Genomic DNA, 57,671 nt, shown 5'->3' on the forward strand with positions numbered 1-57,671 from the left:
CGCACATCTGGCGGGCGCGGAACTGGTTCTCGGCGGTCAGCACCTCGGCCGTCGGGCCATGGGCGACAAGTTCGCGGGCCAGCATCAGGGTCCGGGGGAAATGGGCGCGGACGGTGTCGAAATCGTGCAGCACGGCCAGCACCGTGCGGCCTTCGCCATGCCAGCGCCGGATGACCTCCAGCAGGTCGGCCATGGTGCGCGCGTCGATGGCGGTGAAGGGTTCGTCCAGCAAAACCAGCCGGGCGTCCTGGAGCAGCAGCCGTGCAAACAGCGCGCGCTGCATCTGGCCGCCGGACAGCGACCCGATGGGGCGCTGGTCAAAGCCGGTCAACCCCACCGCCGCAATGGCCGCCGCCACGCGGGCCCGGTGGGGCCGGGCCAGGCGGCCGAACGGCCCGATCTCGCGCCAGAGACCCATCGACACCAGGTCCACCACCGACAGCGGGAAGGACCGGTCGATCTCCGATTGCTGTGGCAGGTAGGCGATGTCGTCCCGGCCGAGCGCGCCGAAACCCACGCCGCCCTGCAAGGGGGTGACCGTGCCGGTCACGGCCTTGAGCAGGGTCGACTTGCCCGCGCCGTTCGGGCCGACGATGGCGGTCAGGCTGCCCTGGGCGATCTCGGCCTGCAGGTGATGGACCACCGGGTGGCGGTCATAGCCCAGGGTCAGGTCGTGGAAGGACAGGGCCGGGGTCATGCGCCACCCGGGGTCTGCGTGGCCCAGAGGAACATGGCCCAGAGCAAAAGGGCGATCAGGGCCGCACCGGCCAGACGCGGCCCGGCTCCGATCAGCAGCAGGCGAAATGCCGCGCCACGGGGGATCATGCCGACACCTCGCTGGCTCCGTAGGGCGCGCAGAGGCCATGGAGCTTCACGACACGGCGCGCCGCTGCCACGCCGGATTGCCCGCTGGTGGTGCCACGGGGGATCATGCCGACACCCCACCGTCCCCGCAGGGCGCGCAAAGGTCATGGACCTTCGCGGCATGGCGCGCCGCTGCCACGCCGCCCTGCCCGATAGTGGCGCCACGGGGGATCATGCCGACACCCCACCGGCCCCGCAGGATGCGCAGAGGCCGTGGACTTCCACGACATAACGTGCGGCTGCAAAACCGGATTGCCCGGTGATGGCGCCGATGTCGCGGATCAGCTCGGGGGCGTCATTTTGCTCGACAAGGCCGCAATCGTCGCAGATCGACAGGACCGCCCCGTGCCGGCGCCGTCCGCCCCGGTAGGCGATGAAGGCATTCATCGATTCGACGCGCTGCACGTAGCCGCGCTTTCGCAAGGCGGCCAGGGCCCGGTAGATCGTGGGCGGGGCCATGCCGGGCGAAGATTTGCGCATTTCATCCAGGATGGCATAGGCCGACATCGGGCAGGTTTGCCGGTCCAGCACGGCCAGGACCTCGGCCTGAATGGTCTCTCCCCGGTACGTCATGAGGTGCCTCCTTGGCGCAGCGTTCCTCTCTGTATGATATGTTATAACATTACTCAATCCCCTTGGTGCAGGTGACCTCGGGCCAGTGGTGGAACCGGACAGGCGAAGGGGCTCTCTGCGCCCGGACGCAGGGCGGGGATGTGATTGCGGGTGTTCTGCGCCGGGGAACTCTGCCCACCGGGCGCCCGCAGGCTGGTGCGCGGCGGTCGATGTGGCCGCCGCCCGCCTGCCTGGCCGGCAGAGAGACGGTGTGCCGGTCGTCAGGGAACGCGGGCGCCGGATGACATGATGGTCAGCATGCCCCGGCCCGACCTTCGCGGCCGGCTTCCGCAATCAGTTGTGCAGGGGGCCGGATTTGCGCGTCTCGGTATTGGGGCAGGGCGGGGGTCCCGACTTGCGCGTCCGGGCATCGGGGCAGGGCATCGGGGCGGGCAGGGTGGCCTTGCTCTAGCGATAGTGCCCTGCCCGCCTCTCAGATTCCCGGCCGCGTCCGGCCCCTGCTTCCGGCTGGGGGCAATCATCCCATTGGCCGGCCTGGGCAGGGCAGCCACCGCCCAGGCCGCGATGCGCCGGTTGATTGCCTGCCCGGACGTCCAAACGGCCCTATTCCGCGGGGACGGCCTTTGTGGCGGGGGCGCCGCGCAGCCGGCGGTTGGCGCGTTTCTCGCCCAGCATCAGCATGGCGGGGGTCACGATCAGCGTCAGGATCGTCGCGAACATCAGGCCGCCGGCGATGGTCGAGCTCAGCTCGATCCACATCTGGGTGGATGGCGCGCCATGGACGATCTCGCGCCGGAAGAAATCGACGCTGACCCCGATGACCATGGGCGCGAGCCCAAGCGCCGTGGTGCCCGAGGTCAGCACCACCGGCCGCAGGCGCTGGGCGCCGGTGCGCAGGGCGGCCTCCAAGGGCGACATGCCCGCAGCGCGAAGGTCGTTGTAGGTGTCGATCAGCACGATGTTGTTGTTCACCACGATCCCGGCCAGCGCGATGACCCCGATGCCGCCCATGACCACGCCGAAGGGCCGGCCCGTCAGCGTCAGGCCCAGCAGCACCCCGGCAATCGAAAAGACGATGGCGATCATGATGACGAAGGCCTGGTAGAAGCTGTTGAACTGGATCAGCAGCACCAGCATCATCAGCCCGATCGCCGCGATGAAGGCGCTGACCAGGAAGATCATCGCATCGGCCTGGTCCTCGGCCTCGCCGGCAAAGGACCAGGACACGGTGTCGGGCAGGTCCATCGCCATGATCGCGCCGCGCAGGGTGACGATCTGGTCGTTGACCAGCAGGCCGGGCGAGACATCGGCCGACAGGGTTGTCACCCGCTCCTGGTCGATCCGCTTGATGGTCCCGCTGCGGGGGGCGGGGGTGAAGCTGACGAAATTGGTGATCGGGATCAGCCCGGCATTGGTCGGCACCCGCAGGCTTTCCAGCTCGGCCAGCGAGCGTTCGCCGGCGGGGAACCGGATGCGGATGTCGACCGCGTCCTCGGCCGTGTCGGGGCGGTAATCGGCGATGGTGATGCCCTGGGTCAGCAGCTGGATCGCCTGGCCCAGCAGCGCGACGTCGGCACCGAACCGCGCCGCTTCGGAGCGGTCGAGGTGGATCTCCCATTCGACGCCGGGCAGCGGCGTGGTGTCGGTGATGTCGGTGAAGCCGCCGATCCGCTCCATCGCCGCGCGCACGGCCTGGATCGTCGCCACGCGGGCCTCGCCATCGCGCGAGACGACCTCGAGGTTGACCGGCTTGCCCTGCGACGGCCCGCCTTCCTGCACCTGGACCTGCACGTCGATGCCCGGGATGCGGCGCATCTCGGTGCGGATCTGCTCGATGATCTCGGCGGCCGGGCGGCGGGTGTCCCAGTCGGTCAGCTCCAGCTGCACGGTGCCGATGACCTCTTCGTCGGCCTGCCGGTCCGACCCGGTGCGCGCATAGACGCTGGCCAGCTCGCCGTACTCCAGCAGCCGGGTCTCGACCTGGCGCACCAGGCTGTCCTTCTCGTAGATCGAGAAATTGTCGCGGGCGCGGACCTCGACCTGCACGAAATCGGGCTCGGATTCGGGGAAGAAGGAAATGCCCGTGCCGAACTGGCCGTAGCAGATGAAAGAGGCGACCAGCGCCAGCACGGCGAAGATCACGGTCCGGCCCGGCCGCAGGATCGCCCATTCCAGCGCACGCACGTAGAGCCCGCCGGCGCCGGTCATCTGCCGGGGGTCGCCATGTTCGGCGGCGGCGATCTGCATCTGCTGGGCGGCCGTCTGCGGCTGGCGCTTGCCGATCAGCCCGCCGAGCACGGGGATGAAGATCAGCGCCATGAAGAGCGAGGCGGCCAGCGTGAAGATCACGGTGATCGGCAGGAACTTCATGAACTGGCCCACCGTCGAGGACCAGAAGAGCAGGGGGAAGAACACGCTGAGCGTCGTGGCCGTCGAGGCGATGATCGGCCAGGCCATGCGCTTGGCGGCGGCGGCATAGGCCTCCCTGGGCGCGCGGCCCTCGCTGAGCAGGCGGTCGGCCAGTTCGACGGTCACGATGGCGCCGTCGACCAGCATGCCGACCACGAGGATCAGGCTGAAGAGCACCACCATGTTCATCGTGTAGCCCATGAAGAACAGCACCGTGACACCGGCCAGGAAGGCCCCGGGGATGGCCAGCCCGACCAGGATCGACGAGCGCAGGCCCAGCGACCAGACGATCACGATCATCACCAGCAGCACCGCCGCGATGACGTTGGATTCCAGGTCGGCCAGCATGGTCTGCACCTGCTTGCTCTCGTCCTGCATGTAGTTGATGCGCACGCTGTCGGGCCAGTTGGCCTGTTCGGCCGCAATGGCCTGTTTCACCAGGTCGACGGTCTCGATGATGTTGGCACCGCTGCGTTTCTTCACCTCCAGCGCCAGCGCCGGCTGGCCGTTGATCCGGGCAAAGCTGGTCGGATCCTCGAAGGTGTTGCGCACCGTGGCCACGTCGGCAAAGGTCACGACGGTGTCGCCCGAGACCTTGACCGGCATCTCCATCACGTCGCCGACATCCTCGATCAGCCCGGGCACCTTCAGCACGATCCGCCCGGCGCCGTTCTCGATCGCGCCGGCGGCGATCAGCAGGTTGTTGCGGCTGATCTGGCTGGTCAGTTCGTCGAAGGACAGGTTGTAGGTCTCGAAGACGGTGGGGTCGATCAGCACTTCCAGCATCTCGACCCGCTCGCCGGCGACATCGACCTCGAGCACGCCCGACAGCCCTTCAAGACGGTCCTTCAGGTCATTGGCCAGCGCGTTCAGCGTGCGTTCGGGCACCGGGCCCGACAGGATCGCCGTCAGGATCGGGAAGAGCGCGGTGTTGACCTCGGTCACGGTCGGGTCGGTGGCATCGGTGGGCAGGTCGTTGGCCGCCCGGTCGACGGCCTCGCGCACCTTGTCCAGCGCGGTATCCGGGTCAAAGCCCGGATCGAATTCCAGCTGCACGCTGGCATGGCCCTCGGCCGCCGTGCCGGTCATCGAATTGAGCCCGGTCAGCGCCGCCAGCTCGGTCTCCAGCGGCTTGACCAGCAGCCGTTCGGCATCTTCGGGCGAAATCCCTTCGAGCGAGGTCGAGACATAGACCGTGGGGATCTGGACCTCGGGAAAGCTTTCCTTGGGGATGGTCCGGTAGGCCACGGCCCCGATGGTCAGGATGGCGACAAGCAGCAGCAGGACCACCCGCGTCCGGCTGAAGGCCGCGTCGATCAGCGCGTTCATCACTCGATCTCCGTGCCGGTGCCGCCGGGCAGCGCGACATCGGCGGCGGCCACGGTGTCGGGATCGGCCGTGGGATCGACCGTCTCGCCCTGCGACACGAAGCCCTGGCCGATGGTGATGATCCGGGCCTCTTCGGGCAGGCCGCTGATCCAGACACCATCGCGCTGCGCCCGTTCGACGACCACCTCGTGGAACACCACCTTGTCGGCCGCGTCGACGGTCTTGACGCCCAGCCGCCCGTCCTCGCTGAGCGACAGGATCGCCGGCGAGACGAAATGGGCGGTGACGTCCTCGGTCGGGATGCGCACCTGCACCGACAGGCCCGAGGCGATGGCCCCGTCGGGGTTGGGCACGGTGATCTCGGCGCGGAAGGTGCGGGTCTCGGCCACGGCATCGCGGCTGACATATTCGATGGTGCCGGTGCGTTCCTCGCCGGTGATGAAGGTCACGCCGGCCTCCTGGCCCGCGCGGATCAGGGCCAGGGATTGCTGGGGCACCTGGATGACGATGCGCAGCGGATCGGTGTCGAGCAGGATGCCGACCTCGTTGCCGGCCGTGGCAAATGCGCCGATCTCCAGGTCGAGGCTGTCGAGCCGGCCGTCAAAGGGCGCCCGGATCACCGCGGCATCCAGGCCTTCCTCGGCCTGGGTCAGCTGGGCCTGGGCGGCGGCCAGCGCCGCGCGGGTCTCGCGCAGGCGGGCGGCGGTGGCGATGCCCCGGTCGACCAGGGATTGTGTGCTGGTATTGTCCTCCTCGGCGCGCACCAGTTCCTGCCGGGCCTGCTGCACCCGGGCTTCCAGCTCGCGGGTGCTGAGCCGGGCGATCTCGTCGCCGGCGGCCAGCGTCTGGCCCTTGCGCGCGGGCAGGTCGATGACCTCGCCGGTGGTCTGGGGCCGCAGGATGGCGCGCCGGTCCGGCTGGGCCTGGCCCTGCGCGGAAAAGGTCTTGGTCACGCGTTCGGCCCGGCTGTCGCGAACCGACACGGCCACGGCCGCGGCGGCATCGACCGGCGCCTCGGCGGCATCGTCGGGCGCCGGCAGGATGATCCCGCTGCCCATCCAGCCGACCAGCGCAACCGCCAGCAAACCCGCCACCCACTTCGACCGCGACGACCCAGGCTCGTCACGGAAATCCAGCGGGGCCGGTTTCTGTTCGCCTTCACTCATACCACATCCTCCGGCCGCACCCCGGCGGCGCCATCCTCGTCAATCCCGGTCGGCGGGACGATCACACGGATCGTCGCCCCGACCATTCCATCCTGTCGCAACGGGGCCCGGCCCCGGCGAAATCCGTCTCTTTCCACGCCGACAGGCCCGGTCTCACGGCTCAGTCCCTGCCGAGGCTGCCAAGCAGCAGCGTCACATGCTGGCGCAAAAGCAGGTGGACATCGGGCACGGGAACACCCTGGAACACCGTGCCCCAGAGCGACAGCATCATCGCCGGTGCCATGACCAGCCGCGGATCGACATCGGCCGCCTCGGGGCGCAGGTCGCCCCGGGCGACCCCCCGGCGCAGGATGCCCTGCACGGTGTCGAACCCGCGCCGCAGCACGTTGGCCTCGTAGCGCGCGACGAGATCGGGAAAGCGGTGGCCCTCGGCCAGCAGGACCTTGAGAAAAATGAAGGACCCGCCTTCGACCATCTCGCTGCGGATCCGTTCGAAAAAGGCCAGCAGCACGTCTTCGGTCGGCCCGTCGAGCAGGTCGGCCGCCTGGCGGGCGCGGTCCATGTTGCCGATGACCCGGTCCTCGACGGCCGCTTCGAAAAGCGCCTCCTTGGACGCGAAGTAGAGATAGATCGTGCCCTTGGCCACGCCGGCCCCCCTAGCCACGTCCTCAAGCCGCGTGGCGGCAAAGCCCTTGTCCTTCCACAGCTCCATCGCCGCCGCGATGATCTCGGCCGGCCGCGCGTCCTTGCGCCGCTGGCGGCGCTTGCCGCCGGTTGGGGTCTTGTCCTGCCTGCCGTCCTGCATGGTGCCTCCGCCTGACATGTTTGCTGACCGATCGGTCACTAGGCAAGAGGCGGGGCACGGCCCGGGCCGGGGCGCGCGGCGGAAACGTGCCGATGGGGGGCCTGACACGGCGCCTCACCTGCGGTTGTACCGAGCGCCAATCAGGCGGCGCAGGCCGGCACAGCCACGGAAAAGTTACTGGAACTTGATGAAACCGTTGATTTCGCCGGGCCAGGCAATGTTTAGATAGTCCTGCGCTCGTAAGATATTCTGATGGATTGACAAGTTTGCATTGAAGGAGCCGTTCGCCATGACCGGGTTCAATTTTCTTTTTTCGCGTTTCAACTCTGATCACCCGGATCGGCCCGCCGCGCTGCGGCTTGCAACCGTGTCGGTCCTGGCCCTGGGCGCGGCCCTGTCGGCCGGCCCGGCCCGGGCGGATTGCACCACGTCGACCGACGGGCTGGACATGACATGCAGCGGCGTCGTCGGCGTCCTCGATTTCACGCTGCCGGACACGACGGCCGACCAGACCGCCACGCTGACCATCCACGACGTGACGAACACGCAGGTCTCCAACGGGCAGGACGACAGCGCGCCGGTCTGGAATGTCGAGGTGACCTCGCCGGAATTCAGCCAGACCTCGGCAGGCGTGGTGCTGAATATCGATGCCGGCGGGCTGCAGGTGGATGCCACCGGCGCGCCCGCGATCCGCACCACCACGACGGGCAGCAACGGCCAGTGGCACAGCGAATCCAAGGGGTCGGGCGAACAGGTCGGCCGCGACGGCGGGGTCGGCGGCGGCGGGGGCAGCATCACGGCGACGCTGTCCGGGCTGAACATGACGGCCTCTCAAGAGGCCATTCTCATCGGCTCGCAGGGTGGCGAGGGCGGCACCGGTGCCGAAGGCTATTCGACGGCGGGCAACGACGGCTATGGCGGTGACGGCGGGACCGGCGGCCGGGGCGGCGAGGTGAACGTCACGCTGACCGACAGCACCCTGACCGAGGGCATGGGCCTTGTGGTGGGCAGTTTCGGCGGCGACGGGGGCCTGGGCGGGCATGGCAAGGCCGCCGACTACACCGCTCATGGCGGGGTCGGGGGCACCGGAGGCCAGGGCGGCAATGTCGTCGTGCATGTGGGTGACCTGACGACCGACGGCGAGACCGGGATCGTTGTCGTGTCGCACGGCGGCCAGGGCGGCGATGGCGGCACGGGCGAGAACACGCTGAACGGCAATGGCCGTGGCGGGGCCGGTGGCGTCGGGGGCAACGGCGGCGGCGTGCTGCTGAGCAACACGACGGATGACGGGACCGGCGCGCTTGAGGTCACGGCAAGCTCGGGCCCCGGTATCCTGGCCGAAAGCATCGCGGGCGATGGCGGCCAGGGCGGCGATGGCGAGGTGAATCTTTTCTTCGGCCATGGTCGTGGCGGCAACGGCGGCCAGGGTGGGACCAGCGGTTCGGTGACGGTCGACATCGCGACCGCCGATGACGGCAGCGTGGCCACGATCACCATGTCCGGAGACCTGGCCCCGGGGGTCGTGGCGCGCAGCTATGGCGGCGCGGGCGGTGCGGGCGGCACCGGCGGAGGCTCCACGGCCCACGGCGGGGCCGGGGCAGGGTCCGGCCCGGCCGGGGGCATCTCGGTGACCTACGAGGGCGACATTGCCACCGACGGATCGCTGTCGGACGGCATCCTGGCGCAATCGGTCGGGGGTTTTGCCGGTGATGCGGGCGAGTCCTCGGGCATCGTGGCCTATGGCGCGAGCAGCGAAAGCGCCGGCGGCGGGAGCAGCGTGATCGTCCATTACCAGGGGTCGGACAGCACCGCGATCCGCACCACGGGCGACGATTCCGACGGGATCTTTGCCCAGAGCCAGGGCGGCGGCGGGGGCAAGGCCTCGTCGACCATGGGGCTGGTGTCGCTGTCGGGCGACGAAGACGGGTCCTCGGGCGGCGATGGCGGGCCGGTGGCCGTGACGGCTTCGGGCGAGATCACGACAACCGGCACGCGCAGCCGGGGCGTCGTGGCCCAGTCGATCGGCGGCACCGGCGGCGACGGCGGCAGCGCGCGGGGCCTTGTGGGCATCGGCGGCACCGGTTCGGGCGGCGGCCAGGGCGGGTCGGTCCAGGTCACGTCCACGGCCGACATCACCACCGGCGGCGACGATTCCATCGCCGTGCTGGCGCAATCGGTCGGCGGGGGCGGCGGTTCGGCCGGGTCGACGGCCGGTATCGTGGCCATCGGCGGTGATGGCGGCGACGGTTCGGTCGGCGGCGTGGTCAGCGTCGATGTCGGCGGAGCCATCGTCACGTCGGGCACCGGCGCGGATGGCGTCGTGGCCCAGAGCGTCGGCGGGTCGGGCGGCCACGGATCGAACACGCTGGCCGCATCGGTCGGCTTTTCGCTGGCCATCGCCGGCAACGGCGGCGCGGGCAGCGACGGCGGGCGGGTCGACCTGACAACGGACAGCGGGTCCAGCGTGACGACCGGGGGCGACAATGCCCGCGGCATCTCGGCCTCGTCGGTCGGTGGCGGCGGCGGGTATGGCGGCACGGCGATCTCGGCTTCGGCCGACGATTCCCCCACCGTTGCAATCGCGCTTGGCGGCTCGGGCGCGGCCGGGGGCGCGGGTGGAAACGTGCGGTTGGAGGCACAGGGCGCGGTGTCGACCACGGGGGCCAATGCCACGGCCGTTTCGGCGCAATCTGTCGGCGGGGGCGGTGGCGCGGCGGGCACGACCGTGGCCGCGACGGCGGGGCTGGGCACGGTCAGCCTTGGTGTCGGCGGCAATGGCGCCGGCGGCGGCGATGGCGGCACGGTTGATGTCTGCCGGGGCGTCGAGACCGGCAATGCCACCTGCGCGGCCTCGGCCTCGGCGGCGGGCGCAATCGAGACCACGGGCGATGCGGCCGCGGGGATCTACGCCGCGTCGATCGGCGGCGGCGGCGGCCAGTCCGGCGCGGTGCTGAGCGGCACGGCCGGCCAGGGCGCGGCGATCTCGGTCGGCGGCGACGGCGGGGCCGGGGGCGCGGGCGGTGATGTCACGGTCTATTCCTCGGGCGGCATCAGCACCTCGGGCAAGGCGTCGGGCGCGCTGGTCGCGGCCAGCGTCGGCGGATCGGGCGGCAGCGCCCAGATCGTCGGGGCCATCGGCGCGGTCGGCGAGACGGGTGTGAACATCGGGATCGGCGGCAGCGGCGGCGCGGGCAAGGGCGCAGGCGATGTGACCGTCACGTCGAGCGACACGATCCAGACCGCCGGCGAGATGTCGGCCGGCATCCAGGCGACCAGCCAGGCCGGCGGCGGGGGCAGCGGCTCGGGCGTCCTTGCCGCCGAGGGCGCCGCCGAAGGATCGGCCAATATCAGCGTCGGTGGCGCGGGCGGCGGCGGCGGTGACGCGGGCGACGTGACCGTGACCTGGTCCGGCGACCAGCTGGTGACCGGGGCCGAGCAATCGCCCGGCATCATCGCGCTGAGCGCGGCCGGATCGGGCGGCATCGCCGGCTTTACCTATGGCGGCGAAGGCGCGGGGCTGGCCACCACGGCGGTCGATATCGGCGCGTCGGGCGGCGATGGCGGCACGGCGGGCACGGCTTCGGTCACTGCCGGTGGCCAGATCGCGACGACGGGTTTCATGTCGGACGGCATTGTCGCGATCAGCCATGGCGGCAACGGCGGGCGCGGCGGCCTGTCGATCACCGGCAACGGCGTGTCCCAGGGCGATGCATCTGTCACCCTGGGCGGCGGAGGCGGCACCGGCGGCACGGCTGGCACGGCCCATGTCGAGACCCTGGCCGGGGCCGCGATCACCACCGACGGCCCGTCGGCGGCGGGCATCAACGTGCTCAGCCTGGGCGGCAATGGCGGCCAGGGCGGCATGGCGGTCGAGACCGGCATGAACGTCGATCTGGACGAGGAAATCCCGGCGGGCAGCGCCGTCCTGGACATGGGCGGCGACGGTGGTGCGGGCGGCACGGGCGGCGCGGCCAGCGTGACCAACCGCGCGACGATCTCGACCGGCGATTTCAACAGCGCCGGCATCCTGGCGCAATCCATCGGCGGCAGCGGCGGTTCGGGCGGCATGGCGATCTCGGGCACGCTGACCCTGGGGGTGGTCCAGGAGATCCAGGCCATCGCGACCCTCGGCGGCGATGGCGGTGACGGCGGCACCGCCGGGGCGTCACAGGTGACGAACACGGGCGCGATCCAGACCACGGGCGACAATTCGACGGGCATCCTGGCGCAGTCGATCGGGGGATCGGGCGGCGCGGGCGGCCTGACCTACAACATCCTGACCAACGTCATGTCCGGCGGCGCGCTGCAGCTCTTGACGGGCGCGTCGGTGGGCGGTGACGGCGGCGCCGGTGGCATCGGCGGCACCGCAGGCGTGACCAACAGCGCCACGATCACGACCACGGGCACAAGCGCCAGCGGGATCTATGCGCAATCCATCGGTGGCAACGGCGGCAGCGGCGGGTTCGGTGGCACCGGCATCTACAACCTGGGACAGGCCGCGTCCGGCGGGAGCGACACCAGCATCGGTGTCGGCCTGAACACCACCGTCGGCGGCACCGGCGGCGACGGTGCCCTGGGCGGCGACGTCACGGTGGCCAACGAGACCGACGGCACGATCTCGACGGCCGGCGGCGGGGCCTATGGCATCTTTGCCCAGTCGGTCGGCGGCAATGGCGGCGACGGCGGCCTGGCCTCGAACTTTTCGCAGAGCGCGACCGGCGATTGCGACGAAGGCGGTGACGGGATCGGGATCGGCTGCGAGAACGAGAACGACGCCACGACCAAGATTTCGGTCGACCTGGGCGTGATGATCGGCGGCGATGGCGGCACCGGGGCCGATGCGGGCACCGTGACCGTGACCAATGATGCGGCCATCGCAACGACCGGCGACGTGGCCCATGGCATCGTGGCCCAGTCGGTCGGCGGCGGCGGCGGCACCGGCGGGGCGACGGCTTCGACCGCAAGCAGCTTCGTGACCCGCCAGATCGCAGAGAGCAGCGACAGCGTGACCGAGCGGTTGCGGTCGCTCTACAACATCTCGAACCTGAAAGACGATCTCGGCTCGGCCAGCGTGCGGATCGGCGGCACCGGAGGCGCGGCGGGCGATGGCGACAGCACATCGGTGACCAACAGCGGCGCGATCACGACGACGGGGCTCAATTCCTATGGCATCTTCAGCCAGTCGGTCGGCGGTGGCGGCGGTTCGGGCGGCGAGGCGGCCGACATCACCGCGACCTACACGGCCGAGATCGGCGGCAACGGGGCCGGCGGCGGCGACGGCGGGGCGGTCGGGGTCACCAATACCGGCGCCATATCGACGGCCAGCTACGGCAGCGCTGCGCTGGTGGCCCAGTCGATCGGCGGCGGCGGCGGCAACACCGGCAGCGCCACCGGCCTGTCGGCGCTTTACGACGTGAACGTGGCGATCGGCGGCCGCAACGGTGCGGCGGGCGATGGCGGGGCCGTGACGGTCGCTTCGGACGACGGGGCGATCACCACGGCGGCCGAGCAATCGCCGGGCATCTTTGCCCAATCGGTCGGCGGCGGGGGCGGCACGCTCTTTGGCGGCACCGGCACGCTGACAGATGACGCCACGGCCGAGGTCTCCGTCGGGGGCTCCGGCAAGGCCCAGGGCGACGGCGGGGCGGTGACCGTCACCGCCGGGTCCGACATCACCACCGGCCCGGCCACGCCCGGCGACCTGAACGCCGCTTCGGTCGGCATCTTCGCGCAATCGGTCGGTGGCGGGGGCGGCTATGGCGGCTCGATGATCCTGGGCGATCACGACCGGATCGGCATCCGCGTGCTGGACAGCTCGGCCGATGCCTCGGGCAACGGCGGGGCGGTGACGGTCGATGCCAGCGGGCGCATCACCACGTCGGGCGACAATTCGGTGGGCATCTTTGCCCAGTCGGTCGGCGGCGGCGGCGGCGTGCAGGGCACGGTCGACAAGACCTCGACCGACAGCTCTTATGTCGGCAGCTTCGGGGGCACCGGCACGGCCGGTGTTGTCACCGTGACCTATTCGGGCGCCCAGCTTGCCACGACTGGGGCCGGGGCCCACGGGATCTTTGCCCAATATGCCGGTGGAGAGGGCAATTCCGGCGCGGTGGCCAATACCACCGTCGCCGTCACGGCCACCGGCAGCGTGTCGGCCACCGGGGCCGGGGCCCATGCCATCCATGTCGAGAACATGGGCGATGGCGGGGGCCATTCCACCATCACCATCGGCGAAGATGCCGACATCCGGGGCGGTGGCGGAGCGATCTACGACAATGCCCTGACCGGCGCCGGGGTCTATATCCATTCCGGGTCGAACAGCACGCTGACAAATGCCGGCACGATCAGCGCGGTCAGCGGCGTGGCCATCCATTCCTTCGGGGGCGGCACGCTGACGCTGGACAACACCGGCACGGTCACCGGGGATATCCTGGGCACCTATGTCACGCCGGACGCATCCGCCACGGCCGATGCCTCGGCCGCGGCGGTCGATGCACGGGCGCCGGCAACGATCCGGGTCGACAACCTGGCCGGCGGCGTGGTGAACGCCGGCGAGATCCTCGACGTGGCGCGGCTGCGCAACTGGGGCCAGGTCTATGTCGGCCGGCAAGGGACCCTGTCGGGCACGCGGATCACCGGCAATTTCCTGCATAACGCGGGCACGCTCAGCTTTGACGTGGACATGGCCAGCGTCGACACCGACCTGCTGCGTGTCGATGGTCGGGCCGAGCTGCACGGCGCGCTGGAAATCAACGTGCTGAAGGCCAGCGAGCATCCGAACGGGGTGCAGACGCTGACCATCATCGAGGCTGCCGGCGGGGTGGATGCTTCGGGACTCGAACTCGTTCCCTCGGTCGTTGCGCGCTATCAGCTGGCCGCGGCGTCCGACACCGAGCTGACCCTGAGCTACGAGGTCGACTACGCCAACGACACCCTGCTGGCCGCGCTGAACGGTAACCAGGGCGGGCTGACCAGCTATTTCAACGCGCTCTACCAGCAGGGCGAGCTGGAAGACGGCCTGGCCCAGACCCTGATCGAAGTGGCCAGCCACGAGGATTACGCCGTGGCGATGAACGGGCTCAGCCCGGAGCTGGCCACCAGCAACGGCGTTGCCCGGCTCTACCGCACGCTGCGCTTTGCCGACGGGCTGTTCAGCTGTCCGCACGAGGGCCAGGGCAATGTCTGGGCCGAGGACGGCCAATGCGCCTATGTGACCCTGGGGGTCAACCGGTTCGAACGCGATGCCACCGGCGGCGCCTCGGGCTTTGACCAGGACGGGCTGCGGATCACGGCCGGGGGGCAGATGCTGCTCGACAACGGTCTCGCCCTGGGCGGGGCGCTGGCCTACGATTCCACCAGCCTGACGACCGATACCGGTGCGACCAGCGAGGGTGATACCTTTTCCGGCGGGCTGTCGGTCAAGCGGTTCGTCGACCGCTGGGAATTCGGCGCGGCGATCCATGCGGGCCATGGCCGTTTCGACAACCGGCGGGTGGCCGGGGCCGATGTGGCCAGCGGTGACCAGGACCAATGGGTGTCGGGCGCCCAGCTGCGCGCGGGCTATACGTTCGACCAGGGCGGCTGGTTCCTCAAGCCGCGGATGGACCTGGGGCTCGCCCATTTCGGCGAGAGTTCCTACACCGAGAGCGGGTCGGGCACGGCGCTGGCCATCGATACGGCGGCCGAGACCTTTGCCTACCTGCGCCCGGGGCTGGAGGTCGGGGGCAGCTTTGTGACGGCACGGGGCACCGAGATCCGGCCCAATGCCGTGCTGGCGGTGACCCAATTCCTGGGCAACACGTCCTTTGACGCAAGCGCGCGGCTGGCCGGGGCGTCGAGCGGGGTGGCTCCGTTCGACTGGCGCAGCGAGATCGACAGCACGCAGTTCGACCTGTCGGCCGGGGTGACCATCCTGGCCGCCGGGGGCGGGTCGTTCGACCTGTCGGCCTTTGGGCACCTGACGGGCAATGAACGCGATTACGGCGGCGCGCTGCGCTGGAACATGCCGTTCTGATCCGAATGAAACGGCCAGCGGGCCCCCATGCGGGGTCCGCTGACGCCTTGGCCGGCATGGCGATGGCGAATGGCCGATGGGGCGGGCAGGAGAAGGCGCGGGGGACAGTCAAAGGGGAATTGACCCGGCCATTTCGGCAAGATAAGTGTTACGTTATAACATATCATTTTGAGCCGCGAGATTCCCACCACCATGCCAGCCCGTGCCCTGCCGCCCAGATCGCTTGCACGTCCCCGGCCCCTGGCCGGGCGGTGCGCGCCTGTCGGTGGGCGGGGGCGAGGCGCCACCGCTTGGCGCTTGACCATTCCGCTGCCGCCCGGTCTAGTGCCGGCGATGGTTTCCCGGGGAGTGCTTTTCCGGGATGAAAAGGGAATACGGTGCGGCCCCCGGGCCAAATCCGTGACTGCCCCCGCAACTGTAGGCGGCGAGCGACCCCGAGAGACCCACTGGCCAGCCATGGCCGGGAAGGCTCGGGCAAGCCGTGACCCGCAAGTCAGGAGACCTGCCATCGTGACATCAACTTTGACCGGGCGGGGTGCCCCGGCAGGAGGTCCGACATGGCAAGACGGCGACAGCCGACAGGTGTGATGGATATCCGGCTCTCCCCGCGGTCGCGCGGAGGGCGCAACGATCATGACCCAAACAATCCCCCGACCACCCGGCCCGGGCCCCGTGTCGCCCGGCGCCCCGCCCGGCTCCTCACCCCGCCCCGCCCCTGAGGCCGCCGCCCTGCGGGCCGAGGGCCTGACCTGGGGGCCGAAACGCGGGCTGACCCTGTTGCAGCCGACCAGCTTCGAGATCGGGGCCGGGCGCATCCTGGCCGTCATCGGGCCCAACGGCGCGGGCAAGTCGACGCTTCTGCGCCTGCTCTATCGTTACCTGCGCCCCCGGGCGGGCCGGGTGCTTCTGGACGGGGGTGACATCTGGGCGCAATCGGCGCGCCAGGTCGCCCGGTCGGTGGCCGTCGTGCTGCAGGAACAGCCGACCGATTTCGCCCTGACCGTGGGGGAGATCGTGGCCCTGGGCCGCACGCCGCACCTGTCGGCCAGCGCCAGCGGCGGCGAGAGGGATGCGGCCATCGTCCGCGACGTGCTGGCCCGGCTGGGCCTGGCGGCCTTTACCCACCGCCTGTTCGGATCGCTCTCGGGTGGCGAACGGCAGCGGGTCATGGTCGCCCGGGCCCTGGCCCAGGAACCGCGCCTGCTGATCCTGGACGAGCCGACCAACCATCTCGACATCCGCCACCAGCTGGAACTGCTGGCGCTGCTGCGCGGCCTGGGCCCGACCATCGTGACCAGCCTGCATGACATCAACCTGGCGGCCGACCTGGCCGACGAGGTGCTGCTGCTGGCCGGCGGCCGGATGCTGGCCTGTGGCCGGCCCGACACCGTGCTGACCGAAGACCTGATCGCCCGGGCCTTCGGCGTGCGCGTGCAGCGCCGGTCGCTCGACCCGGGTGGCAAAGCCCACCTGACCTTCCATCTCTGATTGCGAAAGACCCGATCCATGAAACACCTGATCACCACGCTGGCGCTCTGTGCCGCCGCGCCGGCCCTGGCCGACCCCGTCACCGTCCAGAGCTGCGACCGCCAGGTCACCTTTGACGCGCCGCCCGCCGCCGCCGTGTCGAACGACGTCAACCTGACCGAGATGATGCTGGCCCTGGATCTGACCGACCGCATGGTCGGCTTTACCGGCATCAACGGCTGGAACAAGATCGACGAGGACATGCGCGCGGGCATCGGCGCGCTGCCCGAACTGGCCGAGAAATACCCGTCCAAGGAGGTGCTGGTCGGCGCCGGGGCCGATTTCTACTTTGCCGGCTGGAACTACGGCATGCGTGTCGGCGGCGAGGTCACGCCCGAGACGCTGGCCCCCTTCGGCATCCAGGTCTACGAGCTGACCGAAAGTTGCACCCATATCATGGACAAGCCCGCGGCCAGCATGGACGACATGTACAACGACCTGCTGAACCTCGGCGCGATTTTCGGCGTGCCGGACCGGGCGCAGGCGCTGGTCGATGGCTACAGGGCAGAGCTGGCGGCCTACCTGGCCGAGCTGCCGGCGCTGGACCACGCGCCGCGTGTTTTCGTCTATGACAGCGGCGAGGAAACGCCTTTCACCGCCGGGCGCTATGCCATGCCCAACGCGCTGATCGAAGCGGCGGGAGGCACCAACATCATGAATGATTTCGAGAAAAGCTGGGCGACCATCGGCTGGGAAGAGGTGGTCGCGCGCAATCCCGAGGTCATCGTGATCGTCAATTACGGCGAGGTCACGGCCGAACAGAAACGCGCCTTCATGATGGAAACGCCGGCCTTTGCCGACCTGGACGCGGTCAAGAATGACCGGTTTGTCGTGCTGGAATATGTCGAGGCCACCCCTGGCCCGCGCAACATCCGGGCCGTGCGCAAGCTGGCCGAAGGCTTTCGGGCCGAATGAGCGATCACGCCGTCCCGATCCCCGCGCGCCGGGCCATTGTCCTGCCGTCGCTGACGTTCCTGGGGCTGGCCGCGCTGGCCCTGTCGATCTCGGTGGCGGTCAGCGTGGGGGCCGTGGCGGTGCCGCTGGGCACGGTCTGGGGCGTGGTGGCCGACCGGCTGCTGCCCGGGCTGGTCGAGGCCGGCTGGACCACCGGCCAGGCGGCCATCGTCTGGGACATCCGCCTGCCGCGCGCCCTGCTGGCGGCGATGGTGGGCGCGGGGCTGTCGCTGGTGGGCGCCAGCCTGCAATCGGTCACGCGCAATCCGCTGGCCGATCCGCACCTGCTGGGCATCTCGGCCGGCGGGGCCTTTGGTGCGATCCTGGCGCTGTTGCACACCGGGCTGTTCATCGGCCTGCTGACCGTGCCCCTTCTGGCCTTTGGCGGGGCGATGACCACCGCGCTGCTGGTGCTGGGCATTTCCAGCGTCACCCGCTCGACCTCGGCCGACCGGCTGGTGTTGGCCGGGGTGGCCGTGTCCTTCATCGTGATGTCCTGCGCCAACCTGCTGATCTTTCTCGGAGATCCCCGGGCTACCCATACGGTGGTCTTCTGGATGCTTGGCGGGCTGGGGCTGGCCCAGTGGGATCAGCTGGCCTATCCCGCTTTGGTGCTGGCCGGGTGCGGGGCCTGGCTGATGTCCCATGTGCGGCGGCTGAACGCCATGACGATGGGCGACGAGACGGCTGCGACCCTGGGCATTCCCGTGGCGCGGTTCCGCCTGACGGTGTTTTTCGTGGGTGCGCTGCTGACCGGGTGCATGGTGGCCTTTTCGGGCATCATCGGGTTTGTCGGCCTGATGATCCCGCATATCGTGCGCATCCTGGTGGGCGGCGATCACGCCCGGGTGCTGCCGTTCTCGGCCCTGATCGGAGCGATCTTCCTGGTCTGGGCCGATATCGCCGCGCGGACGGTCATGGCCCCCGATGACCTGCCCATCGGCATTGTCACCGGGCTGGTCGGCGGGGCGTTCTTCGTCTGGCTGCTGCGCCGCCGGGGTTGAGCGGCGCCGGTCCGCTCGCGGCGCCCGTCGGATCGGGGCCGGGAGCGGGCCGTGGCCGAGAGCGGGCCGGGTCGGCAAAAAGCTATCGGAACGGGGCGGCATCCTGTATCCTTGGGGCCGTGGCCTTCCTGCGACACGGATGCCGCGGCGCGGCGGTCCGTCGCCGCACAAATGGCCCGACGACTGGCCTGACGACTGGCCGACCGCTCCGTGCCTGACACATGCCGGGCCACGGCACCCCCGGCGACATACGCCGTGGGGCCAACCCGGGATTTATGCCGATCCCGCATGACCGTTATATTCCTGGCGGCCATAATACCCGCCGCCGGAATGCCTTAGCCTTGACCGGGCAAGATACATGATCGCCGGGCGCCCGCCCGGCCCCGGGGCCATCGCCCCGCATCCAGCTTCCGGAGGTCTCCATGAAACTGAATATCAACGGCGAAACCCGTGACATCGAGGTGGAACCGGACACGCCGCTCCTGTGGGTCCTGCGCGACAACCTGGGCATGACCGGCACCAAGTACGGCTGTGGCGTGGCCCAGTGCGGTGGCTGTTCTGTGCTGGTCGACGGCTATGTCACCCGGTCCTGCGTCACGCCCGTCGAGGTCGTCGAAGGCTCGGAGATCACCACGATCGAAGCCATCGAGGCCGACCCGGTCGGCCAGCGCGTGGTCGAGAAATGGGTCGAACACCAGGTGCCCCAATGCGGCTATTGCCAGTCGGGCCAGGTCATGGCCGCGACCTCGCTGCTGAAGGACACGCCCCAGCCCACGGACGAGGACATCCGCTATGCGATGGTCAACCTCTGCCGCTGCGGGACCTACAACGCCATCAAGGCCGCCGTGCGCGACCTGGCCGGCATCGACGAGGAAGGAACCACGCTGTGACCGGACAGAGACCCTTCATCGACGGCGCCGGGGATCTGCCGCGCGGCAACCCGGTCAACATCTCGCGCCGGGGCTTCCTGCGCGGGGCCATCGGCGCGACATCGGGCGCGCTGGTCCTGGGCTTCGGCCTGCCCGTCGGCCGGGCCCGGGCCCAGGCGGCCATGGCCCCGGGCACCCGGGTGCCGGCCTTCCTGGAAATCCGGCCCGACAACAGCGTGCGCCTGCTCAGCCCCTTCGTCGAAGGCGGCCAGGGCATCTTTACCGCCATGGCCCAGATCGTGGGCGAAGAGCTGGACGCCGATCCGGCCAGCTTTGTCGTCGACAACGCCCCGGCGGGCGGCGATTACCTGGTGGTCAACGGGGCCATGCGGATCACCGGCGGGTCGATGTCCGTGCGCACCAGCTATGACACGATGCGCCGGCTGGGCGCCCTGGCCCGGGCCATGCTGATCGAGGCGGCGGCCACCGATTTCGGCGTGCCGGCGGCCGAGCTGACGACCGAGCCGGGCCATGTCGTGCATGCATCCAGCGGCCGGCGCACGGCCTATGGCGCGCTGGCCGAGGCGGCCTTTGATCTGCCCGTGCCCGATCCCGAAACGGTGGCCCTGCGCGATCCGGCCGATTTCCGCTGGATCCGCCAGCCGGTGGCCCGGCTGGATGTCTACGAGAAATCGACCGGCAAGGCCGAATATGCCATGGACGTGCAGGTCGAGGGCATGCTGCATGCCGCGGTCCAGCACGCGCCGCGCCTGGGCCTGGTGGCCGACGAGGTCCGCAACCTCGACGAGATCAGCGCCCGGCCCGGGGTGGCGTCGGTGCATGTCCTGCCCGGCGCCGTGGCCGTGGTGGCCGAACGCTGGTGGACCGCGCGCATGGCCGTCGAGGCGGCCGACGTGGCCTGGCGCCCGGCCGGCGAGGGCGAGCTGCCCGAAACCTGGCGCGCCGTGCCCGCGGATTTCTCGACCGAGGCCTTTGCCGAACGGCTGGCCGCCGAGCCCGGCGCCGGCAAGGAGGCCGAGGTCGAAGGCGATGCGCCGGCCGTGCTGGACGCGGCCGACACGGTGATCGAGGCGACCTATCACAGCCAGTACCTCAACCATGCCCAGCTTGAGCCGACCTCGACCCTGGCGCGGTTCAACGAGGATGGCACGCTGGACCTGTGGATGCCCAACCAGGCGCCCGAGCAATTCCAGGCGGCGATTGCCGGGATGGAAGGCCTGGAGCCGGGGCAGGTGCGGATCAACTCGCCGATGCTGGGCGGGTTCTTTGGCCGGCATTTCTTCTATCCATCGGCCAATCCCTATCCCCAGGCCATCCAGCTGGCGCGCGAGACCGGCCGGCCGGTCAAGGTGATCTGGAGCCGCGAAGAGGAATTCCTGCGCGACCCGATGCGCCCGATGGCCGCGGTGCGGTTCCGTGGGGCGCTGGACGACCGGGGCATGCCCGCGGCGATCGAGGCGATCAGCATCTGCGAAGGTCCGACCGAGGCGATCTGGGGCCACAACCCCGACAAGATCGACGAGACGGCGATGGAAGGCATCACCGGCAAGGCCTATGCCGTGCCCAACCTGCGACTGGCCCAGCTTTACGTGCAGAACCCTGTGATGCTGGCCTATTGGCGGTCGGTCGGCAATTCGATGAACGATTTCTTCTACGAGACCTTCCTCGACGAGATGGCCGTTGCCGGTGGCCAGGATCCCCTTGCCATGCGCCAGGCGCTGCTGGCCGGCAATGACCGGCTGTCGACCCTGCTGCAATCGGTGGTCGACCTGTCGGGAGGCTGGAAACGCGGGCCGTTCACGGCCGAAGACGGCAGCCGGCGGGCCCGGGGCCTGGCCATGGCCTCGCCCTTCGGGTCGCAGACGGCGGCGATTGCCGAAGTGTCGATCGCCGATGGCGAAGTGGTCGTGCATGATGTCTGGCAGGTCATCGACCCGGGGTCGATCGTGAACCCGGCGATCATCGAGGCGCAGGTCAATTCGGCCACTGCGCTCGGCCTGTCGCAGGTCCTGCTGGAGGAAAGCGCCTGGGAAGACGGCGCTCCGGTGGCGCGCAATTTCGACGGCTACGCGATCCTGCCGCCCGAGCGGATGCCCCGGGTGCACGTGGGCATCATCGAAAGCGGCGCGCCGATGGGCGGCATCGGAGAACCGGGCCTGCCGGCCATTCCGCCGGCCGTGGCCAACGCCGTGTCGGCCCTGACCGGCCAGCGGGTGCGCAGCATGCCCCTGTCCAAGCTCGATTTCGACGCCTGACGCCCCGGCGGAGCAACCTTGCCAGACCCTACGGGCGGGCGCCGGCCAGGCATGGCCGGCGCCCGTCGCGCATCCGGGGCGCTGTGTCGTGGGGCAAGCCGGGCGGCGGGCAGATCGGGGAGCGGAGCGGTCGGGCGATGCCGAGGGGCCGTGCGGCTGGGGATATGGGTATGGGAGCGGTGTGGCCGTCCTATGCGGCCAGCGGGCGATGTAGACCGGCGACGCGGGCCAAGGGGGCGGTGTGCCCGGGCTATACGGAGCAGGGAGCGGTGCGTCCGGTCGATGTGGGCAAGGGGGCGAAACGGGCGGGACTTGCGGGCCATGCGGTCGGACCGGGGGCGGTGCGGGCGGACATGACAATGGTTTGACTGGCGGCCGTCCTGGGATAAGACCCGGCCCGGGGGACGGGTGCCGGTGCGGTGCGAGGCGACGGGCACGGGGCGACAAGGACGAGGTCGGGCCTTTGGGCAACAGGACACTTTACCTGCACGTGGGGCAGGGCAAGACGGGCACCAGTTTCATCCAGGCGACGCTGGCCCATGCGGCCCAGGCGCTGGACGAGGCCGGGATACATTACCCCGACCTGCGCCCGGCGCACCGGCGCGCCCGGCAGGACCGGAGGCACTGGGGCACGAACGGAGGCAACGGCGTGGAATTTGCCCGTGCCGATGTCGATGACGTGGTGCCCGAGGGTACCGGCCGCATCCTGGTCAGCTGGGAAGGGTTCTATCGGGCGCTGGCCGTCGACGCCGGGGTAGAGATGAGACCGGACGTGCGGCTGGGCGCGGCCCGGTTCCAAGCGATCACGGACCGGCTGCGGCGCTTTTGCGCGCGCAACGATGTCGGCCGGGTCGAGATCATCCTGTTCCTGCGCAATCCGGTGGGCCAGCGGGTGGCGCGCTACCTGCAATCGGTCAAGGGCCAGGGCGCGACGCGGGATATCGAGGCGGCCTTTGCCGAGGCGCCCGACCTGTCCGAAGAGCTGGCCCTGCTGACCCGGCCGATCGATCTGCCCGATCCGCATCTGCACGTGTTCAACTATGATGTGCACAAGGCGGACCTGATGGCTCCGATCGCCGGCGTGCTGGGAGTCGGGCGCGAGATCTTTGCAGGCGATGCCGGGCGGCAGGTGAACCGGTCGCTCAGCAGCGCCGAGGTCGAGATGGCCCTGGCCTGGAACGAGAGCCTGGGCCAGACGGCCGCGCCGCTGACGGTGGCCCTGTGCGACGAGGTGCCGGCCACGGGCCAGGCCCGGCTGGCGCCGTCGCGGGCGGCGCAGGAAGGGCTGATGGCCCGGCTGGCCGGCCAGGTGGAGCAGGTCAACGCCTGCCTGCCCGAGGGCGAGCGGCTATGGGCCGATTACGTCGAGCCGCCGGGCGATGGCGAAGAGGTCACGGTGACCCGGGCCTACCTGCGCGGGCTGGGCCGGGTGGTGGGACAGTTCAATGCCCGGCAGGGGGTGGAACTGCAGGCCTTCCGCACGCAGAACGCCCTGTTGCAGCTGCGCTGTGCGCTGCTGGAGAAACAGGCCGGGCAGGCGGGCCCGTTGCTGGAGGCGGCGCGCAGCGAGATGCGCGCGCTGGCCGCCATGCCCGGGGGCGAGGACAAGGCCGCCGATCTGGCCCCGCACCTGGAGCGGCTGGCCGGGGCGATGGGGCGCTAGCGGCGACAGGCGCGCAGCCTGCTCACCGGCCCCGGGGGCGGGTCCGCTCGCCATGTCCCGGAGGGCGCGGGTCGGGCGGTGACTCAGGCGGCAGCCTGCAGGTGCCGGCAGAGTTCCAGCCAGAACCCGGCGTTGATATCCTCGCGGTGGACACGGTCGGACCAGTCGGGGAAATCCAGCGTGATGTCCTGGCCGACCTGTTGCAGCCGGGCGCGCAGGCGGTTGTTGTGCGGGGTGAAATGGTCCCGGGTCGGGGCGATCTCGGCCCGCGAGAAGAGCGTCGTGCGCAGGTCGCGGCCGAAATGCGTCCGCAGCGCCGCTTCGGCCCGGGCGACCAGAGCGGGCGACAGGGCATGATCGGGCTGGACCAGCCGCGCGGCCAGCACGGCCAGGGGCTCGGCCGAGCGGTTCGACCACGACCCGGGCTGCAGCCCCAGCGTGTCGATCGACGCCCCGGGCCGGGCCTGGGCCAGCAGGGCATCGACAACGCCATTGGGCCGGCCGGCCAGCTCATCGTAGTTCAGCACGGTGACGGCCTCGGTACCGAACGCCCCGGCCAGGACATCGAAATACTGGGTGAAATCGGTCAGGGTGCCCAGGGAGCCGCCCTTTTCGCAGGCATCGGCCAGGCTCTGCGAGAACGGTGGCACCGCCCGTTTCTTCGCAATTTCGAGGTAGATCGATTGTATCAGGGCAACCTGGTTGCGCAGCATGCAGACCACCACGCGTTCGTCGAAGGGCGCGGTCAGCCGGGCGAGCCAGGCCATGCGGTCGGCCACGTCGCCGCCATGCTTGGACAAGACCTCGCTGCTGATGATCACCGTCCGGTCCGAGCAGGCGTGGTCGCGCAGGATCTTCTGCCACAGGGCGTCGGCCCCGCCGTCAGGGCTGTAGGCCAGCGGCAGGAGGCCCGACATCTCGGCCCGGCCGCTGAGCAATTCGTGGTGGCCGGTGCCGTATTGCGGGCGGGGATAGACCAGACCGGTCTCGGCCAGGCGGTCGATATTGGCGCAGAGCGTGTCCTGGATGGAAGTGGTGCCGGTCTTGTGAATGCCGACATGAAGAACAATGCGGGACATGACGCGTCTTTCCGGGTTCCGGCCGTTCGGCCGCTTGCTTTCCTGTACGGGTTTGGCGAAAGCGGTGCAGTGACCGCGTTCCGGGGCTGACCCTTGCGCGGGTAAAGATCAGAAATGGGTGGAGCAGACAATGAGCCACGATCAGCAAGTGCGGGAAACGGTCGAAACGGCCTTTGATGCCGCCTATTACCTGGACCGCTACCCGGATGTGCGTGGCGCCGGCATGGATCCCGTCGCCCATTACCTCACCCATGGCTGGCAGGAAGGCCGCGACCCGTCGGCCGAATTCTCGACATCGGCCTACCTGGCAAGCTATCCCGACGTGGCGGCCAGTGGCATGAACCCCCTGTTCCACTATGTCCGGCATGGCCGCAAGGAAGGGCGCAAGCCCAACCCGGCCACGGCCCGCGGGGGCATCGACCCGGCGCGGCTGGAACAGGTCATGGCCCTTGTCGCCCACGAGGTCGATCCCGATTTCTACCGGACCCAGAACCCCGACGTGGCGGCCGCCGGCATCGACCCGGTGCATCATTTCTGTGCCCATGGCTGGCGCGAGGGCCGGGATCCGGGGCCGCGGTTCTCGCTGGCAGGTTACCTGGCCCTGCATCCCGACCTGGCCATGCGCCCGCGCAACCCGCTGGAACATTTCGTGCTGGCCGGCGGCTCGACAGAGCGGACCCCGGTGTTGCGGGGATGGCGGGGCGCGAACGACGTGCCGAACCTGCGCGAGGCCTCGGTCGAGCGGATCAAGCTGGCCCGGCCCTATTTCGACGTGGCGTTCTATGCCGCGCAGATGCCGGCCGATGCCCCGGTCGCGGACGGCCCGATCCATTACATCGCCGAAGGCGCCGACCAGGGCCTGGACCCGCATCCGGCCTTTTCGACGCGCTACTACCAGGATGCCCACCCGGATGCCTGCCAGGAAGGCGTGAACCCCTTTGTCCATTTCATCGAGAGCGGGCAATACGAAGGCCGCCTGCCCAATGCCGGTCTTTGCGGGCCGGACCCGGAGACCGGGCTGATGGATACCGACAAGAGCCGCCTTGCCCGGGACATGCGCCTTGTCGCCCCGCATTTCGACGCGGATTTCTATTGCCGGACCTACGGGCAGATGGCCGATCCGCTGCACGATTATTGCACGACCGGCTGGGCCGCCGGGCGCGATCCGTCGCCCGGTTTCTCGACCCGGGCCTATCTCGATGCCCGGCCCAGGGTGGCCGAGGCGGGGCTCAACCCGCTGGTCCACCACGTGATCTTTGCACCCTTCGTCGCGCGGGACGCGGCCGAGGTCGACCACGAGCATTGGCACGGCAGCTGGCTGCACATGCTGAACGGCTTCGGCATCGACAGCCCGCTTTATGCCCGGCTGAGCGCTTTGCCCTTCGACGACATGATGCAGGCGATTGCCACGCCCGGGCCGGACGACCTGCTGAGCGGCCAGCGGCCCGACATGGACAAGGTCGCAGAGCTGAACAGGCAGCTGCATGCCGACCGGCCGGATCTGTGGGACGCCCCGCAGGACGAGATCGGGCGCAGGACATTTGCCCTGTCCGGGATCCAGCACCTGGTGGCACGGCACCTGGGCGCGCTGCCGGACGATGCCTTTGACCGCTGGTACCGGGTGCGGGGCGGCGACGCGCTGCTGGCCTCGGTGGCGGCCGGGCGCAAGGTGCTGGTGGTGGGTGGCCACGTGGGCAACGGATGGAACGTCATCCAGTGGCTGACCCGGCAGGACGTGCCGGTGCTGAACGTCCAGGCCGGCTGGCAATTCCGGCCATCGGCCGGCGGGCGCCCGCACAAGGCCCAGACCTTGTCGGTCGGGTCGATGTTCTATGCCGCCGTGCTGGCCGGGGTCTGCAAGGCACTGCGCGCGGGCAGCCTGGTCCACATGCTGCCGGACGGCGGGCTCGGCAGCGGCGGCACGGCGCGGCGGTTCCTGGGGCGCGAGATGGTCTTTCACGAAGGTTTCGCCTATGCGGCCCATGCCGAGGCCGACGAGCTCTGGACGGTGACGTCGGTCCACCTGCCCGACGGCGTGACAGAACTGACCTTCGGGCGCGAGCTGGGCGAGATACCCAAGGCGCTGCCGAGGGCCGAGGCGATCGAGGTGCTGATGCTGCGCTATGTCGCCTTTCTCGAAGATCTGTGGCGCAGCGAGCCCGGCAATGTCGAGTTCCCGGCGCTGGTGGCCAGGGCGGGCCTGCCCGCCTGGTCCGGTGAAGAGGCCGCCGCCGACGGATCGGCGGGCCAGTCGCGTTGAACAGCGGTGGGGGCGTTGTAGGGGCCGCCTCCCCGGCCGGGCGTTGCGCCCGTGGCAATTTTGAATTGGACGACAAAATGAACAGATACTTTTTGATTTCGACGCCGTTTTCATTCCACCCCGGCATGGGGCGCGGGGCATGAGCGCCGCAGTGACGGACCGGGCCGCCCGGCGCATCGCGGTTGTCGGGGCCGGTCCGGCCGGTTCGACCACGGCCATCCGCCTGGCCGGGCTGGGCTATCGCCCGGTGATCATCGAAAAGGCCGAATTCCCGCGCGAACATATCGGCGAATCCCTGACCGGCGAGGCCGGCGTCCTGCTGCGCGAGCTGGGGCTGGGCGATTTCATGGCCGAACGGGGCTTTCCGGTCAAACGCGGGGTCCGGGTCTTTGGCAAAACCGGGCAGGCCGAATTCTGGGTGCCGGTCCAGGCCGTGGATGACACCGGCCAGATCATCGAGGGCGAGACCTGGCAGGTGCGGCGGCCCGAGCTGGACGCAAGGTTGCTGCAGGCCGCCTGCGACGCCGGGGCCGGGCGCATCCTGGCCGAAGCCCGCGAGGTGCTGCGCGAGGGCGACCGGGTGACGGGCCTGCGCCTGCGCCACGCGGACGGCCGGGTCGAGGACATGGCTACCGACATGGTCGTCGATGCCTCGGGCATGTCGACCTTCCTCAGCCGGATGGGCGTCTGCGGCCGGCGCCAACGCGGCGGCTATGACAAGCAAGCGGCGTTCTACGCCCAGTTCACGGGCATGCGCCGCGATCCGGGGGCGCTGGGCGACAACACCATGATCTTCTATTCCGGGCGCAACCGCTGGGCCTGGTGCATCCCGATCAGCGAAACGGTCACCAGCATCGGCGTTGTCGTTCCGGGCGGCGAATACAAGGCCGCCGGCCTGACACCGGCTGAATTCATGAAGGCCCGGCTGGCCGACCTGCACCCGCTGGTGGCCGAACGCACCACCGCGGTCGAACAGGTCTCGCCGGCCTGGACCGCGTCGAATTTTTCCTACGAGATCGAAGGCTTTGCCGGGCCGGGCTATATCTGCGTGGGCGATGCCCACCAGTTCACCGACCCGATCTTTTCCTTCGGCGTGTCGAATGCCATGCAGGAGGCCTTTCGCGCCGCCCCGGTGATCGATGCCTGCCTGCAGAGCGATGCAGGCCATTGCGCCGAGCTGATGGGCGCCTACATGCGCGAGCTGTCCGAGGGACAGTCGCGGATCAGGGACATGATCGACACGTTCTGGTCCCATCCGCTGGCGTTCCTCAAGATCGCCCATGCCGATTACCGGCACGAGCTGGCCGAGCTGTTTTCCGGCCGGATCTACGGCGACCGGCCGGGGCGCCTGCACGCCCTGCAGCAGATGCAGCGCATGGCCCGGATCGGCCGCGGGGACCCGGACGACCTGGCCGCCAGCGCCTAGGGCGGGGGTGGCCGGGGCCTTGGCCCGGGGGGCGGCCGGCGCCTAGGCGGGTGCGGGGGCAAAGGCCCGGGCAAGGGCGCGGGTGATCGTCTCGCCCGTGGCGCCGAACCGGTTGTCCCAGTAACGCGGGGTGGATTTGTACGGCAGCTTGATATGCGGATAGACCGCCCGGCGCATCTCGATCTCGGGCCGGATCAGCAGGTCGGCGGCGATCTCGGCATCATCGGCCCGGGTCAAGTAGATGGCCACCGCCCGGGTCATCAGCCCCGGCCCGGTCTTGGACCACGGCCCGTCGTTCTCGCGCCCGAGCAGCGAGGCCAGGGCCAGCTCGCGGGCGATGTTCAGAACCGGGTGGCCGGCGCGGGCGCAGATCAGGTTGTTGGCCAGGGCGCCATAGCTTTCGCGGAACAGCAGCAGGCCCCGGCCATGATCGAGCAGCACGTCGGGCCGGCCGGTCAGGCGGTCATCGGCATCGGCATAGATGCCGCCTTCGGCCAGCAGCAGGCACAGGCGGAGAAAATCGGCGCCTTCGGCGGCATGATTGGCCAGCCGGAAGGCCCGGGCATGATCGCGGTCGAACCGGTCGGTCAGAAAGGCCGTGGCCCTGGCCTTGTCGAACCGCTGATAGGCCAGCCCGGGGCGGTTCTGCCAGCTGTCCATGATCCGGGCCAGGGCCGGGGGGATCTCGGGGCTGTCCCAGTATTGGAAGACCTGGCGCGGGATGACCGGCGGGCGGGTGGCAACGCCGCCGCAAAGGCGGGCCAGCCGGGGCTGCTGGTCGTCGAGGATCTCGCGGGCGGCAAAGTAGAACGCCCGGGCGCCTTCGGCCGGTTCGGTGCCGAATTGTCGCCAGAGCCGCAGCTCGTTGAGCACCGAACCGACATGGGTGACGCCGAAATGGGCCAGCACCTGCCGCCCCCGGCCCATCGCGGCACCCACCGCCGGCACAAGGGCCTCGGCCCCGGCCAGGTCGCCCCGGGCAAAGCAGATCTGCAATTCCATCTGGGGGATGCTGCGCCGGCCGGCCAGGCTGGCCAGCTGGGTTTCCAGCGCGTCCAGGTCGCCAAGCGCCGAGGCCAGTTCGAGCCGGGCGTCGGCGGCCTCGTGATCGGCCATTCCGGCGGTCCAGGCCGCGACCTCGGCCCGGGCGTCCTCGGCCCGGCCGCTGGCGATGCAGCTGCGGATCAGCAGGCGGCCCAGGGCCTGGCCATCCTCGCCTTCGGGCCAGCGCCGCCGGCACAGACGCAGGTAACGCCGGGCGAGATGCGGCTCGGCGGCGTCCAGCAGGGCCTGGGCCAGCAACCGCGCCTCGGCGGCATCCCGGCGCGGGCCGGTTTCGCGCCGCGCGGCGGCCAGGGCGGCCAGCGGGCCGTTGGCCTGGTGTTCAAAGGCCACGACAAGCGCGGCGTGGTCTTCGGGGCGCACGCGGGTCAGCAGGGCAGAGCGCACCTGCTCGGCAATCTCGGGCTGGCCGGTGGCTGTGGCCATCTGCATCAGCCGCAGGGCCGAAGCGGATGACAGGCTGTCCATCCGGCCGATCCGGTCGATCACGGCGATGATGATGTCCGACAGGCCCAGCTTGTCGGCGGCCGCCGAGAGGCGCAGCAACTCGCGGTCGTTCAGGCCGCAATCGGCCAGGTCGGGCGGGCCGGCGAGATGGGCAACCTCGCCTTCGGTCCGTCCGCAGGCCACGCAGAGTTCGAGATAGTTCATCACGATGCGTGCCGGCGGCGGGCCATCGGTCGTGCGACCGGCCAGCCAGGCATCCATCAGGGCCAGCGCCCCATCATGATCCTGGCGCACCCGGGCGGCATTGACCCGACCCATGAAGGCGCCCTGGTGGGCGGGCTGTTCGTCGAGGATGCGGCGAAAGATCCTGTCGGCGGCGGCCGGATTGCCCTTGGCCATCTGGGCCCAGGCCCGTTTCATGCGCGTGGGAATGGGCGGCCGGGCGGGCGCGCCTGGGCCCTGTGTCTTTCCGTCTGCCTGCATCGCCGGCGGTCCTCGTCCTTCACACATGGCCGGGCGGTCGGGCAGGGCGGAGCTGCGCGGACGGCCGGTCACCTGGCACCAACTATGGGACAAGCCGGACGGAGGTGCCATCAAAACCCGCAGCCCGTCGATGCGCGGCGTGATCGGGCTGTCGTGCCGGGCGCCGGGGCAGGGTGATGTCATGTCTGCCGGGGGGCGACCCTGGTCTGACGCGGCGCGCAAGAACGGCCCTGGCGCGGACACAGGTAACGGGCCGTGACCCTACGTGGACCCTACGTGGACTCCGGGCATCGGCATTGGGCCGGCGTGGGTATGGGGAGAGGGCGGTTGCCTGACGTGGGCACGAGGTGTGGCCCAGGCAGGACCTGGCCTCGGGACATTGGCCCTGCGCCTGCCCCGCCCAGGTCAGGCTGCGACGGGCGTGCGGCCGGCGGGGGTGTCCAGGGTTTCCAGCTGGCCTTCGAGCAGGCTCAGCCCCCGGGGCTTGCGCTCGCGGTAGCGCAGGATGCGCTTGAGTTCGGGGTAATGGGACCAGTCCCAGGACGAATAGGCTCCGCCATCCACGCAGGAGACATGGCGCATGGTGTAGCCGAACCGGTCTTCGCAGACGACCTCGACAATCGTGCCGCGCCGCACCGGGCAGCCCTTGCCGTCATGCATGACCCAGGGGCCCCATTCCTGATCACCTTCACGCTGCCATGATGCGGACATCCTGCTGCCTCCCGGTTGCCGCGGTCCCATCCCGTGAACCGCCTGCCTCGAAAGGATAGGCGGACCGGGGGGCATGGCAACAATCGTTCCGGCGACAATGTGGTCGGAAAAGGGAAACGATGCGGCAGGATCGTGTGGGCGGCCTGTCGGCCGCCGGCGGTGAGGCGTCAGCCGGCCTCGCCCAGGCGGGCGAGACGGGACAGGGCGGATTGGGCGATGCCGTGGTTGGTGACGGCGGCATCGACCATCAGGAAGATCAGGCCGAGGCCGGGCAGGTCCTGGAACAGCACGCGGTTGCTGTGGGTCGACAGCACCAGCGAGGACATCGGCCCGCCGGGCCCGTCGGGCGGGAAGGACCGGGCCAGGTCGGCGGCCGTGCGCTGGCAGAAGGCGGCGATGCCCCGGCAGATCTCGGGATCGCCCGACAGCACCTGGCAATTGCCGTCGCCATGCGGGCAGAAGCCCATGACCGGCGTGCCGGGCAGGCTGTCGGCCACCTGGCGCAGGGCATCGGCCTGGATCTTGGCGATGACCGGGTCGGCGGGGGCGGGCTGCGGGGTGGCGGTGGGCTCTGCGGGGGCCTTGTCCTGCCGCGGTGTGGCGGAGGGCGTGTCGGAGGTTCGGACCTTGGCCGCGTCACCTGCGGGTTGCGCCTTGGCCGGGGCCTTGGAGCCGGTCTGTGCAGCCGGGCTGGCCTTTGCCGGTGTGGCGGATTTGGTCTGGGCCGATGTGCCGGGCTTGGCCTGCGACGCGGCGGGCTGTGCGGGATTTGCCTGGGATGCGGCGGGTTTCGCAGCGGCTGGCGCGGCGGGTTTGGCATCCGACACGGTGGGTTTGGCAGCGGCCGGAGTGGCTGGTTTGGCGTCCGATGCGGCGGGTCTGGCGGCGGCCGGTGTGACGTCTGACACAACGGGTTTGGCGGCTGTCGACGTCGTGGGTTTGGGCTCAGACGCGACGGGCTTGGCCGTGGCGGGATTGGCGGCGGCCGCGACGGTGCGGGCGGCCTGTTGCTCCTGCCGGGCGGCCCGGGCGGCCTTGCCCCGCCGGCCGCCACGGGCGGCTGGGGCGGGCGGGGTGTCCGGCACGGGGTGCGCTGCCGGGATGGCCTGCGCGGGGCGGGCCGGCTGTGCGGCTGCGCGCGGCGTGGCCCGGAAGACGGCCAGCTTCTTGGCGTCGTCGGGGTCCAGCTCGCCCAGCGACACCTCGATCTCGGGTTTCCAGGCCAGCGGCGGCATGCCGGCGGCCAGGTCGTTCAGCGCGGCCACGATCCCGGCCCCGCCGGTGCGTGCCCAGGCCTCGTCCGACGCCGCCGACTGGCCCAGGGCCGCGCGCCCGCCATGGACAAAGATGCAGCGCCCGAAATAGGCCGCCGTCTCGCGGTCGAGCCGGTCCTTCATCCGCGCCCGGTCATCGTCGCAGCGCAGCTTGTCGGCCCGCGACACCGCCAGGATGCAGCTTTCCGGGCGCAGGCCCAGGGCCTCGACGATGGTCTTTTCGGTCAGCCGCCAGGCCTGCGAGGCGATGGTCACCCAGATCATCACGTCGGCCGACCGGATCAGCTCGACCTGGGCATCGCTCAGCTCTTCGGCCTTGGTCAGCGGCACCTCGACCAGTTCCAGCCCCTTCATGTGGGCGTGATCGGACCACAGCCGCAACCGGGCGGCATTGCGGAACAGGTCGGGATCGCCGTCCAGCCCGGTGGTCGCGCGCGTGCCGTTGGCCTGCAGGATCTCGGCCCCCGGCCGGGCGCCGTAGCCGGCCACGACCAGCGGCCGGCTCTGCAGCCCGATGTTGTCGGGCAGGAAGCGCCCGCGCAGCAGCATGTTCAGAACCGTGGATTTGCCCGAACTGACCTCGCCGCAGATCGCGACACGAAGGGGCGGCGTGGCATCGTCTTCGGCGGGGATCCCGACGTCGGGCTTTTCCATCAGCATGTGCGGTTCCTCAGGCGGCTTCGGAGAGGTCGGACCGGGACAGGGCGCTGTCCAGGGCCGACAGGTTCAGCAGGCGGCGTTCCAGCACTTCCATCTTGCTCTGGATGCGGTGGACCATGGTGGCCTGCACTTGCGGATTGGTCGCGATCTTTTCCATCTCGGCCTTGTCCTTCTTGAGCCGGTGCAGGCGTTCGGCCAGCGAGCTGTCCATCATCCGCATCAGCACGTCGATGCGCGACATGCCGGCCGAGGCCCGGTCGGCCTGGGCCTCGTTGAAGGCGCCCAGGATCTTTTCGACGGACGGGCGCAGCTCTTCGGCGGCGATCACCCGCAGGGCGTCGAGCGATTTCTCGACATTGACCGACGGCTTGCGCCAGAACGCCCAGCCCCGGTCGGCGATCAGGCCCACGCGCAGGGTGCGCCTGGCCAGGGTCAGGGTCGAGGTGAATTCCTGGTAGGGCAGCCCGTCGAGCGAGATATTGGCCGTCGGGTCCTCGAACGTGTCGCGGATGGCCTGGCGGCAGGCATGCATGCAATTGCTCAGGGCCACGTCGGTGCCAGCGCGCGATTTCTCGTAGCTCTGCATGACCTCGCGTTCCAGCGCGGCCTGCAGGGCCGTCGTGTCGATCTCGACCGACTTGGCCGTCGCGCCGCTGACATTGGTGCGGAAGAGCGTGTCCTGAAAGGTTTCCTTCTGCGCCTCGACAAAGGTTTCGATGCAGCGGTTCAGGCTGGTTTCCAGCCCGGTCCAGACCTTGGACACGATCTTTTCGATCTGGGTGTCGGCGTCTTCGACATGGGATTCCATGCGCTGCTGGATCGTCCGAAGCCCGTCGATCTCGGCTTCCAGCTCGCCGACGGCCGCCTCGGCCACGTCGGTGCGGATGCTTTCGACCTGCATCTGCAGCGAGTCGCGTTCGCGCCGGGTGACAAATTGCATGCCGTTCAGCTCGGCCCGGATGTCGCCCAGCAGCTGGCCCAGCTGGCGGCTGCCGACGCCGTTGTCGATGACCGACGACAGGGTGGCCTTGACCTCGGACAGGCCCGAGGCCAGCAGCAGCCGGTCCATCCGGTCCGCGGGCACCGTGCCGTGTTTCGACCGGATGTAATCGGCCAGTTCCTGGGTATCGACCCGCTCGCGGGCGGCCTCGGCATCGGCGTCGCCGCGCAGCACGAGATCGGCCAGGTAGGCGCTGCCCGCGACCATGCGGAACTCGATCTCGGGGATGGCCGCGCGCAGCCGGCGCGAGACGTCGTCCATCACGCGGGGCACTTCGACGCTGTAATCGTCCAGCTCGTCGATGCGGTTGACGAAGATCAGCACATCCTTGGATTCCTGCTTGGCCAGGATGCGGATCAGGGCGATGTCGACATCGGTCAGCGGCTGGTGAGCTGACAGGACGACGACGAAGACATCCGAATTGTCGAGGCTCCGGCAGGTGAATTCGTCGCGCACCAGGAAGGGGTCGTTGACGCCCGGCGTGTCGGTGATGATCGTCGGCACCTGGAATTCGGGCAGGCGCATGTAGACATTGGCCACCTTGGTCAGCGCGGCATAACGGCCGAGGGCCTCGCGTTCCAGCCCGGCATCCGAGCCCGGCCCGGCACAGACATAGCGTTTCAGCAGGTCCGGCGAGAGGAATTCGTACTCGTGGTAATTGCCGAGCAGCGTGTGGTAATGCCGGCCCAGCCGGCGGTGGGCCCGCTCGCGCATTTCCTCGCTCTGCTTGCGCAGAAGCTCGGTGTCGAAGCCGGGCAGCAGCTGTTCGGTCAGCTCGCGGATCTTCGATCCGCCGTTGATGATTTCCTCCCAGTCGTCTTCGGCAAAGAATTCGAACCGGGCGCCCGAGGGCGGATCCTGGGGCAGGTTGACCCGGATGTTGGTGACCACCGAGGTCCAGGGATTGACATCCGAGGGCAGGAAATCGTGCTGGTGGATGAAGGCGTTGAGGAAGGTCGACTTGCCGGCCTTGACCTGGCCGATGACGGCGACCCGGGCGGCCCAGTCATCCAGCCGCTGGCGCAGGCCGTCGACGTTCTGGCGCATCTTGCGGTCGACCACCCCGTCGAGGGTGTTCAGCGTGTCGCGCAGGAAATCCAGTTCCTGCCGTTGGTTGGGAGCGATTTTCACGGTTGTCTCCTGCCGATCAGTCGAGCCAGGAGCGACGGGTTCGCATCGGCCGGCGTGTCGTGGTTGTCCGGGGTCGGGGTGGCGCCGGGCCCGTCGAGGGCCATCAGCAGCTGTTCGACCCGGTGGAGGATCGCCGGCGCGTCGGTCCGGTCGAGGTCCCGGGACAGGTTGGCCCAGATGGCCCGGGCCCGGCCGGTGGGCGCGGCGCCGCGGACCGGCGCGGGGCCGGTGGGCACCGGCAGCTGCACCAGCTGGCCGGCTGGCCGGGCGCGACGCGCGGTGGCGGGCGCTGGAGGCTGGGCGGTGTCCGCTGCCGTGCCGGCCGGGGCGGGCCGGGTGCGGTCGGCGGGGGCGGGCCGGGTGCGGTCGGTGTCCGGAGCGGCGGGGCGCGGGGTGCTGCGCGCGGCGGCGGGTTCCAGCGGCGCGGGGCGCCGGGTGGCCGGGGCGTCGCCCGGGCGGGCCGTGGCGGCGATGCGCCGGGGCTGGGCCGGCTCGGCCCCTTCGGGGCGCTCGGCGCGGGACGGTGCCGCGGCCCGGGCGCCGGTGGGCGCTGCCATGGCCGGCCGGGCATTGGCGAAATCCGACGGGATGCGGCATTCGGCGCCCTGCAACGGGTCCAGCGACCGGGTCAGCCCGTCGAGATGCGCGCGGATGCGCTCGATATCCGCCGCGTCTTCCAGCGAGGCCATCAGGATCGTCGGAAAGATCTCGCCGGCCTCGCGGTTCAGCCGGCGCAGCACGCGGTTGGTGGCCGTCTCGTCGGGCAGCCGGTCGGCATGGGTGGCGATCAGCGTGGCCTTGTCGCGCAGCCGGTCGGGCATGTCGCGCCAGACCGATTTCTCGCTCTGCCGCCAGGCCTGGGTGGCATTGGTGCACCAGACCAGCGCATCGGCATAATCCAGCATCCGTTCCCAGCTTTCCGAGGGAATGTTGGGATCGGAATTGCCCGGCGTGTCGATCAGCTCGAACCGGTCGAGCAGGGGCGCGGGATGGCAGAGCACGCAGTAATGGGTGTCGTCGACACCGGCCTCGGCCAGGGTGTCGATCCGCCGGCTGGCCCCGTCGAGCCCGACGGCCAGCCCGGCCGGCGCGCCACGCACCATCCAGACCGGGGGCAGGGCCGTCGAGGTCACGTTGGACGGCAGCACGCGTTCGCCCAGCAGCCCGTTCAGCAGCCGGGTCTTGCCGGCGCTGAACTCGCCGGCGATCATCAGCCGGGGCTTGCGCGACCGCTCGGCGGCGGGCGGTTGGGCATCGGCCGGGGGTCTTTGTCTCAGGCGTCTCATGCGGTCAGTTTCCCCAGTTCGAGATCCGGGCCATCCTGCCCGCCATCGGCCAGCCGCTGGCGGATCGCCTCGCAGAAGCTGGCCTGGTTCATGGCAAAGCTGTCGATGATGTCGCGGGTGCGGGCCGCGGCGGGATCGAAGAAATCACCGATCAGCTCGTCGATCAGCGGCGAGGTCTCGGCCATGATCAGCGCGTGATAGCGTTTCTGGGCGGCATTGGCCTTGCCCACCCGCCAGTAGCGCCGCCACCAGCTGCCCTGAAGATCCAGCGACAGGATGCGGGCCAGGACGGTCGGGGCCTTGTGCTGGGGCTGTTCGGGGAAATCCACCGATCCGCCGTCACGATACACGCCCAGCTCGTCTTCCAGCACGATCTGCACGCCGTCGAGCACCCGGTCGAAGCCGCTTTCGCCTTCGCGGCGCAGCTTGGAACAGAACAGGGTGAAGGCCGTCTTCATCATCATGCGCAGGCCGGCCGGATCGTGGTTCCAGGTGCCGATCTCGCCGAAGGTGTCGATATGCGATTGCAGCGCGGTCAGGGCCGAGGCGACGAAGGTATCGCGCGCCCGGTCCAACCGGTCGCGCAGCTGGTCGCGCAGGGCGTCGACATTGGCATCGAACTCGGCCAGCACGTCCTCGCGCATCACGTCCAGCCGCACGGCCAGCGCCGGTGCGGTCAGCTCGGTCGAGGCCAGGCCCTCGCTGCGGTGGCGGGCGGCGGATTCCACCGTCTCGCTCATCTCGATGATCGTCTTGATCTGGCTGCGCACGTCGTTCAGCACGGCCTTGCCCGGCCCGTCGACAACCCGCTGGGCAATGGCCCGGTGCAGGTCGAAGATGCCCGAGGCTTCGAGCGCGCGGCGGCGCAGCTCGTCGAGATCGTCGGTGTCGCCGTCATGCAGGCTGGCCAGGGCGGCCCGGCTGGCCGGGGCCATGGCCGCGATGTCGGTCTGGGCGGTCTGCGCCCAGTAGCCGCTGCCGAACATGATCTCGACGGCATCGGGAATGCCCAGCCGGCCCAGCGTCGCCCGGATCGAGGCTTCGATCCGGGGCCGTTCGGCGCCGGGGTCGGCCAGCTCGTCGATGCGGTTGACGAAGATCAGGACCTCGCGGGCCTCGACGCTGCAGATGATGCGCAGCAGGGCCAGGTCCATCGTCGACAGGGCCTGGTGGGCCGACAGCACGACAACGCAGACCCGGCTGTCGCTGATCGCGTTCAGCGTGATCTGCTCGCGCATCATGAAGGTGTCGTTGACGCCCGGCGTGTCGCGCAGGCACAGCCCGCGGGGCATCTCGGGCAGGTCGACATAAAGATCGGCCGACTTGGTGATGTCGGCATAGACCCCTTCGGTCGCACCGTCCGCCAGGTCGTCGGGATCGCCGTAGCAGATATAGCGGTCGATGGTCGATTTATCGAGCGAGGGGAAGGCATGGCTGCTGCCGAGCAGCCGGTCGAATTCGTCGCCCAGGCGCTCTTCGGTCGTGCGGCGCATGTCGGTGACCTGGGCGCGGACCTCGTCGGCCTCGCCTTCGAACCCGGCCCGGTCGGCCATTTCGCCCAGCCGGCCGCCGGTGGCCACCAGCCGGTCCCATTCCTCCTGGTCAAAGAACCGGAACAGCGCGCGCATGTTGGCCGGCCGGTGCCGGCTGTTGAGGTGCAGCCCGGTGATGACCGAGGTCCAGGGATTGACATCCGATGGCAGCAGGTCGGGTTGGCCGATCAGGGCGTTCAGCAGCGTGCTCTTGCCGGCCTTGACCTGGCCGATGACGCTGACCGACGGTTCAAAGGACCGGATCTGGCCCAGGACATCTTCAACGGGGTCTTCGACAAAGCTCGGGGCCCTGTCGGAAAATCGCACGACCGCGTCTTCAAGGGCATCGAGCTTGGACCACAGCTCGTTGAGCTTCTTGAAACTCTCGCGATGCCGTTCGCGAAGGAATTCGGCGTCGGACATGGTAACCTTTCTGCCAGAACGGGCAGCATCGCGTGAGTGTGCGAGCGTTACATGCCGATCCGTGACAGTTGATACGTGGAGACTTGTAGGGCTGGGGGGAGGCCCGCCGGGAAATACGGGCGGGCCACACCTTTCGCTCTGCGCGAGGTGTCAGACCCGCAGGGTGCCTTCGGCGTTCTTGAGCGCCAGGCGGGCCATGCCCAGGTTGGCCGTCTTGCGGTCCACGGCAAGATAGACAAACACGGCCGGGTTGGCGGTCAGCGGGCGGATCAGGTGGTACTGGGTGCCCAGGGTGATCAGGATGTCCTCGATCTTGTCTTCGAGGCCGAGGGCGCGCATGGCGGCATTCTTGGCACGCACGACTTCGGTGTTGGCGGCGCCGGCGGCTTCCAGGTCGAAGGGCACGCCGCTGGTTTCGCTGGCCAGCATCAGGCCGGTTTCACTGTCGACGAGGCATGCGCCGATGAAGCCTGCGAGGGTCTTGAGGTCGGAAATGTCGGTGGACATGTGAGTGATCCTTGAAAGAGTTAATGACCTTTCTCTGATCAAGGCTGTTGGTCAAAATGTGGCTCAATGTGGCCATTTGATGGAAAATTGTTCCGAAAAGCGCAGTGAAGACAGGGGCTTGCCGGCGCGATTCCGGATGGCCCGCAGGTGCCCGCCCAGCCCGGTGCGGGTGGGCCCGCGGCGCGATCGGGGCGCCGTGACATCCCGTTTTAGGTGATAGTTCACGTAGATTCAGCGCCCTAGGTCGCCATGATGACTGTGGCAATTCGGTGGCGAAAGCAGCGGCAAAAGACCGGCCGTCGGACAATCGCAAGGGTTGTGCGCCCTTCCGCTTGCGGCGGGATCGGGGCGGGGAAATCCGCGCAAGGGCGCTGCCAGGACGCGGGAATCGGCCCATCGCGGGGCGCAAAACGGTGTGATTCCGGTATTGCGCGGGGGGATTCGGCGGGATCGTGCCGGGCCGCTGGCCGGGATTTCCCGCCTGTCCCGGCGGTTCCCGCATCCGGGAATTGTATGCCGGGTGCGAACGCGGGGCGATTGCCTGCCAAACCGTTGATCCCGGGCGGATAATCGGGGCCGCAGATGGTACGCAGGACGCAGTAAGTGGTTGACATGACGATGACATGCCCAGAGGGTTGCGCCCGCGGACCCGGATGTTTTCACCCCCAATCGGGCCGGAGTAACAATTAGAACGGGGCAAGTATCTTGCAAGATAATGATTTCGCCGGTTTCTGCTCGATCTGCGGAAACAGCGGCGTGTTCACCCGTGGCGACGAACGGTCGCTTCGTGAATCCTATCCCTGTCCAAGCTGCCGGTTCACGGTGCGCTGGCGCGATCAGGCTGGCGTGATCGTCGACGAATTCGGGCGCGGCCAGGCCATGTCGATCGACCAGCTGGTCTCGCGCGGGCTGCTGCAGGACGTGTCGATCTTTGAACCGGCCCTGCGCGGGCCCTTTGTCCGGCGCATGTCGGGCCTGCCGAAATACGTGCAGTCCTACTTTCGGCCCGACCTGCCCCTGGGCGAGGTGGCCGATGACGGGGTCCGCAACGAGGACCTGACCAATCTCAGCTTTGACGAGAACACCTTCGACCTGATCATCACCAGCGACGTGATGGAGCATCTGCCCAATATCGAGGATGCCTTTGCCGAGACGCTGCGGGTGCTGCGGCCCGGCGGCATCCACGTCTTTACCATTCCCAACGATTACCCCTTCCCCGACCGGATGGAACCGCGGGTCGAGATCCGCAACGGCCAGGAGATCAACCTGCGTCCGCCGCGTTACCACAATTCGGGGGACGGGTCGAAATGCCTTGTCTACACCGATTACGGGGCGGATGTGTCGGACATGATCCGGGCGCTCGGCGGCCGGCTGGCCGTGGTTCGGCGCAGCGGGTTCGTCGATCCCTGTTACACCAACGCCACCTTTGTCATGCGCAAGATCGCGTCGTCGGGCGCCCGCCGTCCCGGTTCGGCCGAAGCCGCCGCCGCGGCGGCCACCCCGCCGCCCAGCGTCAGCGACACGCCGATGATCGGCGGCCAGCCGGCGCTGAAATGCCCGATCTGCGACGGCACGGCTTTCGAGGATTTCAACGGCCGCGAGAACGCCCGCTGTTCGACCTGCCGGGGCGTCGAGCGCAACCGGCTGATGTGGATGGTGCTCGACAAGCTGGGCGGGCTGGTCGAGGGCAAGCGCGTGCTGCACGTAGCGCCCGAGCTGGGCCTGGCGCGCAAGTTCGTCGACCTGTCGGGCGACAAGTATCATGGCACCGACCTGGACCCGGAACGGTACAAGAGCAAGTTCACCACGATCCGCAAGCTGGACCTGTGCACCGACCTGGCCGACATCGCCGACGACAGCTATGACCTGATCCTGCACAGCCACGTGCTGGAACACGTGCCCTGCGACATCGGCGGCGTGTTGCGCGAGATGGATCGCATCCTGGCACCGGGCGGGCTGCATTTCTTCTCGGTGCCGATCCGGGGCGACAAGACCATCGAAGACCTGTCGCCCGACCTGACCGACAAGGAACGCCTGACCCGGTTCGGCCAGGAAGACCACGTGCGGCTGTTCGGCGGGCGCGACCTGCAGGACCTGCTGGCCGAGGTCTGGGGCGAGGGCAAGCACCTGATCGAGCCGGTCGAGCTGTTTGCGAAGGACGACCTGCGCCGGGCGGTGATCCCGACCGAGGCCTGGCAGGGCCTGACCGGGCACAGCATCTTTCATTATTGCAAGGGCGCCCGCCCGCCGGCCGAAGCCGCGGCCGAGGCGTTCCGGGCCAGCCGCCGCCCGGCGGTGCCCGCCTCGGTCGCCGAGCGCACGCCGACGACCGATGGCACCGAGGGCGGCTCGCCGGTGTCCAAGATCATCCTCGGGGTGCCCTTCCTCAAGCGCGACAATGCCTGGCCCGAATTCCCCTGGGGCGAACATGAGCCGTTCCACCTGGCGCTGGATGCCAACGGCCGGGGCGGGCGCGAGATCATCCTGCGCGAGATCGCCGACAAGGACGTCAAGCTGATGGCCGAGGTGGGCTGTTTCCTCGGCGGGTCGTCGTTGCACTGGCTGCGGTCCAAGCCCGACCTGACGGTGATCGGCGTCGATCCCTGGGACGGCAACTGGGCGGCCTATATCGAACAGATGGCCCAGGATCCGGTGATGTCGCGCCATGTCTGGCACATGTCCGACGAAGAGATCACGCGCATCGTCGCCCTGCTGCGCCGCCATGGCAATTTCGGCGTCGCCCTGAACAACCTGCGGCTCTACAAGGAACGGTTCGTGCCGGTTCGCCGGCCGTCTCCCGAGGCGCTCTATTACCTGGCCCAGCGTGAGATCCCGCTGGACATGATCTATATCGACGCCTTCAAGCATCGCGACGACCTCGACGCGGCCCATGCGCTGTTCCCCGATGCGCTCCTGTGTGGCGACGACTGGCTCTGGCCGGACGAGACCGGCGCCTTTGTCATGCAGCGGCACATCAAGGAATTCGCCCATGAGCACGGGTTCGAGGTCGAAGCCAGCCGGCAGTCCTGGGTCCTGCACCGCTGATGCGGGCGGTGGGGGCGGGGCGGCCTGATCCGGCGGCGCGGCTGCGGCCGGCCGGCCGGGGCGCGCGCCGCGTGGTGTCAGAGCGGTTCGAGCGTCAGGATCGGGCCGATGTAGCTGCGCAGCGGGGCGTCGCGTTCGCCCTTGATCAGGGTGATGTCGTCGGCCGGGGCGGTCGGGCCGATGGTCAGCCGGTCCACCGGCAGGCCCCGGTAGAAATCAAAGGCCAGCACGCCGATCCGGGGCACGTAGCTGTGCGGGTCGATGGTGGCCAGGGTCAGCGGGGCCTCGGGCTGGCCAGGGGCCGACAGGGTGACCGGCGCGCGGCCGCCGGCGGGATGGAACAGGTGCACCAGCCCCTGGGCAAAGAGCGGTTCGTCCAGCGCGATGACCTCGGTCTCGCCGCTGTCCAGCCGGGTGAAATCCAGCGCCATGTCCGAGATGTCGAAACTGTCCCGAGGCCGGCCCGGAAGGAACGGATCGAGGCTGGCCCGCCGGAACTCCGGCCGGGGCAGGCTGCGGGGCGCGGGCCGGGGGCGGTCCATCTGCTCCAGCAGGAAAGGCGCCAGCGCCTCGGCCATCACCGCGCCGCCTTCGGCCGTGGTATGCACGTCGTCGCGCAGCCAGCCCTCGACCGTGGCCTGCCCGTGACGGGCGACGAAACCGGCGGCCAGGTCGATCAGCGGCAGGTCCAGCTCGGCGCAGAAACGCCGCACAAGGTCGTCGAAATCCAGCACGACCGGCCGGTTCCAGCGCCGGTAATGCAGCATGAAGATCGGCATGGCGCCCATCTCGCGCACGGCCATGACCATGTCGGCCAGGTATTCCCGCCCGCGCGCCTCGGTCGACAGCGGGTGCATGGCAAAGGCCGAGGCATTGATTTCCAGCAGCACGTGGCTGAACGGGCCCATCCGCTCGCCGGCGATGCGCAGGTAGGGCGGCACGACCTGCGGTTGCAACGCGCCCAGGCCCAGCCGGCGCACGTCGATCTCGGGCGCGGCCTCGGCCAGCCGGTCGATCGTCGGCTGGGTAAAACCCGACTTGGTGGCGACGTTGGAAAACCCGAAAATCAGCAATCTCTGCGGTGCCATGGCGGCCTGCTCCCTACCTTTACCTGTACTGGGATGCCCGGGCCGGTGCCCGGCAATCGGGCCGGGCGGGCGGGCATGGCGGATGCAGACCATCCGCCGGGCGGAATGACAAGGCCGGGCGCGCGGTTGCAAGGCGTTGCCCGGTTGCAAGACTTCGAAGGACAGATGTGATGACCATGCTGCATGCCACGGCCCCGGCGGGGGCAGGCGACGGCCCTGCAGGCGGCGAGGCCCTGCTGCCCGCGACGCTGTTGCATCACGCGGCCACCCGGCCCGAGGCCCCGGCCTATATCTTTGCCGATGCCCGGATCGCGCGCACCGCGCCGCTGCGCGACGATCCCACCGGCCAGGTCCTGACCTATGGCGCGCTGGCCGCCCAGGCCGGGGCGGTTGCCCGGATGCTGCGCGACCGGGGGCTTGTGCCCGCCGTGACCGAAAGCGTGACCGAAGGCGCGGCTGACGGGCAGGGCGATGGGCCGGACGATGGGCGCGACGGGCCGCGGTATGCCCTGATGGTCCAGCCCGGGCCGTCCTTTGTTGTCGCCCTGCTGGCCGCCTTCCTGCTGCGTGGCGCGGCCGTGCCGCTGGCCCCGCCGGCCAGTCCGGCGGCGCGCGGGCGGGCCGGCGCGATCCTGGCCCGGGCCGATTGCACCGCCGTGCTGACCGACCGGGCCACCGTCACGGCCATGGGCGCCGACTGGGTCACGATCCTGGGTGACCTGCCGCCCGTCCTGCTGGACGATGCCCCCGCGGCCGACGGCCTGCCCCCGCTGCCGGACACCCGGGCCGATGACATGGCCGTCCTGCAATTCACCTCCGGGTCGACGGGCGACCCCAAGGGCGTGATCATTCCCCATGGCGCGCTGGCTGCCCAGCACCGCGTGATCTGCGCCGGCGTGCGGCCCGAGGGCGAAGAGCGGCTGGTGACCTGGCTGCCGCCCGAACATGACATGGGCCTGGTCGGCGGGCTGTTGTTCAACGCCTGGCGGGGCGGGCCGGCCTGGGTGCTGTCGCCGGCCAGTTTCATGCGCCGCCCGCAGGTCTGGCTGGACCTGATCGGCCGGGTCGGGGCGACGATCACCGTGGCGCCCAACTCGGCCTATGATCTCTGTGTCCGGGCGATCCCGCCGACCCGGCGGGCTGCGCTCGACCTGTCCAGCCTGCGCATCGCGCTGAACGGGGCCGAGCCGATACGGGCCGAGACGATGGAAGCCTTCACCGAGGCCTTTGCGCCCCGGGGCTTTGACCCGGCCTGTTTCATGCCCTGTTACGGCATGGCCGAGGCGACCCTGCTGGTCACCGGGGTCGGGCGCGGCGAAGGGGCCGAAGAGGGCTGGTTCGATGGCGAGGCGCTGGACCGGGGCATTGCCCGGCCGGTCGCACCGGGGGCGGGGCGGCGGCTGGTGTCATCGGGCCCGGCCCGCACCAGCGCGCCGCTGTGCATCGTCGATCCCGACAGCCACGCGGCCCTTCCCGAAGGCCGGGCCGGCGAGATCTGGATCGCCGGCGACAGCCTGGGCCGGGGCTATTTCCGCCAGCCCGAGCAGAGCGCGGCGACCTTTGCCGCCCGGCTGGACGACGGATCGGGGCGCTACCTGCGCAGCGGTGACATCGGCTTCCTGCATGGCGGGTCGCTCTATGTCACCGGGCGGATCAAGGACGTGGTCATGTGGCTGGGCCGCACCCTGCATGCGGCCGACCTGGAACAGATGCTGGCCGCCGCCGACGTGGGCATCCGCCCCGGGCGGGTGGCCGTGCACCAGGATGCGGACGGGCAGGTCAACGTTGTGGCCGAAATCGCCCCGGCCCGGATCGACCAGGACGATGGCAGCGCGCTGGCCCGGGGGCTGTGGCACGCGCTGGTGTCCGGCGCCGGGGTCGAGCCGGGCCGGGTGCTGCTGGTGCGGCCGGGGTCCTTGCTCTGGACGACCAGCGGCAAGATCCGGCGGTCGGCCTCGCTGGAACGCGCGGCGGCCGATGCGCCCGAGGGCGGTTGCCTGCTGCTCGACTGGCTGCCCTATGGCGATGACGACCGGGCCGGGCCGCGGGCGGCGGCCGTGCGCCGGCTGCGCGCCGCCGCGGCCGATGGCCCGCCGGCCGAAGCCGCGCTGGCCGATTTCTTTGTCGAATGGATTGCCGGGTCGGTCGGGGTGGAACCGGCCGAGATCGACCCCGAGATGCCCTGGGCCGACCTGGGCCTGTCGTCGCTGATGACCAGCGAGATGATCGCCGACCTGGAACTGGCCATCGACCGGGCGGTCGAGATCGAGCTGCTGTTCGAATTGCACAGCCCCGCCGAGCTGGCCGCCGAGCTGGCCGCCCCGGGCGCATGAGCGTGCCGCCCCGCCCCGAGCCGATTGCCGTGGTCGGCATGGCCTGCCGCTTTCCCGGGGCTGACAGCCCCGATGCCCTGGCCCGCCTGCTGCGCGCCGGGGCGACCAGCGTCGCGCCGGTGCCCGACGCCCGGCGTGCGCTCTGGGCCACGGGCCAGGCCGACACCGAAACGCTCTGGTCGGGCATCCACGCCCGCCACGCCGGGCTGATCGACGGGATCGAGACCTTCGACCGCCTGCCGTTCCGCATCTCGGCCACCGAGGTGCCGCTGGTCGACCCGATGCAGCGGCTGGCCCTGGAAACCGGCTGGCATGCGCTGGAAGATGCCGGGCTGGCACCGGCAGAGCTGGAAGACAGGCCCGTCGGGGTGTTCATGGGCGCGGCGGCCTCTGATTACACCCTGCTGCTGACCGGCGCGGGCCTGCCGGGGCAGGGCCATCCGCATCTGCCCAATGCCGGGCAGAACGGCGCGATTTCCGGGCGGCTGAGCTATTGCCTGGGGCTGGTCGGGCCGTCCTACACGGTGGACACGGCCTGTTCGGCAGCGCTGTCGGCCGTGGCCCTGGCCGGCGAGGCGTTGCAGGCCGGGCGCTGCGACATCGTGCTGGCGGGCGGGGTGAATGCGCTGCTGGCCGGGTCGACCACGGCCATTCTCTGCGCCGGCCCGGTGCTGAGCCCGACGGGCGAGACGCGCAGTTTCGATGCCGGGGCGGCGGGGTTCGTGCGGGGCGAGGGCTGTGGCATGCTGGTGCTCAAGCGGCTGGGCGATGCCCGGGCCGATGGCGACCGCATCCATGCCGTGCTGCCGGGCTGGGCCACCGGCCAGGACGGCCGGTCGAACGGGCTGAGCGCTCCGTCGCGGGCCGGCCAGGCCCGGGTGATCACCGAGGCCCTGCGCCGGTCCGGGCTGGCGCCCGACGCGGTGGGATATATCGAGGCGCACGGGTCGGCCACGGCCCTGGGCGACGTGATCGAGACCCAGGCCCTGGGCGATGCCCATGCCGGCCGGACCGGGGCGCCCGGCGGGCTGGGCTCGATCAAGGCGGTGATGGGCCACCTGGAGGCGGCGGCGGGCATTGCCGGGCTGATCAAGGCGATTGTCATGGTGCGCGACGGTTTCGTGCCGTCCCAGCCGTTGTTCGACAGGCCCAACCCGCGGATCGACTGGGCGGCCTTGCCCTTCCGCGTGCCGCAGGCCACGGCCGATTGGCCTGGGGCCCGGCGGGTCGCCGGGGTCAGTGCCTTCGGCATGAGCGGGATGAATGCGCATGTGCTGGTGGCCTCGGTGGAGGCTGCTGATGCGGGGGATGCGGCGGCTGCGGGCGGTGCGTCCGGTGCGGGTGCAGCGGCCGGTGCGTTTGGTACGGCGCCTGTGGGTGATGAGGGCGCTACGCCCGGTGAGCCCGGTGTGGCGCCTGTTGTGGCTGCGTCTGGCGCGGTGCCCGTGGCCGATGCGCGAGGTGGCGGGTTTGTGGCCCGTGCGGGTGATGGCTCTGGTACAGCGTCTTTGGGTGATGCCGAGGATGCGGCGCCTGTCACGGCAGCACCGGGGCAGGGGGGCGGCGGACCGCAGCTGTTCCTGCTGTCGGCCGCCAATGGCCCGGCGATACAGGCCCGGGCCGCGCAACTGGCCGAGACATTGCGCGCCGCCCCGCCGGAGCAGTTTGCCGCGCTGGCCGCCGCGACCTGCCGGCGCTGGACCGGCCTGTCGCATCGCGCCGGGTTCCTGGCCGCCGACCCGGCCGAGGCCCTTGCCCGGCTGGCCGTGCTGACCGATGCCCCGCCGGCCCGGGCGCCGCGTGCGCCGCGCCGCCTGGCGCTGGCCCTGCCGCCCGATCTGCCGGCCGACCTGGCCGCCGGCCTTGCCCCCCGGCTGGCCGCGCTCTGTCCGGGACTGGCCCTCGACGCCGGGGCCGAGCTGCGGATCGCGGATGTGCCCGAGGCCCCCGACCGGCCCCGCGCCCTGTTGCTGAATGCCGCGCTGGCCCTGTCCCTGGCCGGGGCGTCGGTTGCCACCGACGCGCTCTATCCGCCGGCGTTGGCCAAGGCCGTCGCTCTGCCTCCCTATCCGTTCCAGCGCCAGCGGGCCTGGTTCGACGACCTGCCCGGCACCGGAGCCGTTCCGGGCACAAGGACATCCAGCCCATGACCAATGCCAATATCTATACCCTGCTGCACCGTGCCTGGACCGATCCCGCGGCCGTTGCGCTGTACGATTGCCCCGACGTGGCCGGCGCCGAGGTCACCTATGGCGCGCTGGACGCGGCGGTTGCCCGGGCCGCCGCCGCGCTGGCCGAACGGGGGCTGGTCCCGGGCGACCGGCTGGCCATGGCCCTGCCGAAATCCACCGCCACCTTCGTGCTGTTCCTCGCCGCGTTGCGGTCGGGCCTGACGCTGGTGCCCTGCAACCCGGCCAGCCCGGCCCAGGGCGTGGCGGCCATGCTGGAGCGTACCGATCCGGCGCTGGTGCTGGTCGATGCCGAGGCTCCCGCCGGGCCGATCGCGCTTGCCGCGCGCACCGCCGGCGCCCGGGTCGATACCGTTGCGGCCGGGGCGGGGCTTGATCCGCTTTCCTCGGGCAGTGCGTCCGATGCCGCGCCTGATCCAATGTCCTTGGATGGTGGGGCCGGGGTTGACCCGCTGCCCTCGGAGAATGCAGCCGATGCCGGACGTGACGCGCTGTCCTCGCACAACGGAGCCGACGTTACCCCCGCCGTGCTGACCGGCGATCACCCGGCGATCATCCTCTTTACCTCGGGCAGCACCGGCGCGCCCAAGGGCGTGCCGATCACCCATGGCGCCCTGGCCGGTCAGGCCCGGGCCCTGTGCGACGCCTGGCAGATCACCGCGGCCGACCGGCTGCTGCACGTGCTGCCGATGACCCATGCCCACGGGCTGATCATCTCGCTGTTGCCCCTGCTGCTGGCCGGCGGGGCGATCTGCCTGCGCGGACGGTTCGAACCGGGCGACGTGGTTGCCCGCCTGCCTCGGGCCAGCTGCTTCATGGGCGTGCCCTTCACCTATGCCCAGCTGATGGACCATCCCGGTTTCGATGCCCCGGCCTGTGCCACGATCCGCCTGTTCGTCAGCGGCTCGGCCCCCCTGCCGGACGACCTGCGCCAGGGGTTCGAAGCCCGCACCGGCCATCCGCTGCTGGAACGGTATGGCATGACGGAAACCCTGATCTCGACGGCCAACGGCCCGGCCAGCCATCGCGGGGGCAGCGTCGGCCGGCCGCTGCCCGGGGTCGACCTGCGCATCCGCCCGCTCGGCGCGCCCGATGGCCCCGATGCCGCGCCGGGCGAGGAAGGCGAGGTCGAGCTGCGCGGGCCGTCGGTGCTGTCGGGCTATCTCGCCGCGCCCGACCAGACGGCCGGGGCCTTTGCCCCGGATGGCTTTTTCCGCACCGGGGACCTGGGCCGACTGGATGCCGACGGGTTCCTGTCGATCACCGGCCGGGCCAAGGACCTGATCGTCTATGCCGGGCTCAAGGTGCATCCGGCCGAGGTCGAAGCCGCGCTGCGGGAGCTGGACGAGATCGGCGATGCCTGCGTGTTCGGCGTGCCCCATCCCAGCGCGGGCGAGGCCGTCATGGCCGCCGTGGTGCTGCGGCCCGGGGCCGGGGCGACCAGCCCGGCGGCCCTGCGCGGGCAGTTGATCGGCAGCCTGCCGCCCAGCCACGTGCCCCGGCGCATCCATGTGCTGGCCGACCTGCCGCGCAACGCCATGGGCAAGCTGCAGCGCAACGTGCTGCGCGACTGGCATGCCGACGGCCGGCTGGCCGCCGGTGGTGATGGCGGAGCGGGAGCGGAAACCGGCGCTCAGCCCGGCTTGTGCGCGGACACCAAGAGGTAATCCTTGAACGTGGCCTCGATCGACCGGGCCGAGGCCTGCATCGCATTGGCCGCAAGGACCCGGGCAAAGGGCGTGACGGTCTGGTCGCGGATGCTGGTCAGTTCGATCCGCGTGAACCCGGTCTCGGCCAGCAGCTCTGTATAGGCCGCGATCGTCGGCAGCACGTTGTCGGCGGGCATGATGGTCATCGGCGCATCGGCCAGGATGTCGGTCAGCACCATCTGGCCGCCGGGAGCCAGCACGCGCAGGGCCTCGCGCAGGAAGGTCCGTCGAGGGCGGAAATGCATCGCCGCCTCGATGCTGTGGACCCGGTCGAAATGGTCATCGGGGAAATCCAGCGCACAGGCATCGCCCTGCACGAAATCGACCCGCCCGCCGCCATGGGCCTCGCGCGCGAATGCGACCTGGCGGGCCGAATAGTTCAGCCCGGTCACCCGTGCGGCGGGATAGAACTCGGCAAAGGCCCGGCTGCAGGCGCCCAGCCCGCAGCCGACGTCAAGCACGCGGGCCACGCCGTCGGGGTGGGAATCGGCTTCGACATGGCGTTCGACCATCCGCGCGGCGGCCTCGCGCAGGGTTGCAACGGGGCGACCTGCGGCATCGGTCCAAAACCCGAAGTTGTAGAAATCGCAGCCGTCGAAGAGCCGGCGCATCGCAGGGTGGAAAATGCCGAAGTCATACTCGTTTTCCGAGAGTTTCAGCTGCGCCGTATCGTCCATAAACCCTTCTCCGCATTGCATGATCTTGTCCGGTGATGAATACTTACGTTTACCAGAATTAACGATAACCGGCATTACCGAAAGTACGCGCATGACGACGAAGACCGCAGCAGAGAAACCCGCAACGGCCGAAGATATCCAAGCCTGGCTGGTCACTTACATTTCTTCGGTCATCGACGTGCCGCAGGATCCGTTTCCGGTCGAGGAACGCTTTGACCGGTACGGGCTGGATTCGGTCGAGATGACGATCATGTGCGGCATGCTCGAAGAAGCCTATGGCGTCGAAGTGAATCCGACCGAGGTCATCGACAACCCCAACGTCAAGGCGCTGTCGGCGCATCTGTTCGACCGGCTGTCCAGCGACGCGGCGTGACCATGCCGGGTCCTGACGACCCGCGCCGGATCCTGATCTGCGGCATGTACGACATGCGCAATTTCGGCGACCTGATGTTCCCGCTGATTGCCGGGCACGAGCTGGGCGCGCGGGGGCTGGAGGTCGCCGCGCTGTCGCCCACCGGGGCCGGGACCGGGCTGGCCGAGGCGATGCCCACCCGGCCGATTGCGGCGCTCTTCGATCCCGACACGCCGGTTGACGGCGTGGTGATCGGCGGGGGCTACATCGTGCATACCCATCGCATGGACATGCTGCGCGAATATCGCGGCGGCGAGGTCGGCGCGGCCGCCGCCCCGTCGGTCTGGCTGGGGGCGACGCTGGGCGCGGCGCTGCGTGATGTGCCGGTGGCCTGGAATGCTCCGGGCGCGCCGCATCCGATCCGGCCGGGCGCACGGGCGCTGGCGGCCCGGGCCTTTGCCGCGGCCGATTACATGTCGCTGCGCGATACGGGTTCGGCCCGGATGGTCGGGCTGTCTCCTGACGGAGGCGAAGGGGCGGTGGACCTGCATGTCGTGCCCGACCCGGTGCTGGGCATCGACCGCCTCTGGCCGGGCGCGACGCTGCGGCCCGATTACGAACGGCTCTGTGCCCGGCTGGGCGTGCCGGCGGACAGGGTGCTGGCCATCCACGTGCGCGGCCGGTCGCTGGCCGGCCAGCCGATCCCCGAGTTTGCCGGTGAGCTGGCCGAGACCTGCCGGGCCCTCGACCTGGTGCCGGTGATGATCGGCCTGGGCTCGGCCCATAGCGACGATCGCATCGCCCGCGAACTGGCCGCCGCGCTCGATGCCCGGGGATGCCCCGGCGCGGCGCTGGACCGGCCCGAGGGCCTGCGCGACATTGCCGCCCTGCTGGCCCATGCCCGGGCCTATGCCGGCTCGTCGCTGCACGGCTACATCACCGCCGCGGCCTATGGCGTGCCCGGCCGGCTGGTCGCCCGGCCGGCCTATCGCAAGTTCGACGGGCTGGTCGGCCACCTGGACCGGCCCGGCGACAAGGTGGCCGACTGGGCCGGCGCGTTGGCCGGGCTGCCCGCGGCCCTGGCCGACGGCCGGACGGCCCTGCCGGTGGGCATCGGCGCGGCGCTGGATCGCCATTGGGACCAAATGGCCGACAGCCTGTCGGCCGGCCCCGCTCCCGGCCGGGCACGGCGGCTGGATTTCGCAACGCGGGCCATGGCCGAGGGCCTGGCCCAGGCCGGCCCCGACTGGGCCATGACCCCCTTCACCACAGCGCAGGACCGGGCAGCCGCCGCGACCGGAGACGATGTCCGCGAGAAAGAGCCCTTTTGATCCCATGACACAGACCCCTTCCACCCCCGACACCGCGACCGCCCCGCCGCATGCGCTGGGCCAGGCCGACCGGGACCGTTTCCTGGCCGATGGCGTTGTCGCGCCGATCGACGTCATGTCCGAGGCCGAGGCCGGGGCGATCCTGGCCGAGGTCGAGCGTATCGAGAGCCGGTCGGGCGGGCGCCTGTCGGGCCTCGTGCGGGCCAAGCCCCACCTGCTGCTGCCCTTCCTGTGGGACGTGCTGCACGATCCGCGGATCGTCGACCGGGTGGAAAGCCTGCTGGGCCCGGACATCCTGTGCATCGGCGCGTCGATGATCGACAAGCCGGCCGGGTCCGATGCCTATGTGGCCTGGCACCAGGACGCGACCTTCTGGGGGCTCAGCTCGACCGAGGGCGCGACGGCCTGGCTGGCGCTGACCCCGGCGACGCCGGAATCGGGCTGCATGGACGTGGTGCCCGGCACCCAGGGCCAGCAGCTGGAACATTTCGACACCCGTGATGAGCTGAACATGCTGGGCGCGCGGGAAAGCGTGCGGGCCGAGGTCGACCTTTCCCGGGCCCTGCCGCTGGCCTTGCGGCCCGGGCAGATGTCGCTGCATCATCCGCTGGTGCTGCACGGGTCGGGCCCGAACCGGGCCGATCACCGCCGGCTGGGCTTTGTCATCCGCTATGTCGCGGCCAGCGTCCGCCAGGACGGCGGATCGGCCACGCTGGTGCGCGGGCGCAACCTGTCGGGCATGGCGCTGGAACAGGCGCCGGAGGGCGAGATGCAGCCCGACGCGCTGCGTCGCCACGGCGAGATCATCCGCCAGGGGGCGGGGGTGATCCGGCGGCAGAAGGCGGCCCACCTGGAGGCAACCGGGCAGGATACGGGTGAACACGGTGCCCCCGACGGGGACCAGGACAAGGCGGAGGGGATGTGATGCCGGTGACCGACAGCTATGAAAATGACGGATACGTGTCGCCCATCGCGGTGATGACGCCCGACGAGGCCGCGGGCCATGTCGAGGCCCTGCGCGTGCAGGAAGCGAAGTTCGGCGGCCAGCTGTCGACGGCGACCAATGCCAAGGCGCATCTGCTGTTCCCCTTTCTGTGGGACATCGTGCAGGACCCGCGCATCGTCGATCATGTCGAACGTATCCTCGGCCCCGACATCCTGTGCTGGGGCTCCAGCTTCTTTGCCAAGGAACCGGGGTCTGCTTCGGTCGTGCCCTGGCACCAGGATGGCACCTGCTGGGGCCTGGACGCGCCCCGGGCGCTGACGGCCTGGGTGGCGCTGACGCCCAGCACGCCGGAGAACGGCTGTTTGCGGGTGGTGCCGGGCAGCCACCGCGAATGGGTGCGCCACGCGGTGCGCAACGCGTCGTCGTCGATGCTGCCGCTGGGCGAGGAAGTGGCCGCCGAGGTCGACGAGGACGAGGCGCTGCTGTGCCCGTTGCAGGCCGGCGAGATGTCGATGCACCATGTCATGCTGGTGCATGGTTCGGCCCCGAATCGGGCGACCGAAGGCCGGCGGATCGGCTTTGCCATCCGCTACATCGCTGGCGACGTGGGCCAGCGCAACGGCCACCGGGGCTTTGCCACCATGGTGCGCGGGCGCGATCACGGGACCTACGAGCTGGAACAGAAGCCGGAAAAGGTGCTGGCCCCCGAGGCCCTGCGCCGCCATCGCGAGATCCTGCGCCGGTCGGCCGAGATCGTGACCGAAGAGGCCGGCATCCTCAACCCCGCCGGGCGGTAGGCCCCAAGCGGGGCCGGCCGGTCAGCCTGTCGTGGGGGCGTCCGGCGCCTCGCCGCGATCCATCCGGCCGGTCGCGGCGTCAAAGACCCATCCCCGCCGGCGCAGCTTGCGCGGGGGGTGGCCGCGCAGGGCCGTATAGACCCGGGTCGCGGTCTTGACCGTGGCCACGCTGCGGGCGGTATTGGTCGTCGTGCTGCCGTCGTGGATCTGGTGAAAGGTGGCCACCCCGTCCATGCGGATCAGCTGGCCGTCGGGCCAGGCCGCGGCGCGGGCCAGCATGTCTGGATTGCACATGCCGCCGCCGGGCTCGTCAAAGGCCGGATCGAACCCGCCAAGCGCATCCCAGGCCGCCCGGGGCAGGAACAGCGCGTTGGATTCCAGCATCGGCCCGGTGACGGATTGTTCCTCGGGCCAGGACGCGGCCATCAGGTCGGCCGCCGGATCGGGCCAGCCGGCCCGGGCCAGCAGCCTGTCTTCGGTCGCGCGGTCATAGCCCTGTGCGGCCGTGACGCTCTGGCGGCCGGGGCCGAACTGGCGGTTGGGCACGGCGATGACCGGGGCGGGATGGTGGCGCGCGGCGGCATGGACGGCGGCCAGCAGGTTGGCCGAGGCCAGGCGCGCGCCGTCGATCCAGGCCCCGATCAGCCGGCCCCGCGCCAGCGACAGGGCTTCGTTCATGGCTCCGACCGGCGAGGGCGACGCCACGCTGGCCCGCTGAAAGCGCACGGCCGGGTCGATGGCGGGCAGGTCGGGCAGGGGCTGCGAGCCGTTGTCGACCAGGACGATCTCGTAATCCAGGTCTTCCACCCCGCGCTGAAAGGCCCGCGACAGCGACAGCAGCGTGCGCGGCACCTCGCGCTGCATCTGCCAGCAGACCAGGGCAATCGAGATATCGGGCCGCCGGCTGGCGGCCGTTGTCGGGTGTCCGGGCATGGGCGGGCCTATTCCTTGCCGAAATCCAGACCGAAGTCCGCGCCGATATCGCCGAGAGCCTTGTCGGACCCGGGGTGGGTATCCTTGCCGGTGAACCGATCGCGCAATCCCTGGTCGATGGCCGGCCAGATCCGGTCCATCCGCGCCGTCCAGGACAGCGAGCGGCTGAGCGCCTCGGGCAGGGGCCGGGGGCCCCGGGCCATCCGATCCTGCATCGCCGCATCCACGGCCCAGATGAAATTGTCGGTCGTCGAGGCCACGGCCACCTCGTCGCGCAGATCGTCGAGATTGGCGATGTCGGTGGTCACGACGCGCACGCCGAGCGAGCGGAAGACATACATCTTGAGCGGGTTCATCCGGTCGGACAGGTCCGAGCGTTCATGGGGCACGATGGCCACGTCGAAGGCCGCGATGCAGGCCCGGGCCATTTCGTAGCGCCGCACGCCCAGCACGTGGACATTGGGCAGGGCCTGCATGCGGGCCAGCTGCTTGGTATGGGACAGCTTGCCGATCAGCACGATCTGGTAATCCGGCCGGGACCGCGACAGGGATTCGACCAGGTCGAAATCGAACCGGTCGTTCATGTTGCCGACATAGCCCACGATCTTGTCGCCCAGCCGGGCGATCTCGGCCGCGGGGATCGGCGGGGTGTCGCGGATGTCGATGCCGTTGGGCACCAGCAGCGGGGTCTGGCCGCTCTCGGCCAGCCGGTCGGCGACGGGCTGGCAATTGGCGATGGACAGGTCGGTGCAGTCTTCCATGAACTTGTAGTTGCGGTCGAGCGCCCGCCGGCGCGCGGCATCGTTGTCCCAGAACCGCTGGTCGTCGATGTAATCGCTGACCACGAAGGGGAAATTGATGCGCCGCTGGACATCGGGAAAGGCATCGACGACCGGGCAGACCCAGGCCATGCAATTGTCGCGCATGTCCAGCTCGTCGAGCCAGGTGTCGACGGCATTGGGAAAGCTTTCCGGCCCCGGGACCTTGCGGCCGAGCAGGGTGTGGTGTTCCTGGCCCATGACAAAGCTGCGCCGGTAGACGTTGGGCTCGTCGGCAAAGCCGGTCAGGCGCATCAGCGTGTTCGACGAGATCAGCTTGCGCTCGGCCTCGGCGATCTCGCGCATCGGGTTGGGCTGGAACCGCAGCTGGGTGACTTCGATCGGCGCATCGACATGCAGCACGCGTCCGACCTCGGGGCGCAGGAGCAGCTGGTTCAGCAGCATGTCCTGGCGCCGGCCGTAGATCCCGGAGTCGTTCTGTTTCCAGAAGAACACGATGTTGACCGGCCGGTCCGGGTCGATGGCCCGGGCCACGCGGGGGCCGGTGGTGAGGTAGGGCGCACAGAGCCCTGCCAGGTCGTCGGGCAGGGTGCCGGGCATCTCGCGGTCGATGAAGCGCAGCAGGCGCGGGGTGTCGAAGGTGGCCGGAGCCGCCTGCGGGTGGTGGTTGCGGGCGTCGCGGTTCGCGCGGGCGGCATCGATGGCCTGCAACGCCCGGCGGCAATTGGGCGCATAGGCCATTTCCGCCTCGAAGAAGGGATGGGCGGCGGGGGTCTCACCCTCGGCCCGCCCGTCCAGCGCCTCGGCCAGGCGGTCGGCCAGGGTGTCGTCCCGGCGGATGGGCAGGGCGGCGCCGGCGGTGATGACATCGGCCACGGGCGGCACGTCGGTGATCAGCACCGTCGATCCCACGGCCACGGCATCGGTCAGCTTGGCCGGGGTCTGGCTTTGGGAAATCGCGCTGTCGGGGTCCTGCAACAGCACGACGACATCGGCCATGGCATTCAGGTCGAGCACCCGGGCGAAGGGCTGGGCCGGCAGTCGTTTCAGGCGCAGGCCGGGCATCTCGGCCAGTTCCTTTTCCATCGCCGGATCGACGACCGAGCCGGCGATGCAGAGGACAACCTCGGGCCGGTCCAGGGCAATGACCGCCCGGGCCAGGTCCAGAAGGCCCTTGTGCCGCCGGGGCGTGCCCAGAAACAGCACCACGCGGTCATCGTCGGCAAAGCCGAATTCGGCCCGCGTGTCGGGCCGGGCGGCGATGGCCGTCCGGGCGTCGGTGCCATTGCGCCCGTGGCGCACCAGGGTGGCATCGAACGTCTCGCACAGCGCCGGGTTGCAGGCCGTCAGACCGTCGACCGACGACAGGATGTCCATGCCCAGTTCGGTCCAGTCATGGCCCTGCGAGCGGGTCCATTCCTGCGGGGCCAGCGCCTTGACGAAGGCTTCGAGCGAGCGCGGGGCCTTGCCCTTGACGAAGGCCAGCTCGTCGTCGTCGATGTCGCACAGCAGGGTCGCGCCGTGGATCTCGCGGTAGAGCAGGCCGATCAGCAGGCCGGGGAAACGGGGCTTGGACACCCAGACCGTGCCCACCGGCCAGTCCCGCACCATGCGCAGGGCGCCTTCGAGCAGCTGGCGGAAATAGGGCGCATGCCAGCCGAAGATCGGCACCTGGCGCAGGGAGTCGGCCAGCGGCGGCCATAGCCCGTCGCCGTACATCGGGAAATAGGGCCCGGCCAGGGCGGTGGGCCGGGCGTCGCAGATCGTCTCGGCCATGGTGATGCCCCGCCCGACCACGTTGTGGCCGATGTCCCAGGACACCACCAGAACGCGATCCTCGGGCGCGGCGCTGCGGAAATCAGGCCGCCCGTCGCGCGGCTGGGCCTGCCATTCCTGCATGTCGACCGGAGCGTGCCATTCCCGTTCCATCGCCAGCTGGCTGACCAGCCGTTCCAGCCGGTTCTTGACCGGGCCGAAATTGGGCATCCGTTCGAGCGCCTCGCGGTAGAGTTCGACCGCGCGGTCGAAATCCAGCTGGGCCGTGGCCAGTTCGGCCTCGACCATCGGGGTCCATTCGAAATCGGGGAAATGTGTCCGCAGCCCCCGGACATGGGTTTGGGCCTGGTCGAGGCGGCCAGCCTGGACGGCAATGTCGGCCAGCCGGATCAGCGTGGTCGGGTTCGGCCCGAAGGCCTCAAGGGCGTTCTGGTAGGTCCGCTCGGCGCTGGCCTTGTCGCCGGCAAGGAACTGGTCGTCGGCTTGGCGCAGGATGCTATCCAGGGCATCTGCACTGTTGTTGCTTGCATTCACTACTATAGTACCTTTTCCCTTCCGAGACCTGACGCCCGGATGCCCGATCCCTTCGCCCGAAGGCGAAGATCGCGGGGTCCGTTCGCTCCGCTGCAGCCCAGCCGGTTTCCCGGTTCCCTGCCTGAACAACTGGAAGTTGACTTTCGCAAAGCGGAATAAAATTCCGTGGATGGAAAGCCATCAAGCCTCAGGAACACGTTGTACAAACTCGTAACTCGATGGCAAGATACATGAATCTTGAAATTGTCGCGAGCCGTGGCGCGGGACGCCGAGAAGTGAAAAAATGATCCCTACTATTTCAGTAATTTCCGAAGCATGACGCAGGTTAGCGTCATGTCCCGCCGCCTTGCCGTCTTTGGCACCTTTGATGTCGAGAATTACGGCGACCTGCTGTTCCCTCTGGTTGCCCAGGCCTGCCTCGCGGATGCGGGGGTCGAGGTCGTGCCCG

36 protein-coding genes and 1 riboswitch (2 of these 37 running past the window's edge) are annotated in these 57,671 nt (G+C 69.9%); of the genes, 18 read left to right on the forward strand and 18 right to left on the reverse strand.

The features are described 5' to 3' along the window. The 6 genes from aztA to ACK3BB_RS05455 form a co-directional block, all read right to left on the reverse strand. A protein-coding gene (gene aztA, locus ACK3BB_RS05430) for a zinc ABC transporter ATP-binding protein AztA (protein ID WP_428927707.1) crosses the window boundary here: on the reverse strand, positions 1 to 697 show its 5' portion. The gene continues 47 nt to the left of window position 1, outside the view; the window shows 697 of its 744 coding nt (coding positions 1-697); its start codon is at positions 695 to 697; the stop codon falls past the left edge of the window. Further along, positions 694 to 825 carry a hypothetical protein gene (locus ACK3BB_RS05435; RefSeq protein WP_428927708.1) on the reverse strand — a complete coding sequence of 44 codons (132 nt, stop codon included), beginning with the start codon at positions 823 to 825 and terminating at the stop codon, positions 694 to 696. Before ACK3BB_RS05435 ends, aztA begins: the two co-directional genes overlap by 4 nt. A 210-nt stretch (positions 826 to 1,035) precedes the next feature. After that, the gene (locus tag ACK3BB_RS05440) at positions 1,036 to 1,437 is read right to left on the reverse strand and encodes a transcriptional repressor (RefSeq protein WP_428927709.1); all 402 of its coding nucleotides are present in this window, start codon (positions 1,435 to 1,437) and stop codon (positions 1,036 to 1,038) included. A 603-nt stretch (positions 1,438 to 2,040) separates the two neighbouring features. Then, complete coding sequence (locus ACK3BB_RS05445; protein WP_428925906.1) at positions 2,041 to 5,175, reverse strand: efflux RND transporter permease subunit; 3,135 nt, start codon at positions 5,173 to 5,175, stop codon at positions 2,041 to 2,043. Then, positions 5,175 to 6,341 (reverse strand): efflux RND transporter periplasmic adaptor subunit, encoded by a 1,167-nt coding sequence (locus tag ACK3BB_RS05450; protein WP_428927710.1) that lies wholly within the window; start codon positions 6,339 to 6,341, stop codon positions 5,175 to 5,177. The genes ACK3BB_RS05445 and ACK3BB_RS05450 overlap by 1 nt, the downstream gene beginning before the upstream one ends. A 160-nt stretch (positions 6,342 to 6,501) precedes the next feature. Further along, complete coding sequence (locus ACK3BB_RS05455; RefSeq protein WP_428927711.1) at positions 6,502 to 7,146, reverse strand: TetR/AcrR family transcriptional regulator; 645 nt, start codon at positions 7,144 to 7,146, stop codon at positions 6,502 to 6,504. A 289-nt stretch (positions 7,147 to 7,435) separates the two neighbouring features. Here ACK3BB_RS05455 and ACK3BB_RS05460 point away from each other — a divergent pair, with 289 nt between their 5' ends. The 7 genes from ACK3BB_RS05460 to ACK3BB_RS05490 all read left to right on the forward strand — a co-directional run bounded on the left by ACK3BB_RS05460 (position 7,436) and on the right by ACK3BB_RS05490 (position 23,453). Further along, complete coding sequence (locus ACK3BB_RS05460; protein ID WP_428927712.1) at positions 7,436 to 15,160, forward strand: hypothetical protein; 7,725 nt, start codon at positions 7,436 to 7,438, stop codon at positions 15,158 to 15,160. Between the two features lie 317 nt (positions 15,161 to 15,477). After that, a riboswitch (cobalamin riboswitch) is annotated at positions 15,478 to 15,684 on the forward strand. Between the two features lie 109 nt (positions 15,685 to 15,793). After that, complete coding sequence (locus ACK3BB_RS05465; protein ID WP_428927713.1) at positions 15,794 to 16,648, forward strand: ABC transporter ATP-binding protein; 855 nt, start codon at positions 15,794 to 15,796, stop codon at positions 16,646 to 16,648. Between the two features lie 18 nt (positions 16,649 to 16,666). Continuing rightward, positions 16,667 to 17,602 carry an ABC transporter substrate-binding protein gene (locus ACK3BB_RS05470; RefSeq protein ID WP_428927714.1) on the forward strand — a complete coding sequence of 312 codons (936 nt, stop codon included), beginning with the start codon at positions 16,667 to 16,669 and terminating at the stop codon, positions 17,600 to 17,602. Then, a complete protein-coding gene (locus ACK3BB_RS05475; RefSeq protein ID WP_428927715.1) occupies positions 17,599 to 18,645 on the forward strand; it encodes a FecCD family ABC transporter permease in 1,047 nt (348 codons plus the stop codon). The genes ACK3BB_RS05470 and ACK3BB_RS05475 overlap by 4 nt, the downstream gene beginning before the upstream one ends. A 422-nt stretch (positions 18,646 to 19,067) precedes the next feature. Further along, a complete protein-coding gene (locus ACK3BB_RS05480) occupies positions 19,068 to 19,535 on the forward strand; it encodes a (2Fe-2S)-binding protein (RefSeq protein ID WP_428927716.1) in 468 nt (155 codons plus the stop codon). After that, positions 19,532 to 21,790, forward strand: coding sequence for a molybdopterin cofactor-binding domain-containing protein (locus ACK3BB_RS05485; protein ID WP_428927717.1), 2,259 nt, complete (start codon positions 19,532 to 19,534; stop codon positions 21,788 to 21,790). Before ACK3BB_RS05480 ends, ACK3BB_RS05485 begins: the two co-directional genes overlap by 4 nt. Before the next feature lie 463 nt (positions 21,791 to 22,253). Next, positions 22,254 to 23,453 (forward strand): hypothetical protein, encoded by a 1,200-nt coding sequence (locus tag ACK3BB_RS05490; RefSeq protein WP_428927718.1) that lies wholly within the window; start codon positions 22,254 to 22,256, stop codon positions 23,451 to 23,453. An 83-nt stretch (positions 23,454 to 23,536) separates the two neighbouring features. Here the strand turns inward: ACK3BB_RS05490 and ACK3BB_RS05495 are convergent, their stop codons facing one another. Then, positions 23,537 to 24,532 carry a hypothetical protein gene (locus ACK3BB_RS05495; protein WP_428927719.1) on the reverse strand — a complete coding sequence of 332 codons (996 nt, stop codon included), beginning with the start codon at positions 24,530 to 24,532 and terminating at the stop codon, positions 23,537 to 23,539. 130 nt (positions 24,533 to 24,662) lie between these two features. On the opposite strand from ACK3BB_RS05495, the gene ACK3BB_RS05500 reads away from it, so the two are divergent. Together ACK3BB_RS05500 and ACK3BB_RS05505 are read left to right on the forward strand one after the other, a co-directional pair. Then, complete coding sequence (locus tag ACK3BB_RS05500) at positions 24,663 to 26,792, forward strand: hypothetical protein (protein ID WP_428927720.1); 2,130 nt, start codon at positions 24,663 to 24,665, stop codon at positions 26,790 to 26,792. A 139-nt stretch (positions 26,793 to 26,931) separates the two neighbouring features. Further along, positions 26,932 to 28,218 carry an NAD(P)/FAD-dependent oxidoreductase gene (locus ACK3BB_RS05505; protein WP_428927721.1) on the forward strand — a complete coding sequence of 429 codons (1,287 nt, stop codon included), beginning with the start codon at positions 26,932 to 26,934 and terminating at the stop codon, positions 28,216 to 28,218. Between the two features lie 42 nt (positions 28,219 to 28,260). Here the strand turns inward: ACK3BB_RS05505 and ACK3BB_RS05510 are convergent, their stop codons facing one another. From ACK3BB_RS05510 to ACK3BB_RS05540, 7 genes are all read right to left on the reverse strand, one after another. Then, positions 28,261 to 30,210 carry a glycosyltransferase family 32 protein gene (locus ACK3BB_RS05510; RefSeq protein WP_428927722.1) on the reverse strand — a complete coding sequence of 650 codons (1,950 nt, stop codon included), beginning with the start codon at positions 30,208 to 30,210 and terminating at the stop codon, positions 28,261 to 28,263. Between the two features lie 405 nt (positions 30,211 to 30,615). Then, positions 30,616 to 30,921: a hypothetical protein gene (locus tag ACK3BB_RS05515; RefSeq protein WP_428927723.1), complete on the reverse strand. Its 306-nt coding sequence runs from the start codon at positions 30,919 to 30,921 to the stop codon at positions 30,616 to 30,618. A 167-nt stretch (positions 30,922 to 31,088) separates the two neighbouring features. Then, entirely contained in the window at positions 31,089 to 32,855 is a 1,767-nt protein-coding gene (locus ACK3BB_RS05520) for a dynamin family protein (RefSeq protein WP_428927724.1), read from the reverse strand. Positions 32,856 to 32,865: 10 nt separating this feature from the next. Then, positions 32,866 to 34,986, reverse strand: a complete 2,121-nt coding sequence (locus ACK3BB_RS05525; protein ID WP_428927725.1) for a dynamin family protein — start codon at positions 34,984 to 34,986, stop codon at positions 32,866 to 32,868. Further along, positions 34,983 to 36,272: a hypothetical protein gene (locus ACK3BB_RS05530; protein ID WP_428927726.1), complete on the reverse strand. Its 1,290-nt coding sequence runs from the start codon at positions 36,270 to 36,272 to the stop codon at positions 34,983 to 34,985. Before ACK3BB_RS05530 ends, ACK3BB_RS05525 begins: the two co-directional genes overlap by 4 nt. Continuing rightward, positions 36,269 to 38,227 carry a dynamin family protein gene (locus tag ACK3BB_RS05535; protein WP_428927727.1) on the reverse strand — a complete coding sequence of 653 codons (1,959 nt, stop codon included), beginning with the start codon at positions 38,225 to 38,227 and terminating at the stop codon, positions 36,269 to 36,271. The genes ACK3BB_RS05530 and ACK3BB_RS05535 overlap by 4 nt, the downstream gene beginning before the upstream one ends. A 150-nt stretch (positions 38,228 to 38,377) precedes the next feature. Beyond that, positions 38,378 to 38,734: a roadblock/LC7 domain-containing protein gene (locus ACK3BB_RS05540; RefSeq protein ID WP_428927728.1), complete on the reverse strand. Its 357-nt coding sequence runs from the start codon at positions 38,732 to 38,734 to the stop codon at positions 38,378 to 38,380. A 756-nt stretch (positions 38,735 to 39,490) separates the two neighbouring features. On the opposite strand from ACK3BB_RS05540, the gene ACK3BB_RS05545 reads away from it, so the two are divergent. Continuing rightward, positions 39,491 to 41,779 carry a class I SAM-dependent methyltransferase gene (locus tag ACK3BB_RS05545; RefSeq protein WP_428927729.1) on the forward strand — a complete coding sequence of 763 codons (2,289 nt, stop codon included), beginning with the start codon at positions 39,491 to 39,493 and terminating at the stop codon, positions 41,777 to 41,779. A gap of 77 nt (positions 41,780 to 41,856) precedes the next feature. On the opposite strand, the gene ACK3BB_RS05550 is transcribed toward ACK3BB_RS05545, so the two are convergent. Further along, complete coding sequence (locus ACK3BB_RS05550; RefSeq protein WP_428927730.1) at positions 41,857 to 42,867, reverse strand: hypothetical protein; 1,011 nt, start codon at positions 42,865 to 42,867, stop codon at positions 41,857 to 41,859. 170 nt (positions 42,868 to 43,037) lie between these two features. Between ACK3BB_RS05550 and ACK3BB_RS05555 the strand changes: the two genes are divergently transcribed. Genes ACK3BB_RS05555 through ACK3BB_RS05565 form a run of 3 tightly spaced genes read left to right on the forward strand, consistent with a single transcriptional unit; the run spans position 43,038 to position 49,056 of the window. Then, the gene (locus ACK3BB_RS05555) at positions 43,038 to 45,200 is read left to right on the forward strand and encodes a non-ribosomal peptide synthetase (RefSeq protein WP_428927731.1); all 2,163 of its coding nucleotides are present in this window, start codon (positions 43,038 to 43,040) and stop codon (positions 45,198 to 45,200) included. Beyond that, complete coding sequence (locus tag ACK3BB_RS05560; RefSeq protein ID WP_428927732.1) at positions 45,197 to 47,350, forward strand: polyketide synthase; 2,154 nt, start codon at positions 45,197 to 45,199, stop codon at positions 47,348 to 47,350. Before ACK3BB_RS05555 ends, ACK3BB_RS05560 begins: the two co-directional genes overlap by 4 nt. Next, positions 47,347 to 49,056, forward strand: coding sequence for an AMP-binding protein (locus tag ACK3BB_RS05565; RefSeq protein ID WP_428927733.1), 1,710 nt, complete (start codon positions 47,347 to 47,349; stop codon positions 49,054 to 49,056). Before ACK3BB_RS05560 ends, ACK3BB_RS05565 begins: the two co-directional genes overlap by 4 nt. On the opposite strand, the gene ACK3BB_RS05570 is transcribed toward ACK3BB_RS05565, so the two are convergent. Next, on the reverse strand, positions 49,023 to 49,775 hold the full coding sequence (locus ACK3BB_RS05570) for a class I SAM-dependent methyltransferase (RefSeq protein ID WP_428927734.1): 753 nt from the start codon (positions 49,773 to 49,775) through the stop codon (positions 49,023 to 49,025). The two genes, ACK3BB_RS05565 and ACK3BB_RS05570, sit on opposite strands and share 34 nt — an antisense overlap. Before the next feature lie 91 nt (positions 49,776 to 49,866). Between ACK3BB_RS05570 and ACK3BB_RS05575 the strand changes: the two genes are divergently transcribed. The 4 genes from ACK3BB_RS05575 to ACK3BB_RS05590 are packed head-to-tail and all read left to right on the forward strand — an operon-like array spanning position 49,867 to position 53,201. Continuing rightward, on the forward strand, positions 49,867 to 50,148 hold the full coding sequence (locus ACK3BB_RS05575; protein ID WP_428927735.1) for an acyl carrier protein: 282 nt from the start codon (positions 49,867 to 49,869) through the stop codon (positions 50,146 to 50,148). A 2-nt stretch (positions 50,149 to 50,150) separates the two neighbouring features. Next, positions 50,151 to 51,458 (forward strand): polysaccharide pyruvyl transferase family protein, encoded by a 1,308-nt coding sequence (locus ACK3BB_RS05580; RefSeq protein WP_428927736.1) that lies wholly within the window; start codon positions 50,151 to 50,153, stop codon positions 51,456 to 51,458. A gap of 4 nt (positions 51,459 to 51,462) precedes the next feature. Further along, positions 51,463 to 52,383 carry a phytanoyl-CoA dioxygenase family protein gene (locus ACK3BB_RS05585; protein WP_428927737.1) on the forward strand — a complete coding sequence of 307 codons (921 nt, stop codon included), beginning with the start codon at positions 51,463 to 51,465 and terminating at the stop codon, positions 52,381 to 52,383. After that, positions 52,383 to 53,201, forward strand: coding sequence for a phytanoyl-CoA dioxygenase family protein (locus ACK3BB_RS05590; protein ID WP_428927738.1), 819 nt, complete (start codon positions 52,383 to 52,385; stop codon positions 53,199 to 53,201). The genes ACK3BB_RS05585 and ACK3BB_RS05590 overlap by 1 nt, the downstream gene beginning before the upstream one ends. A 21-nt stretch (positions 53,202 to 53,222) precedes the next feature. On the opposite strand, the gene ACK3BB_RS05595 is transcribed toward ACK3BB_RS05590, so the two are convergent. After that, entirely contained in the window at positions 53,223 to 54,134 is a 912-nt protein-coding gene (locus ACK3BB_RS05595) for a hypothetical protein (protein WP_428927739.1), read from the reverse strand. A gap of 8 nt (positions 54,135 to 54,142) precedes the next feature. Further along, entirely contained in the window at positions 54,143 to 57,223 is a 3,081-nt protein-coding gene (locus ACK3BB_RS05600) for a glycosyltransferase (protein WP_428927740.1), read from the reverse strand. 333 nt (positions 57,224 to 57,556) lie between these two features. Between ACK3BB_RS05600 and ACK3BB_RS05605 the strand changes: the two genes are divergently transcribed. Next, a protein-coding gene (locus tag ACK3BB_RS05605) for a polysaccharide pyruvyl transferase family protein (protein ID WP_428927741.1) crosses the window boundary here: on the forward strand, positions 57,557 to 57,671 show its 5' end (the start). Its footprint extends 1,088 nt past the window's final position; the window shows 115 of its 1,203 coding nt (coding positions 1-115); it begins with the start codon at positions 57,557 to 57,559; its stop codon lies off the right edge, out of view.

The organism is Marinibacterium sp. SX1, assembly GCF_050389775.1.
GTDB lineage: Bacteria > Pseudomonadota > Alphaproteobacteria > Rhodobacterales > Rhodobacteraceae > Marinibacterium.

Excerpts from the sequence above, each read along its gene's own strand:
- ACK3BB_RS05475 (WP_428927715.1), top strand. The coding sequence starts at position 17,599 with ATGAGCGATCACGCCGTCCCGATCCCCGCGCGCCGGGCCATTGTCCTG.
- ACK3BB_RS05445 (WP_428925906.1), bottom strand. The coding sequence starts at position 5,175 with ATGAACGCGCTGATCGACGCGGCCTTCAGCCGGACGCGGGTGGTCCTG.
- ACK3BB_RS05480 (WP_428927716.1), top strand. The coding sequence starts at position 19,068 with ATGAAACTGAATATCAACGGCGAAACCCGTGACATCGAGGTGGAACCG.
- ACK3BB_RS05470 (WP_428927714.1), top strand. The coding sequence starts at position 16,667 with ATGAAACACCTGATCACCACGCTGGCGCTCTGTGCCGCCGCGCCGGCC.
- ACK3BB_RS05560 (WP_428927732.1), top strand. The coding sequence starts at position 45,197 with ATGAGCGTGCCGCCCCGCCCCGAGCCGATTGCCGTGGTCGGCATGGCC.
- ACK3BB_RS05515 (WP_428927723.1), bottom strand. The coding sequence starts at position 30,921 with ATGTCCGCATCATGGCAGCGTGAAGGTGATCAGGAATGGGGCCCCTGG.
- ACK3BB_RS05510 (WP_428927722.1), bottom strand. The coding sequence starts at position 30,210 with ATGCAGGCAGACGGAAAGACACAGGGCCCAGGCGCGCCCGCCCGGCCG.
- ACK3BB_RS05530 (WP_428927726.1), bottom strand. The coding sequence starts at position 36,272 with ATGAGACGCCTGAGACAAAGACCCCCGGCCGATGCCCAACCGCCCGCC.
- ACK3BB_RS05580 (WP_428927736.1), top strand. The coding sequence starts at position 50,151 with ATGCCGGGTCCTGACGACCCGCGCCGGATCCTGATCTGCGGCATGTAC.
- ACK3BB_RS05570 (WP_428927734.1), bottom strand. The coding sequence starts at position 49,775 with ATGGACGATACGGCGCAGCTGAAACTCTCGGAAAACGAGTATGACTTC.
- ACK3BB_RS05460 (WP_428927712.1), top strand. The coding sequence starts at position 7,436 with ATGACCGGGTTCAATTTTCTTTTTTCGCGTTTCAACTCTGATCACCCG.
- ACK3BB_RS05465 (WP_428927713.1), top strand. The coding sequence starts at position 15,794 with ATGACCCAAACAATCCCCCGACCACCCGGCCCGGGCCCCGTGTCGCCC.
- ACK3BB_RS05535 (WP_428927727.1), bottom strand. The coding sequence starts at position 38,227 with ATGTCCGACGCCGAATTCCTTCGCGAACGGCATCGCGAGAGTTTCAAG.
- ACK3BB_RS05590 (WP_428927738.1), top strand. The coding sequence starts at position 52,383 with ATGCCGGTGACCGACAGCTATGAAAATGACGGATACGTGTCGCCCATC.
- ACK3BB_RS05495 (WP_428927719.1), bottom strand. The coding sequence starts at position 24,532 with ATGTCCCGCATTGTTCTTCATGTCGGCATTCACAAGACCGGCACCACT.
- ACK3BB_RS05550 (WP_428927730.1), bottom strand. The coding sequence starts at position 42,867 with ATGGCACCGCAGAGATTGCTGATTTTCGGGTTTTCCAACGTCGCCACC.
- ACK3BB_RS05505 (WP_428927721.1), top strand. The coding sequence starts at position 26,932 with ATGAGCGCCGCAGTGACGGACCGGGCCGCCCGGCGCATCGCGGTTGTC.
- ACK3BB_RS05540 (WP_428927728.1), bottom strand. The coding sequence starts at position 38,734 with ATGTCCACCGACATTTCCGACCTCAAGACCCTCGCAGGCTTCATCGGC.
- ACK3BB_RS05565 (WP_428927733.1), top strand. The coding sequence starts at position 47,347 with ATGACCAATGCCAATATCTATACCCTGCTGCACCGTGCCTGGACCGAT.
- ACK3BB_RS05555 (WP_428927731.1), top strand. The coding sequence starts at position 43,038 with ATGACCATGCTGCATGCCACGGCCCCGGCGGGGGCAGGCGACGGCCCT.
- ACK3BB_RS05585 (WP_428927737.1), top strand. The coding sequence starts at position 51,463 with ATGACACAGACCCCTTCCACCCCCGACACCGCGACCGCCCCGCCGCAT.
- ACK3BB_RS05435 (WP_428927708.1), bottom strand. The coding sequence starts at position 825 with ATGATCCCCCGTGGCGCGGCATTTCGCCTGCTGCTGATCGGAGCCGGG.
- ACK3BB_RS05575 (WP_428927735.1), top strand. The coding sequence starts at position 49,867 with ATGACGACGAAGACCGCAGCAGAGAAACCCGCAACGGCCGAAGATATC.
- ACK3BB_RS05500 (WP_428927720.1), top strand. The coding sequence starts at position 24,663 with ATGAGCCACGATCAGCAAGTGCGGGAAACGGTCGAAACGGCCTTTGAT.
- ACK3BB_RS05450 (WP_428927710.1), bottom strand. The coding sequence starts at position 6,341 with ATGAGTGAAGGCGAACAGAAACCGGCCCCGCTGGATTTCCGTGACGAG.
- ACK3BB_RS05520 (WP_428927724.1), bottom strand. The coding sequence starts at position 32,855 with ATGCTGATGGAAAAGCCCGACGTCGGGATCCCCGCCGAAGACGATGCC.
- ACK3BB_RS05595 (WP_428927739.1), bottom strand. The coding sequence starts at position 54,134 with ATGCCCGGACACCCGACAACGGCCGCCAGCCGGCGGCCCGATATCTCG.
- ACK3BB_RS05440 (WP_428927709.1), bottom strand. The coding sequence starts at position 1,437 with ATGACGTACCGGGGAGAGACCATTCAGGCCGAGGTCCTGGCCGTGCTG.
- ACK3BB_RS05455 (WP_428927711.1), bottom strand. The coding sequence starts at position 7,146 with ATGCAGGACGGCAGGCAGGACAAGACCCCAACCGGCGGCAAGCGCCGC.